At 65.4% G+C, this 42,309-nt stretch carries 55 protein-coding genes and 1 pseudogene; 37 read left to right on the top strand and 19 right to left on the bottom strand.

What is annotated here, in order from left to right; all coding sequences use genetic code 11:
• The 13 genes from tuf to HNE04_RS26980 form a co-directional block, all read left to right on the top strand.
• Positions 1-1,056: elongation factor Tu (tuf, locus tag HNE04_RS27040; RefSeq protein ID WP_172223156.1), on the top strand; the 1,056-nt coding region annotated here is incomplete at its 5' end.
• A 4-nt stretch (positions 1,057-1,060) separates the two neighbouring features.
• Positions 1,061-1,375 (top strand): 30S ribosomal protein S10, encoded by a 315-nt coding sequence (rpsJ, locus tag HNE04_RS27035; RefSeq protein WP_027102403.1) that lies wholly within the window; start codon positions 1,061-1,063, stop codon positions 1,373-1,375.
• Positions 1,376-1,547: 172 nt separating this feature from the next.
• Complete coding sequence (rplC, locus tag HNE04_RS27030; protein ID WP_172226761.1) at positions 1,548-2,240, top strand: 50S ribosomal protein L3; 693 nt, start codon at positions 1,548-1,550, stop codon at positions 2,238-2,240.
• On the top strand, positions 2,240-2,860 hold the full coding sequence (rplD, locus tag HNE04_RS27025) for a 50S ribosomal protein L4 (protein ID WP_172226759.1): 621 nt from the start codon (positions 2,240-2,242) through the stop codon (positions 2,858-2,860). The genes rplC and rplD overlap by 1 nt, the downstream gene beginning before the upstream one ends.
• Positions 2,857-3,195 carry a 50S ribosomal protein L23 gene (gene rplW, locus HNE04_RS27020; RefSeq protein ID WP_172226757.1) on the top strand — a complete coding sequence of 113 codons (339 nt, stop codon included), beginning with the start codon at positions 2,857-2,859 and terminating at the stop codon, positions 3,193-3,195. Before rplD ends, rplW begins: the two co-directional genes overlap by 4 nt.
• A gap of 3 nt (positions 3,196-3,198) precedes the next feature.
• Positions 3,199-4,023, top strand: coding sequence for a 50S ribosomal protein L2 (rplB, locus tag HNE04_RS27015; protein WP_172226755.1), 825 nt, complete (start codon positions 3,199-3,201; stop codon positions 4,021-4,023).
• A 12-nt stretch (positions 4,024-4,035) separates the two neighbouring features.
• Positions 4,036-4,314, top strand: a complete 279-nt coding sequence (gene rpsS / locus HNE04_RS27010; RefSeq protein ID WP_013899633.1) for a 30S ribosomal protein S19 — start codon at positions 4,036-4,038, stop codon at positions 4,312-4,314.
• Positions 4,315-4,323: 9 nt separating this feature from the next.
• Positions 4,324-4,653 carry a 50S ribosomal protein L22 gene (gene rplV, locus HNE04_RS27005; protein ID WP_172226753.1) on the top strand — a complete coding sequence of 110 codons (330 nt, stop codon included), beginning with the start codon at positions 4,324-4,326 and terminating at the stop codon, positions 4,651-4,653.
• Positions 4,654-4,669: 16 nt separating this feature from the next.
• Positions 4,670-5,575 carry a 30S ribosomal protein S3 gene (gene rpsC, locus HNE04_RS27000; protein ID WP_172226751.1) on the top strand — a complete coding sequence of 302 codons (906 nt, stop codon included), beginning with the start codon at positions 4,670-4,672 and terminating at the stop codon, positions 5,573-5,575.
• 2 nt (positions 5,576-5,577) lie between these two features.
• Positions 5,578-5,994, top strand: a complete 417-nt coding sequence (gene rplP / locus HNE04_RS26995; protein WP_172226749.1) for a 50S ribosomal protein L16 — start codon at positions 5,578-5,580, stop codon at positions 5,992-5,994.
• A gap of 17 nt (positions 5,995-6,011) precedes the next feature.
• Positions 6,012-6,230: a 50S ribosomal protein L29 gene (rpmC, locus tag HNE04_RS26990; protein WP_172226747.1), complete on the top strand. Its 219-nt coding sequence runs from the start codon at positions 6,012-6,014 to the stop codon at positions 6,228-6,230.
• 11 nt (positions 6,231-6,241) lie between these two features.
• The gene (gene rpsQ, locus HNE04_RS26985) at positions 6,242-6,511 is read left to right on the top strand and encodes a 30S ribosomal protein S17 (protein ID WP_172226745.1); all 270 of its coding nucleotides are present in this window, start codon (positions 6,242-6,244) and stop codon (positions 6,509-6,511) included.
• Positions 6,512-6,580: 69 nt separating this feature from the next.
• Positions 6,581-7,087, top strand: coding sequence for a peroxiredoxin (locus tag HNE04_RS26980; RefSeq protein ID WP_172226743.1), 507 nt, complete (start codon positions 6,581-6,583; stop codon positions 7,085-7,087).
• Positions 7,088-7,097: 10 nt separating this feature from the next.
• On the opposite strand, the gene HNE04_RS26975 is transcribed toward HNE04_RS26980, so the two are convergent.
• Positions 7,098-7,598, bottom strand: coding sequence for a GNAT family N-acetyltransferase (locus tag HNE04_RS26975; protein ID WP_328700423.1), 501 nt, complete (start codon positions 7,596-7,598; stop codon positions 7,098-7,100).
• A 233-nt stretch (positions 7,599-7,831) separates the two neighbouring features.
• Here HNE04_RS26975 and HNE04_RS26970 point away from each other — a divergent pair, with 233 nt between their 5' ends.
• Together HNE04_RS26970 and HNE04_RS26965 are read left to right on the top strand one after the other, a co-directional pair.
• The gene (locus tag HNE04_RS26970; RefSeq protein WP_172226740.1) at positions 7,832-8,653 is read left to right on the top strand and encodes a hypothetical protein; all 822 of its coding nucleotides are present in this window, start codon (positions 7,832-7,834) and stop codon (positions 8,651-8,653) included.
• Positions 8,654-8,687: 34 nt separating this feature from the next.
• Positions 8,688-9,275 (top strand): YceI family protein, encoded by a 588-nt coding sequence (locus HNE04_RS26965; RefSeq protein ID WP_172226737.1) that lies wholly within the window; start codon positions 8,688-8,690, stop codon positions 9,273-9,275.
• 7 nt (positions 9,276-9,282) lie between these two features.
• On the opposite strand, the gene HNE04_RS26960 is transcribed toward HNE04_RS26965, so the two are convergent.
• Entirely contained in the window at positions 9,283-9,780 is a 498-nt protein-coding gene (locus HNE04_RS26960) for a TlpA disulfide reductase family protein (protein ID WP_172226734.1), read from the bottom strand.
• 14 nt (positions 9,781-9,794) lie between these two features.
• Here HNE04_RS26960 and HNE04_RS26955 point away from each other — a divergent pair, with 14 nt between their 5' ends.
• Positions 9,795-10,499, top strand: coding sequence for a DUF4197 domain-containing protein (locus HNE04_RS26955; RefSeq protein WP_172226731.1), 705 nt, complete (start codon positions 9,795-9,797; stop codon positions 10,497-10,499).
• 13 nt (positions 10,500-10,512) lie between these two features.
• Here the strand turns inward: HNE04_RS26955 and HNE04_RS26950 are convergent, their stop codons facing one another.
• Complete coding sequence (locus HNE04_RS26950; protein WP_172226728.1) at positions 10,513-11,751, bottom strand: CaiB/BaiF CoA transferase family protein; 1,239 nt, start codon at positions 11,749-11,751, stop codon at positions 10,513-10,515.
• 66 nt (positions 11,752-11,817) lie between these two features.
• On the opposite strand from HNE04_RS26950, the gene HNE04_RS26945 reads away from it, so the two are divergent.
• The 5 genes from HNE04_RS26945 to ptsP are packed head-to-tail and all read left to right on the top strand — an operon-like array spanning position 11,818 to position 15,991.
• A complete protein-coding gene (locus HNE04_RS26945) occupies positions 11,818-12,327 on the top strand; it encodes a hypothetical protein (RefSeq protein ID WP_172226725.1) in 510 nt (169 codons plus the stop codon).
• Positions 12,324-13,538: an MFS transporter gene (locus HNE04_RS26940; protein ID WP_172226722.1), complete on the top strand. Its 1,215-nt coding sequence runs from the start codon at positions 12,324-12,326 to the stop codon at positions 13,536-13,538. Before HNE04_RS26945 ends, HNE04_RS26940 begins: the two co-directional genes overlap by 4 nt.
• Positions 13,535-13,990, top strand: a complete 456-nt coding sequence (locus HNE04_RS26935; RefSeq protein WP_172226719.1) for a PTS sugar transporter subunit IIA — start codon at positions 13,535-13,537, stop codon at positions 13,988-13,990. The genes HNE04_RS26940 and HNE04_RS26935 overlap by 4 nt, the downstream gene beginning before the upstream one ends.
• Positions 13,959-14,228: an HPr family phosphocarrier protein gene (locus HNE04_RS26930; protein ID WP_172226716.1), complete on the top strand. Its 270-nt coding sequence runs from the start codon at positions 13,959-13,961 to the stop codon at positions 14,226-14,228. Before HNE04_RS26935 ends, HNE04_RS26930 begins: the two co-directional genes overlap by 32 nt.
• The gene (gene ptsP, locus HNE04_RS26925) at positions 14,225-15,991 is read left to right on the top strand and encodes a phosphoenolpyruvate--protein phosphotransferase (RefSeq protein ID WP_172226713.1); all 1,767 of its coding nucleotides are present in this window, start codon (positions 14,225-14,227) and stop codon (positions 15,989-15,991) included. Before HNE04_RS26930 ends, ptsP begins: the two co-directional genes overlap by 4 nt.
• Here the strand turns inward: ptsP and HNE04_RS26920 are convergent, their stop codons facing one another.
• The 6 genes from HNE04_RS26920 to HNE04_RS26895 are packed head-to-tail and all read right to left on the bottom strand — an operon-like array spanning position 15,992 to position 20,156.
• A complete protein-coding gene (locus HNE04_RS26920; protein ID WP_172226710.1) occupies positions 15,992-16,813 on the bottom strand; it encodes a DMT family transporter in 822 nt (273 codons plus the stop codon).
• Positions 16,814-17,803 carry a lipoyl synthase gene (lipA, locus tag HNE04_RS26915; protein ID WP_172226707.1) on the bottom strand — a complete coding sequence of 330 codons (990 nt, stop codon included), beginning with the start codon at positions 17,801-17,803 and terminating at the stop codon, positions 16,814-16,816. It lies immediately after the preceding gene.
• 8 nt (positions 17,804-17,811) lie between these two features.
• Positions 17,812-18,495 carry a lipoyl(octanoyl) transferase LipB gene (lipB, locus tag HNE04_RS26910; protein ID WP_172226704.1) on the bottom strand — a complete coding sequence of 228 codons (684 nt, stop codon included), beginning with the start codon at positions 18,493-18,495 and terminating at the stop codon, positions 17,812-17,814.
• A 2-nt stretch (positions 18,496-18,497) separates the two neighbouring features.
• Positions 18,498-18,773, bottom strand: coding sequence for a YbeD family protein (locus tag HNE04_RS26905; RefSeq protein ID WP_172226701.1), 276 nt, complete (start codon positions 18,771-18,773; stop codon positions 18,498-18,500).
• Complete coding sequence (locus HNE04_RS26900) at positions 18,770-19,663, bottom strand: D-amino acid aminotransferase (RefSeq protein WP_235965467.1); 894 nt, start codon at positions 19,661-19,663, stop codon at positions 18,770-18,772. The genes HNE04_RS26905 and HNE04_RS26900 overlap by 4 nt, the downstream gene beginning before the upstream one ends.
• Positions 19,664-19,709: 46 nt before the next feature.
• On the bottom strand, positions 19,710-20,156 hold the full coding sequence (locus HNE04_RS26895; protein WP_172226698.1) for a CopD family protein: 447 nt from the start codon (positions 20,154-20,156) through the stop codon (positions 19,710-19,712).
• Between the two features lie 172 nt (positions 20,157-20,328).
• Here HNE04_RS26895 and HNE04_RS26890 point away from each other — a divergent pair, with 172 nt between their 5' ends.
• From HNE04_RS26890 to HNE04_RS26850, 9 genes are all read left to right on the top strand, one after another.
• Positions 20,329-20,820 carry an ATP synthase subunit I gene (locus tag HNE04_RS26890; RefSeq protein WP_172226695.1) on the top strand — a complete coding sequence of 164 codons (492 nt, stop codon included), beginning with the start codon at positions 20,329-20,331 and terminating at the stop codon, positions 20,818-20,820.
• Positions 20,821-20,826: 6 nt separating this feature from the next.
• On the top strand, positions 20,827-21,684 hold the full coding sequence (atpB, locus tag HNE04_RS26885; RefSeq protein WP_172226692.1) for a F0F1 ATP synthase subunit A: 858 nt from the start codon (positions 20,827-20,829) through the stop codon (positions 21,682-21,684).
• A gap of 58 nt (positions 21,685-21,742) precedes the next feature.
• A complete protein-coding gene (gene atpE, locus HNE04_RS26880) occupies positions 21,743-22,006 on the top strand; it encodes a F0F1 ATP synthase subunit C (RefSeq protein ID WP_047501588.1) in 264 nt (87 codons plus the stop codon).
• Between the two features lie 61 nt (positions 22,007-22,067).
• The gene (locus tag HNE04_RS26875; RefSeq protein WP_172226689.1) at positions 22,068-22,538 is read left to right on the top strand and encodes a F0F1 ATP synthase subunit B; all 471 of its coding nucleotides are present in this window, start codon (positions 22,068-22,070) and stop codon (positions 22,536-22,538) included.
• 12 nt (positions 22,539-22,550) lie between these two features.
• Entirely contained in the window at positions 22,551-23,081 is a 531-nt protein-coding gene (locus HNE04_RS26870) for a F0F1 ATP synthase subunit delta (RefSeq protein ID WP_172226686.1), read from the top strand.
• Positions 23,082-23,117: 36 nt separating this feature from the next.
• Positions 23,118-24,731: a F0F1 ATP synthase subunit alpha gene (gene atpA, locus HNE04_RS26865; RefSeq protein ID WP_172226683.1), complete on the top strand. Its 1,614-nt coding sequence runs from the start codon at positions 23,118-23,120 to the stop codon at positions 24,729-24,731.
• A gap of 24 nt (positions 24,732-24,755) precedes the next feature.
• Positions 24,756-25,622 carry a F0F1 ATP synthase subunit gamma gene (atpG, locus tag HNE04_RS26860; protein WP_172226680.1) on the top strand — a complete coding sequence of 289 codons (867 nt, stop codon included), beginning with the start codon at positions 24,756-24,758 and terminating at the stop codon, positions 25,620-25,622.
• Positions 25,623-25,647: 25 nt separating this feature from the next.
• Positions 25,648-27,075: a F0F1 ATP synthase subunit beta gene (atpD, locus tag HNE04_RS26855; RefSeq protein WP_172226677.1), complete on the top strand. Its 1,428-nt coding sequence runs from the start codon at positions 25,648-25,650 to the stop codon at positions 27,073-27,075.
• Positions 27,076-27,081: 6 nt separating this feature from the next.
• A complete protein-coding gene (locus HNE04_RS26850) occupies positions 27,082-27,498 on the top strand; it encodes a F0F1 ATP synthase subunit epsilon (protein WP_172226674.1) in 417 nt (138 codons plus the stop codon).
• Positions 27,499-27,600: 102 nt separating this feature from the next.
• Here HNE04_RS26850 and HNE04_RS26845 read toward each other — a convergent pair whose 3' ends face one another.
• From HNE04_RS26845 to HNE04_RS26835, 3 genes are read right to left on the bottom strand one after another with little or no spacing between them, the layout of a single operon-like run.
• On the bottom strand, positions 27,601-28,128 hold the full coding sequence (locus tag HNE04_RS26845; protein ID WP_172226671.1) for a TPM domain-containing protein: 528 nt from the start codon (positions 28,126-28,128) through the stop codon (positions 27,601-27,603).
• Positions 28,128-29,030, bottom strand: a complete 903-nt coding sequence (locus HNE04_RS26840) for a TPM domain-containing protein (protein ID WP_172226668.1) — start codon at positions 29,028-29,030, stop codon at positions 28,128-28,130. Before HNE04_RS26840 ends, HNE04_RS26845 begins: the two co-directional genes overlap by 1 nt.
• Positions 29,031-29,036: 6 nt before the next feature.
• Positions 29,037-29,627 carry a LemA family protein gene (locus tag HNE04_RS26835; RefSeq protein ID WP_172226665.1) on the bottom strand — a complete coding sequence of 197 codons (591 nt, stop codon included), beginning with the start codon at positions 29,625-29,627 and terminating at the stop codon, positions 29,037-29,039.
• Positions 29,628-29,672: 45 nt separating this feature from the next.
• Between HNE04_RS26835 and HNE04_RS26830 the strand changes: the two genes are divergently transcribed.
• From HNE04_RS26830 to HNE04_RS26820, 3 genes are read left to right on the top strand one after another with little or no spacing between them, the layout of a single operon-like run.
• Positions 29,673-30,416 carry a hypothetical protein gene (locus HNE04_RS26830; RefSeq protein WP_172226662.1) on the top strand — a complete coding sequence of 248 codons (744 nt, stop codon included), beginning with the start codon at positions 29,673-29,675 and terminating at the stop codon, positions 30,414-30,416.
• Between the two features lie 39 nt (positions 30,417-30,455).
• On the top strand, positions 30,456-30,908 hold the full coding sequence (locus tag HNE04_RS26825; RefSeq protein ID WP_172226660.1) for a YybH family protein: 453 nt from the start codon (positions 30,456-30,458) through the stop codon (positions 30,906-30,908).
• Complete coding sequence (locus HNE04_RS26820) at positions 30,905-31,906, top strand: YheT family hydrolase (protein WP_172226657.1); 1,002 nt, start codon at positions 30,905-30,907, stop codon at positions 31,904-31,906. Before HNE04_RS26825 ends, HNE04_RS26820 begins: the two co-directional genes overlap by 4 nt.
• On the opposite strand, the gene mrdA is transcribed toward HNE04_RS26820, so the two are convergent.
• Genes mrdA through HNE04_RS26800 form a run of 4 tightly spaced genes read right to left on the bottom strand, consistent with a single transcriptional unit; the run spans position 31,887 to position 36,427 of the window.
• The gene (mrdA, locus tag HNE04_RS26815; RefSeq protein WP_172226654.1) at positions 31,887-33,929 is read right to left on the bottom strand and encodes a penicillin-binding protein 2; all 2,043 of its coding nucleotides are present in this window, start codon (positions 33,927-33,929) and stop codon (positions 31,887-31,889) included. The genes HNE04_RS26820 and mrdA overlap by 20 nt on opposite strands.
• On the bottom strand, positions 33,926-34,444 hold the full coding sequence (gene mreD, locus HNE04_RS26810) for a rod shape-determining protein MreD (protein WP_172226651.1): 519 nt from the start codon (positions 34,442-34,444) through the stop codon (positions 33,926-33,928). The genes mrdA and mreD overlap by 4 nt, the downstream gene beginning before the upstream one ends.
• On the bottom strand, positions 34,441-35,361 hold the full coding sequence (gene mreC / locus HNE04_RS26805) for a rod shape-determining protein MreC (RefSeq protein ID WP_172226648.1): 921 nt from the start codon (positions 35,359-35,361) through the stop codon (positions 34,441-34,443). The genes mreD and mreC overlap by 4 nt, the downstream gene beginning before the upstream one ends.
• A 22-nt stretch (positions 35,362-35,383) precedes the next feature.
• Positions 35,384-36,427, bottom strand: coding sequence for a rod shape-determining protein (locus HNE04_RS26800; RefSeq protein WP_141508309.1), 1,044 nt, complete (start codon positions 36,425-36,427; stop codon positions 35,384-35,386).
• Between the two features lie 146 nt (positions 36,428-36,573).
• Between HNE04_RS26800 and gatC the strand changes: the two genes are divergently transcribed.
• From gatC to gatB, 3 genes are read left to right on the top strand one after another with little or no spacing between them, the layout of a single operon-like run.
• Positions 36,574-36,873, top strand: coding sequence for an Asp-tRNA(Asn)/Glu-tRNA(Gln) amidotransferase subunit GatC (gene gatC / locus HNE04_RS26795; protein ID WP_172226645.1), 300 nt, complete (start codon positions 36,574-36,576; stop codon positions 36,871-36,873).
• The gene (gene gatA, locus HNE04_RS26790; RefSeq protein WP_172226642.1) at positions 36,870-38,336 is read left to right on the top strand and encodes an Asp-tRNA(Asn)/Glu-tRNA(Gln) amidotransferase subunit GatA; all 1,467 of its coding nucleotides are present in this window, start codon (positions 36,870-36,872) and stop codon (positions 38,334-38,336) included. Before gatC ends, gatA begins: the two co-directional genes overlap by 4 nt.
• A 1-nt stretch (position 38,337) precedes the next feature.
• A complete protein-coding gene (gene gatB / locus HNE04_RS26785; protein WP_172226639.1) occupies positions 38,338-39,786 on the top strand; it encodes an Asp-tRNA(Asn)/Glu-tRNA(Gln) amidotransferase subunit GatB in 1,449 nt (482 codons plus the stop codon).
• Between the two features lie 3 nt (positions 39,787-39,789).
• Here the strand turns inward: gatB and HNE04_RS26780 are convergent, their stop codons facing one another.
• Together HNE04_RS26780 and pyrE are read right to left on the bottom strand one after the other, a co-directional pair.
• Positions 39,790-40,455: a DUF4124 domain-containing protein gene (locus HNE04_RS26780; protein ID WP_328700422.1), complete on the bottom strand. Its 666-nt coding sequence runs from the start codon at positions 40,453-40,455 to the stop codon at positions 39,790-39,792.
• Between the two features lie 9 nt (positions 40,456-40,464).
• Entirely contained in the window at positions 40,465-41,145 is a 681-nt protein-coding gene (pyrE, locus tag HNE04_RS26775) for an orotate phosphoribosyltransferase (RefSeq protein ID WP_172226636.1), read from the bottom strand.
• Positions 41,146-41,155: 10 nt separating this feature from the next.
• On the opposite strand from pyrE, the gene HNE04_RS26770 reads away from it, so the two are divergent.
• Positions 41,156-41,947 (top strand): exodeoxyribonuclease III, encoded by a 792-nt coding sequence (locus HNE04_RS26770; protein ID WP_172226633.1) that lies wholly within the window; start codon positions 41,156-41,158, stop codon positions 41,945-41,947.
• A gap of 76 nt (positions 41,948-42,023) precedes the next feature.
• Here HNE04_RS26770 and HNE04_RS26765 read toward each other — a convergent pair.
• Positions 42,024-42,309 (bottom strand): annotated as a pseudogene (locus tag HNE04_RS26765) (IS4 family transposase); the annotation flags it as partial.

Genomic DNA, 42,309 nt, shown 5'->3' with positions numbered 1-42,309 from the left:
GCGTATGACCAGATCGACGCGGCTCCGGAAGAAAAAGCGCGCGGCATCACCATCAACACCGCGCACGTCGAGTACGAGACCAAGAACCGCCACTACGCGCACGTGGACTGCCCCGGCCACGCCGACTACGTCAAGAACATGATCACCGGCGCCGCCCAGATGGACGGCGCCATCCTGGTGTGCTCGGCCGCTGACGGCCCGATGCCCCAGACCCGCGAGCACATCCTGTTGGCCCGCCAGGTGGGCGTGCCCTACATCCTGGTGTTCCTGAACAAGTGCGACATGGTCGACGACGCCGAACTGCTCGAGCTGGTCGAGATGGAGCTGCGCGAGCTGCTGGACAAGTACGAATTCCCCGGCGACACCACCCCCATCATCCACGGCTCGGCCAAGCTGGCCCTGGAAGGCGACAAGGGCGAGCTGGGCGAGCAGGCCATCATGAAGCTGGCCGAAGCCATGGACAGCTACATCCCCACGCCCGAGCGCGCGGTGGACGGTGCCTTCCTGATGCCCGTCGAAGACGTGTTCTCCATCTCCGGTCGCGGCACGGTCGTGACCGGCCGTATCGAGCGCGGTGTGGTGAAGGTCGGCGAGGAAATCGAGATCGTGGGCATCAAGCCCACCATCAAGACCACCTGCACCGGCGTGGAAATGTTCCGCAAGCTCCTGGACCAGGGCCAGGCCGGCGACAACGTCGGGGTGCTGCTGCGCGGCACCAAGCGCGAAGAAGTCGAGCGCGGCCAGGTGCTGTGCAAGCCCGGCTCGATCAAGCCGCACACCCACTTCACCGCTGAGGTGTATGTGCTGAGCAAGGACGAGGGCGGCCGTCACACCCCGTTCTTCAACAACTACCGTCCCCAGTTCTACTTCCGCACCACGGACGTGACGGGCGCCATCGAGCTGCCCAAGGACAAGGAAATGGTCATGCCCGGCGACAACGTGTCCATCACGGTGAAGCTGATCAACCCCATCGCCATGCAAGAAGGCCTGCGCTTTGCCATCCGCGAAGGCGGCAAGACCGTGGGCTCGGGCGTCGTCGCAAAGATCCTGGAGTAATCGAATGGCCACCCAACAGAAAATCCGCATCCGCCTCAAGGCATTCGATTACAAGCTGATCGACCAGTCCGCCGCCGAGATCGTTGACACCGCCAAGCGCACCGGCGCCATCGTCAAGGGCCCCGTGCCCCTGCCGACGCGCATGAAGCGCTTCGACATCCTGCGCTCGCCGCACGTCAACAAGTCCAGCCGCGACCAGTTCGAAATCCGGACGCACCAGCGCCTGATGGACATCGTCGACCCGACCGACAAGACCGTGGACGCGCTGATGAAGCTCGACCTGCCGGCTGGCGTGGACGTCGAAATCAAGCTGCAGTAAACGCTACAGCAGCCGCTTTAATACGCGCTCTTGCGGGAAACTGCAAGAGCGCGTTATAATTTACGGCTTCGCCCGAATTGCGGGTGAGGATTAGTTTTTTATCAACCTTCTTTCGCAAACCAAACGGGGCAGCCAATTGCAGCGGCCCCGGCGGAAGTAACGGAGCAAAAATATGAGTCTGAGCAACTCCCTAGGGTTGCTGGGCCGCAAGGTGGGCATGATGCGCCTGTTCACCGATGATGGGGACGCAGTTCCTGTCACGGTGGTGGATGTGTCTAACAACCGTGTGACCCAGGTCAAAACCCAAGAGAACGACGGCTACGTGTCCCTGCAGGTCACGTTCGGTTCGCGCAAAGCTTCGCGCGTGACCAAGCCGCAAGCCGGCCACCTTGCCAAGGCAGGTGTGGAAGCCGGTGAAATCATCCAGGAATTCCGCGTCACCGCCGACACCGCAGCCAAGTACGCTGCCGGTGCCACGGTGCCCGCCACCGACGTGTTTGCCGTGGGCCAGAAGGTCGACGTGCAGGGCACCACCATCGGTAAGGGCTACGCCGGCACGATCAAGCGCCACCACATGAGCTCGCAGCGCGCGTCGCACGGTAACAGCCGTTCGCACAACGTTCCCGGCTCCATCGGTATGGCCCAGGATCCCGGCCGCGTGTTCCCCGGCAAGCGCATGACGGGCCATCTCGGCGATGACACCGTCACCACCCAGAATCTCGACGTGTACCGCATCGACGAAGCACGCCAGCTGCTCCTGATCAAGGGCGCCGTGCCCGGCTCCAAGGGCGGTTTCGTGACCGTGCGCCCGGCCGTCAAGGCCAAGGCCGCCGGTGCAGCAGCAACACCGAAGGGAGCGAAGTAATGCAACTCGAACTCCTGAACGAACAAGGCCAGGCGGCGTCCAAGTACGACGCGCCAGAGACCGTGTTCGGCCGTGAATACAACGAAGACCTGGTGCACCAGATCGTCGTCGCCTTCCAGGCCAATGCCCGCCAGGGCACGCGCGCCCAGAAGGACCGCGAGCAGGTCAAGCACTCGACCAAGAAGCCGTTCAAGCAAAAGGGTACGGGCCGCGCCCGTGCCGGTATGACTTCCTCGCCGCTGTGGCGCGGGGGCGGCCGGATTTTCCCGAACAGCCCGGACGAGAACTTCACCCAGAAGATCAACAAGAAGATGTACCGCGCCGGCATGGCGTCCATCTTCTCCCAGCTGGCCCGCGAAGGCCGCCTGGCCGTGGTCGACTCCATGAAGGTGGATTCGCCCAAGACCAAGCAGCTGGCTGCCCGGTTCAAGGCCATGAACCTGGAATCGGTTCTCGTGATCGCTGAAGAAGTGGACGAGAACCTGTACCTCGCCTCGCGCAACCTGGTGAACGTGCTCGTCGTCGAGCCGCGTTACGCCGACCCGCTGTCGCTGGTGCACTATAAGAAGGTGCTGGTCACCAAGGGCGCCATGGACAAGCTCAAGGAGATGTTCGCATGAGCCGCGTCAATCCCACACCCGCATCGCGCAGCAAGTTCGACGAAGGTCGGCTGATGCAGGTCCTGGTCGCCCCCATCGTCTCCGAAAAGGCGACGCACGTGGCCGACAAGACCAATGCCGTCACCTTCAAGGTGCTGCAAGACGCCACCAAGCCCGAAATCAAGGCCGCGGTTGAACTGATGTTCAAGGTCGAGGTCAAGGGCGTCTCGGTGGTCAACACCAAAGGCAAGACCAAGCGCTTCGGCCGCTCGGTGGGCCGCCGCGACAACATTCGCAAGGCCTACGTGACGCTCAAGCCCGGTCAAGAGCTGAACCTCGCAGGGGAGGCCGCGTAAATCATGGCAGTCATCAAGATGAAACCGACTTCACCAGGCCATCGCGGCATGGTGAAGATCTCGCGTGACCACCTGCACAAGGGTGAGGGTTACGCCCCGCTGCTGGAACCCCAGTTCCAGAAGTCGGGCCGCAACAACAACGGTCACATCACCACCCGCCACAAGGGCGGTGGCCACAAGCACCACTACCGCGTTGTCGACTTCGTTCGCAACAAGGACGGCATCCCGGCCAAGGTGGAGCGCATCGAGTACGACCCGAACCGCACGGCTCACATCGCACTGGTGTGCTATGCCGACGGCGAGCGCCGCTACATCATCGCTCCGCGCGGCCTGGAAGTCGGCGCATCGCTGCTGTCCGGCTCCGAGGCCCCGATCCGTGCCGGCAACACCCTGCCGGTGCGCAACATCCCGGTCGGCTCGACGATCCATTGCATCGAACTGAAGCCGGGCAAGGGCGCGCAGATCGCCCGTTCGGCCGGTACCTCCGCGACGCTGCTGGCGCGCGAAGGCACCTACGCCCAGGTCCGCATGCGCTCCGGTGAGGTTCGCAAGATCCACATCGAGTGCCGCGCCACCATCGGCGAAGTCGCCAACGAAGAGCACAGCCTGCGCCAGTTGGGCAAGGCCGGCGTGAAGCGCCACATGGGTATTCGCCCGACCGTTCGCGGTGTGGTGATGAACCCGGTCGACCACCCGCACGGCGGTGGCGAGGGCAAGACCGGCGAAGGCCGTCACCCCGTCGATCCGTGGGGCAACCTGACCAAGGGTTACCGTACCCGCAACAACAAGCGCACCCAGGTCATGGTCGTGTCGCGTCGCAAGAAGTAAGGGGTTGACGATATGACTCGCTCACTCAAAAAAGGTCCTTTCGTTGACCACCACCTGGTGGCCAAGGCCGATAAGGCCGTGACGACCAAGGACAAAAAACCGATCAAGACCTGGTCGCGCCGCTCCATGATCCTGCCCGAGTTCATCGGGCTGACGATCGCCGTTCACAACGGCAAGCAGCACGTGCCGGTCTACATCACCGACCAGATGGTGGGCCACAAGCTGGGCGAATTCGCCCTGACGCGCACCTTCAAGGGTCACCCGGCGGACAAAAAAGTCCAGAAGAAGTAAGGAAAGACCATGGAAACACGTGCAGTCCTCAGGGGCGTCCGTCTGTCGGTCGACAAAGGCCGCCTGGTCGCCGATCTGATTCGCGGCAAGAAGGTGGATCAGGCGCTCAACGTTCTGGAGTTCACCCAGAAGAAGGCCGCCGGAATCATCAAGAAGGTGCTGGAGTCCGCCATCGCGAACGCCGAGCACAACGATGGCGCCGATATCGACGAGCTGAAGGTCAAGACCATCTACGTCGAGCAGGGCGCTTCGCTCAAGCGTTTCACCGCGCGCGCCAAAGGCCGCGGCAATCGCATCGTCAAGCCCACGTGCCACGTGTACTTGACCGTCGGCAACTAACAGGCTCAGGACCACTATGGGACAAAAAATCCATCCTACCGGCTTCCGCCTGTCGGTCAGCCGCAACTGGGCCAGCCGCTGGTACGCGAGCAACCGTGACTTCGCCGGCATGCTGGGCGAAGACATCAAGGTGCGCGAGTACCTCAAGGCCAAGCTCAAGAACGCCGCGGTTTCCCGCGTGCTGATCGAGCGTCCCGCCAAGAGCGCCCGCATCACCATCTTCTCGGCTCGTCCGGGCGTGGTGATCGGCAAGAAGGGCGAAGACATCGAAGCGCTCAAGAAAGAGCTCGGCAAGCGCCTGGGCGTGCCGGTGGCAGTGAACATCGAAGAAGTGCGCAAGCCCGAAATCGATGCCCAGCTGATCGCCGACTCGATCACCCAGCAGCTGGAAAAGCGCATCATGTTCCGCCGCGCGATGAAGCGCGCCATGCAGAACGCGATGCGCCTGGGCGCCCAGGGCATCAAGATCATGTCCGCCGGCCGCCTGAACGGCATCGAAATCGCGCGTACCGAGTGGTACCGCGAAGGCCGCGTGCCGCTCCATACGCTGCGCGCCGATATCGACTACGGTTTCTCCGAAGCCAAGACCACCTACGGCGTCATCGGCGTCAAGGTCTGGGTCTACAAGGGCGACACGCTCGGCCGCAATGATTTGCCGGCCGTCGTCGAGCCCCGCGCCGAGGAAGAACGCCGCCCGCGTGGCCCCCGCCGCGACGCACGCCCGGGTGATCGCCCGGCCGGCGACCGCCGTGGTCCCGCCACCCGCCGCCCCGCAGCTGGCGCGGGCAATGTCGCACCGGCTGACGGCAGCGACAAGCCCGCAGAAGCAACGACAGGTGCCGATGCACCGAAAGCTACCGTTAAGCGCGTCCGCAAGGCAGCGCCGGCAGGCACCCCGCCCGCTGACGGTAAAGGAGAGTAAACATGCTGCAACCCGCTCGTCGCAAATACCGCAAAGAGCAGAAGGGCCGTAACACCGGCATCGCTACCCGGGGCAACTCGGTGGCGTTTGGTGACTTCGGCCTGAAGTGCACGGACCGCGGCCGCCTGACGGCCCGCCAGATCGAAGCCGCGCGCCGCGCGATTTCCCGCCACGTGAAGCGCGGCGGCCGCATCTGGATCCGTGTGTTCCCCGACAAGCCGATCTCCCACAAGCCCGCTGAAGTGCGGATGGGTAACGGCAAGGGCAACCCCGAGTACTACGTGGCCGAAATCCAGCCGGGCAAGGTCGTGTTCGAGATCGTCGGCGTGACCGAAGAGCTCGCTCGCGAAGCGTTCCGCCTGGCAGCCGCCAAGCTGCCGCTGCGCACCACGTTCGTCAGCCGCATGATCGGCGCGTAATTCAGGAGTGATGAAATATGAAAACTACTGATCTGCGCCAAAAAGACGTTGCCGGCCTCAAAACCGAAGTCAAAGAGCTGCAAAAGGCCCACTTCGGCCTGCGCATGCAGAAGGCCACGCAACAGCTCACCAACACCGGCACGCTGCGCGTCACGCGCCGCGATATTGCTCGGGCCAAGACCATCCTGGCCCAGAAGCAAGCCGAAGAGCGGGCCAAGACGCCCGCCGCCAAGTAAGGAAAGCGACCATGACGGAAGCCAAAACATCCCTCAAGCGCACCTTGGTTGGCAAGGTTGTCAGCGACAAGCGCGCCAAGACCGTGACGGTCCTGGTCGAGCGCCGTGTGAAGCACGAGCTCTATGGCAAGATCGTTGCCAAATCGAGCAAGTACCACGCCCATGACGAAAAGGGCGAGTTCCACACCGGCGACGTGATCGAGATCACCGAGAGCCGCCCCATCTCCAAGACCAAGAACTGGGTTGCCACCCGCCTGGTCGAGAAGGCCGCCGAAGTCTGATCCAGACCGCCCTGCAGGTGTAATCAAAACGGCCCACAATGTGGGTCGTTTTTGTTTTTGGAGACCCATATGATCAAAGTCGGCGACTCGCTTCCCAACGCCACCCTGCAGGAATTTTCCGAAGTCGAGGGCAACGGCTGCAGCATCGGCCCGAACCCGGTCAAGGTGGCCGAGGCCGTTGCGGGCAAGACCATTGCGCTGTTCGCCCTGCCGGGCGCGTTCACGCCGACCTGCTCGGCCAAGCATGTGCCCGGCTTCGTTGAAAAGGCCGATGAATTCAAGAAGGCCGGCGTGGACGAGATCTGGTGCGTGAGCGTGAACGACGCGTTCGTGATGGGGGCCTGGGCGCGCGACCAGAAGACCGGCGACAAGATCCGCATGCTGGGCGACGGCAGCGCCGAGTTCACCAAGGCGGTTGGCCTCACCCTGGACCGCACGGCCGCGGGCATGGGCATCCGCAGCACCCGCTATTCCATGCTGGTCAAGGACGGCAAGGTGGCGGCACTGAACGTCGAGGCGCCCGGCAAGTTCGAGGTCAGCGACGCAGCGACCCTGCTCGCCCAGGCCAAAGGGTAAAAACCCAAGGTCACTTCAGCGCAGCTTTGAGGTAGTGCGCGCCCGGGATCGGGTTGTGATAGTAGGGCGGTATCTCGTGGAAGCCCAGGTCCTGGTACAGGGCGCGGGCGGCTTCCATGTCGTCCAGCGTGTCCAGCAGCACGCAGGAATAGCCCCCTTGCCGCGCCGCGTCGAGCGCGGCTTCCGCCAGCTGCCGGCCCAGGCCCATCGTGCGAAATCCGTTTCGCACATAGAGGCGCTTCATTTCGCAGGCGTTGGGGTAATCGGCCGCTTCCAATGGACGGATGGCGCAGCACCCTGCCAATTCGTCGTTCACCTTGGCTGCCAGCAGGGCGCCATGGGGCGGGGCGTATTCGCCCGGCAACTCCGCCAGTTCCTGGTCGAACTGCTGGAAACACAGGTCTACGCCCAGGGCCTGCGCGTACTCGCGAAACAGGCCGCGCACGGCATCGATCTCTTCAGGGGTGGCGGGCGATATCAGCCCGACCGACGGTATCTGTTGCGTTTCCACGCGTGGTGTGGCGAATGACGGCCTTGCAGTTTAGCGTCTTGCCGCTGTAACTGCTCGCGACCAAGGTCAGCCGCCCAGGCTTACCAGCCAGGCAACTGCTGCCGAGCACAAGCCCAGCGAGGACGCCTGCCACGATAGTTTTACCAGCCAGTAACCGGGAACTTTTCACGGTTGAGCTGTTCTGACCGGCCAGCTTCCCGCGGGGAAGCGGAACAAAAAGAAGAGTCAGGTCAATGGAAGAACTGCTTGCCAATCCCGCCGTGCAGGCCGGGGTGGCGCCTTTCCTGTCGGCGCTCGCCGCCGCGGCAGTACTGCGGCGCACCCGCCTGCTGGGCATCGCCGTCGCGCTCGCCTTTGCACTGGTCATCGCCCTCACGGTGGGCTTCGCGTTCGATCCGCTCACCGCCGCGCGCAAACTGGTGCTGATCGGCCTGGGCACCGCGATCCTGGTGCTGGCGCTCGAAATGCCAGGCACGAGTCCCAAGCCGGCTCTCCGGGCGGCCCTTTGTGCCGCCGCTGCGTCCGCCGCCGTATGGATGGTATGGCGGGTGCTGCTGCAGCAAGAGCCGGCCCAGGCAACGCTCTATGGCCTGGCCGCCGGCGCCTACATCGCGGCGCTGCTCGAATCCTGCCTGCGCGCCACCGACGACGGCATGCGGACCTCCGGGATCTCCTTGATGCTCGGGCTGGCCGCGGGGGCGCTGGCGCTGCTTGGCGCATCCGCATTGCTGGCGCAAATCGGCATTGCGGTCGCGGCGGGCGCGGGCGCCGTGGTCCTGGTCCAGGTCATCGGCGGCCAGCGCGGACCGGCGGGATGGACGCTGGTGCTGCCCGCCGCCGTGATCAGCGGGCTGGCCGGCCTGTTGGCGGTCTTCACCGGCTCGCTGCCCTGGTACTGCCTCTTGCCGACGCTGGGCATTCCCTGGGCAGCCAGGCTGGTGCGCCAGGAGCGCCATCCGCCGTGGCTGGCCGCATTGCTCACGGCGCTGGCCGGCCTCGTCCCCATGTCGGTCGCGGTGGGCCTCGCCTGGTCCGCCGCGCGAATGTCCACATGAGTGGCACCTCTTTCTTCAACCAACCGGAGTAACCATGTCTCGCCTTTTGTCAGTCCTGCTGGTCGCCAGCTTCCCCCTCGCGGCGCTGGCTGCACCCCAGACCTATGCCATCGATTCGCTGCACTCGTTCCCGAATTTCTCGATCAACCATCTGGGGATGACGACGATCCATGGCCGGTTCGACAAGATGACCGGCAAGGTCACGCTGGATCCGGCTGCCAAGGCCGGCAGCCTGGAAGCCAGGATCGCCACCGCCACGATCTCCACCGGCGACGGCAAGCGCGCAGACGGCACGCGGTCGCGCGACGATCACCTGCGGGCGGCCGACTTCTTCAATAGCGCCGAGTTTCCCGACATGGTCTACAAGTCGACGCGCTTCAACTTCAATGGCGACAACCTCGAGAGCATCGACGGAACACTGACGCTGCTGGGCGTCACCAAGCCGGTCAAGCTCAATGTCACCTCGTTCAAGTGCGGCCCGCACCCGTTCAACAAGAAGGCCATGTGCGGAGCCTACGTCGAAGGTTCGATCAAGCGATCCGATTTCGGCATGAAGTTCGGCTTGCCGGCCATCGCCGACGAGGTCAAGCTGGCCATCGGCGTCGAGGCCTATCCGGAATAAGCCGGCCTCAGGTTTCGGCGAGCAGCTTCTCGATCAGCTGGTGCAGCTGGCCGAAATCCGGCTCGCCGACGTAGCGCTTGACGATCTCGCCGCGCTTGTTCACCACGAAAGTGGTGGGGGTGAGCTGCACGTCACCCCAGGCTTTGGCCACCGCGCCGGTGTTGTCGATCGCCACCTTGAACGGCAGCTTGCGCGTCTGCGCGTAGTTCACCACGTAGCTGGGCGGGTCGTAGCTCATGGCGACGGCCAGCGTGTCGTAGCCCTTGGACTGGTACTTGTCGTAGGTGGCGATGATCTTGGGCATTTCGGCCACGCAGGTGGTGCAGCTGGTCGCCCAGAAATTCACCAGCGTCACGCGGCCTTTGAGGTCCGCCGTGGTCTTGCTCGAGCCGTCCAGGAGCACGAAAGTCGATGGCGGGGCGGCGTCACCGCCCGTACCCAGGTACAGGGCGGCACCGATTGCCAGCACAGCCGCTGCTGCGGCACCATAGAGCACTTTTTTCATCTCAGGACATTTCCATGAATCGCCGCCAGTTTAGTTCCGCCGCGACTTCCGCGCTGGGCCTCGCCACAATGGCCGCATGGCGCCAAGCCAATGCGCTGAGCCTGGGTGACCTGACCAACACGGAGGCCTCGCAAGGGCTGAAAGCTGCGCTCGAGCGGGGCGCGCTGGCGGCCGTTGGCCTGCTCGGCAAACCTGGTGGATTCCTGGACAACCCGAAAGTTCGAATTCCCTTGCCGGGTTTTTTGGCGGATGCGAGCAAGTTCCTGCGCGCCATGGGCCGCGGCCAGCAAGTGGACGAGCTGGAGGTGGCGATGAACCGCGCTGCGGAGGCGGCCGTTCCGCTGGCCCGCGACCTGCTGGTCAACGCCGTGAAGTCCATGAGCGTGAGCGACGCCAAGCAGATCCTGACGGGCGGCGAGACCTCGGTCACCGACTTCTTTGCCGAAAAAACCCGCACGCCGCTCTCGGCACGATTCCTGCCGGTGGTGACCCGCGCGACGGAAAAGGTCGGGCTGGCGGAAAAGTACAACCGCCTGGCCGGCAAGGCGGCCGGCATGGGCCTGGTCAAGAAAGACGACGCGGCTGTCGAGCCCTACGTCACGCGCAAGTCACTGGATGGCCTTTACGCCATGATCGGCGAAGAGGAAAAGAAGATCCGGCAAGACCCGGCAGGCAGCGGCAGTGCGATCGTGCGCAAGGTATTCGGCTCCCTGAAATAACCGCCGGGTTACTTCAGATCACCTTGCTGCTTCGCAGATCGAAGAGCATCTCGTCGGAGCAGTCCAGCAGCTCGCGCAGCACCTCCTCCGTGTGCTGTCCCAGCAACGGCGGCGGCAAATCGGTTCGAACCGGCGTCGCGCTCAGCTTCATCGGGCTGGACACCAGGTGCAGATCCGGCTGCAGTGGGTGCTGCCACGTGGTGACCATGCCGCGCTGTTTCACCTGGGGGTCGTCGAACACCTCCGCCAGGTTGTTGATCGCGCCGCAGGGGACCTTGGCGGCCTCCAGCGCGGCCAGCCAGTCGGCCTTGCTGCGGCCCTTCATGATCTGCTCCAGCACCGGAACGAGCTGCGCGCGATTGCGCACGCGGTCCTGGTTCTTGGCGAAGCGCGGATCGGCTGCCAGGTCGGGGCGGCCCGCCACCTCGCAGAACTTGGCGTACTGGCCGTCGTTGCCCACGGCCAGGATCAGGTAATCCTTCGCTCCATCGGGGGAGGCAGCGACCTCGAACACCTGGTAGGGCACGATGTTCTGGTGGGCGTTGCCGGCGCGGCCCGGCACCTTGCCGCTGACGAGGTAGTTGGCGCCAAGGTTCGCCAGCATCGCCACCTGCGTATCGAGCAAGGCCATGTCGACTTGCTGGCCCTCTCCGGTCCGCTCGGCATGGCGCAGCGCCGCGACAATCGCGACGGCGGAGTACATGCCGGTGAACAGATCCGCCACCGCAACGCCGACCTTTTGCGGCCCGCCGCCCAAGTCGTCGCGCTCGCCGGTCACGCTCATCAGCCCGCCCATGCCCTGTATCGCGTAGTCGTAGCCGGCCCGCTCGCGGTAGGGGCCGGTCTGGCCGAAGCCGGTCACGCTGCAATAGACCAGCCGAGGGTTCAGCGATTTCAGCGACGGGTAGTCCAGCCCGTAGCGCGCCATGTCGCCGACCTTGAAGTTCTCGACGAAGACGTCGCAGCGCTTCACCAGTTCGCGGATCAGCGCCTGGCCCGCCGGCTTGGAAATATCGCAGGTCACCGATCGCTTGTTGCGGTTGGTGCCCAGGTAGTAGGCGGCTTCCGCGGTGTCTTGCCCGGCGTCGTCCTGAAGGAAGGGCGGGCCCCAGCCGCGCGTGTCGTCGCCGCTGCCCGGACGCTCGATCTTGATCACGTCGGCGCCCAGGTCGGCCAGGGTTTGGGTGCACCAGGGCCCGGCCAGCACCCGGGAGAGATCGAGAACGCGTATGCCAGCGAGTGAAGTCGTCATGGAACCGGATTGTCGGCTCAATCGGCCAACCCAGCCGCAAACTCCATAATCCGGGAGATGCTTCGAATGTTTGCCGCAGTCCTCATCACGGGATGGACGCTCGCCGCCTGCAGCCCGACTTTCAATTGGCGCGAGGTGCGGGCGGAACCCACGGCCCTCAAAGCCATGCTGCCCTGCAAGCCCGACAAGGGCGCTCGCAGCGTTCCCATGGCCGGCCGCGAGGTGAGCCTGCAGGTGATCGGCTGCGACACCGGCGGCGCAACTTTTGCCGTGATGTTTGCCGACCTCGGCGATGCCAGCCGCTTGGGCGAGGTGCTGGCCCAATGGAAAGCCGCCAGCTTGTCGAACATGCGCGGCACCAGCGCGCTGGAGACTCCGTTCCGGCCGCCCGGCGCGCTGGCACTGCCGCAGTCGCTCCAGGTCGTGGCCAGCGGCCAGCGCCCGGATGGCACCCAGGTGCAGAGCCAGGCCGCGTACTTCGCCCAAGGCAGCCATGTGTTCCAGGCTGTCATCTACACCGGCCAGCTCAAGCCCGAGGTGGCCGAGCCGTTCTTCTCCGGGCTGAAGTTCCAATGAGCTTGCTTTCCCGCCGCACTGCCGTTGCGGTGTTCCTGGCATTTGCATTCGCCTACTTCTTCTCGGCGCTGGTGCGCGCGATCACGGCCACGCTCTCTCCCACCCTGACCCGCGAATTCGCGCTCAACGCGCAGGAACTGGGCTTGCTCGCGGGCGGCTATTTTCTCGGCTTCGCGGCGACCCAGCTTCCGCTGGGGACCTGGCTGGACCGCTACGGACCCAAGAAGGTGATCCTCGGGTTCTTGGGCGTCGCCGTAGCCGGCTGCGTGGCGTTCTCGCTGGCCACCAGTTTCTCCGCCCTGCTGGCGGCCCGCGTGCTCTGCGGTGTGGGAGTCAGCGCCTGCCTGATGGCCCCGCTCACCGGGTTCCGGCGTTGGCTAGATCCAACGGCCCAGTTGCGGGCCAACTCCTGGATGCTGATGACCGGGTCGTTTGGCATGGTCGCCTCCACCTTGCCCGTGCAATTGCTGATGCCGGTGGTGGGGTGGCGGCCGCTGTTCTGGGCCCTGGCGGTCTGCATCGGCGTGGCCATGGCCGTCATCGCCTGGAAGGTGCCGCCCTGGACCACCGCCTCGGCCGAGCCGGGCAGGCGGCCGGGCAGCTATCGCGAGGTCTGGACCCATCCGTATTTCCGCCGGCTGACGCCCATCGGGTTTTTCAGCTACGGCGGCATGGTTGCCATCCAGACCCTGTGGGCGGGGCCGTGGATGGTCCGCGTGGCCGGCTACGAGCCGCTGCAGGCCGCCACGGGGCTGTTCGTCATCAATGTATCCATGCTCTGCACCTTCTGGAGCTGGGGCATGCTCAACCCCTGGCTGGCCCGCAAGGGCATCACCACGGATCGGCTGATCGCCCGCGGCCTGCCCCTGAGCCTGATCGTGCTTGCTACAATTATCATAGCGGGTCCGGCTGCTGGGGCGGGTGCCTGGGCGCTTTTCTGCATCACGTCCACGTTCGTCTCGCTGGCCCAGCCGGCGGTGGGCATGGCGTTTCCGCCGGCCCTCGCGGGCCGAGCCCTGTCGGCCTATAACCTGGTGATATTCGGCGGGGTGTTCGTGTTGCAGTGGGGCATCGGCCTGCTCATCGACGGGTTTCAGGCTGCAGGGCTGGGCGAAGTGGCATCTTTTCGGGCGGCGATGAGCGTGTTCCTGGCTTGCAGCGTTATTTCGTACGGCTACTTCCTGCTGGCAAAGGATAATTCTCGTCAATGAACGCGATCCTCATCATTGCCCATGCTCCGCTCGCGCACGCGCTGCGGCAATGCGCGCTGCACGTCTTCCCCGACTGCGGCGCCCATGTGGCGGCGATCGACGTCCAGCCCAACATGCCGCCCGAAGAAACGCTGGCCACGGCGCGGATCGCCATCGACCAGCTCACGCGCTCCGGCCCCGTCAAGGGCGTCTTGGTGCTAACCGACATCTTCGGCGCTACGCCGAGCAACGTCGCACAGAAGCTGGTGGACGGCGAGAAGTCGCGCCTGATCACCGGCGTGAACCTGCCCATGCTGCTGCGCAGCGTGAGCTATCGCAACGAACCGCTGGAGGCCCTGGTGTCGCGGGCCGTCATCGGTGGTACCCAGGGCGTGATGCAGGTGGCAGTCACGGCACCGCAGAACCAGCCCCGAAGAAAACATGACCAGGACAACTACGACGATCAACAATAAGCTGGGGCTGCACGCCCGGGCATCGGCCAAGCTGACCAAGCTGGCCGGCAGTTACCCCTGCGATGTGTGGATGAGCCGGGGAGACCGGCGCGTCAACGCCAAGAGCATCATGGGCGTGATGATGCTGGCGGCGGGCATCGGCAGCGAAGTCGTCATAGAAACCGTGGGCGATCGCGAGCAGGAAGCCATGGACGCCTTGCTGGCGTTGATCGCCGACAAGTTCGGAGAGGGCGAATGACCTTTTCGGTCCACGGCCTGGCTGTCGCCCGCGGCATCGCCATCGGGCGCGCCGTGTTGATGGCGTCCAGCCGTGTGGACGTGGCGCACTATTTCATCGAACCGGAGCGGATCGAGGCCGAGATCGAGCGCGTGCGCCTGGGCCGCAATGCGGTGGTCGACGAGCTGCACCGCCTGCAGACCACCATTTCACTGATGGGCCCCAAGGAAGCGCCGCACGAGCTGAGCGCGCTGCTGGATGTCCACCTGATGCTGTTGCAGGACGAGGAGCTGATCACCGGCGTGAAGCACTGGATCACCGATCGGCTCTACAACGCCGAGTGGGCGCTGACGACCCAGCTGGAAGTGTTGTCGCGCCAGTTCGACGACATGGAAGACGATTACCTGCGCGGGCGCAAGGCCGACCTGGAGCAGGTGGCCGAGCGCATCCTGCGCTATATGAAGGGCGTGGGGTCGCCCACCGCGCCGCCGACCAGCGGCAAGCGCAAGACCCAGCAGGACCTGCTGCTCGACGACAGCATGGATGTGCCGCTGGTGATGATCGCCCACGACCTGTCCCCGGCCGACATGCTGCAGTTCAAGCAGAGCGTGTTCGCCGGCTTCGTCACCGACGTGGGCGGCCGCAACTCGCACACCGCGATCGTCGCGCGCAGCATGGACATCCCGGCCGTGGTGGGCGCGCGTAGCGCCAGCCACCTGGTGCGCCAGGATGACTGGATCGTCATCGACGGCGATGCCGGCGTGATGATCGTCGATCCTTCTCCCATCATCCTGGCCGAATACGGTTTCAAGCAGCGCCAGGGCGAGCTGGAACGCGGCCGGCTTTCGCGCCTGCGCCACACGCCCGCCGTGACGATGGACGGCCAGAAGGTGGAACTGCTGGCCAACATCGAGCTGCCCGAGGACGCGCCCGCCGCGGTGAAGGCGGGCGCCGTGGGCGTGGGCCTTTTCCGCAGCGAGTTCCTGTTCATGGGCCGGCGCGGCCACCTGCCCGACGAGGAAGAGCAGTACCACGCCTACCGCCGCGCGGTGGAGGGCATGGAAGGCCTGCCGGTCACGATCCGCACCATCGACGTCGGCGCCGACAAACCGCTGGATGACTCGGTGCGCGACGAAGCCCACCTCAATCCCGCCCTGGGCCTGCGCGCCATCCGCTGGAGCCTGGCCGACCCCGCCATGTTCCTTACGCAGCTGCGCGCCATCCTGCGCGCGGCCGCGCACGGCCAGGTCAACATGCTGATCCCGATGCTGGCGCATGCGAGCGAGATACGCCAGACGTTGTCGCTGGTCGATTTCGCCCGCGCCGAGCTGGACAACCGCGGCGTCGCCTACGGGCCGATCAAGCTCGGTGCCATGATCGAGATCCCGGCGGCGGCGCTCACCTTGAAGATCTTCCTCAAGTACTTCGACTTCCTGTCGATCGGCACCAACGACCTGATCCAGTACACCCTGGCGATCGATCGCGCGGACGAGTCGGTGGCACATCTCTACGATCCGCTGCACCCCGCCGTGCTGCGCCTCGTGGCGGAAACGATCGCCGAATGCAACGCGCAGGGCAAAGGCGTCAGCGTCTGCGGCGAGATGGCCGGCGACACCAGCTTGACCCGTCTGCTGCTGGGCCTGGGCCTGCGAAGTTTCTCCATGCACCCGGCGCAGATCCTCGCGGTGAAGCAGGAGGTGTTGCGCGCCGACACGGCCCGCCTGGTCCCCTGGGCAAAACAGGTCCTGGACGCCGAAGATCCGGCGACCGTGCTGGCCGGCTAGTTAGGCGCGTGTCCCCACGACAGCCGCGCCGATGATCAGCGCCGCCGCCGCCGCGATGCTCCAGGTGAGCGGCCGGCCGCTCACCAGCATGAGGAGCAGCGTCGAGGCCAGCGGAGTGATGTAGCTCAGGATGCCGATGTGGCGCGGGTCGCCCAGCTTGACGGCCTTGTCCCACAGGAAGAAGGCCGCGCCCAGAGGGCCCAGGCCCATGATGGCGACCAGAACCCAGTCTCGCGTGTGCAGGGTCACCGAAGGCTCGAGCGCCCAGTGGCATAGCAGTGACAACAGGCCGGAGACGAGACCGAACAAGCCGATGGCGGCCGTGGGAAAGCTGGTCACTCGCCGGGTCAGCAGCGAGTAGCTGGCCCAGATAAAGGCCGAACCCAGCGCGGGCAGGTAGCCCCACGACCAGCTGCCGCCTGCGCTCCCGCCCGAGCCCAGGATGGCGATGGCTGCGCCCGCGAAGCCGGCGACAGCCGCCACCGTATGGACTGGCCGCAGCCGTATGCCGGGCAAAAGCAGCGGCGCCAGAACCACGATCAGCAGCGGCCACAGGTAGTTGACCAGGTTGGCCTCCACGGGCGGCGCGTGGCGCAGCGCGATGAACAGCAGGAAATGGAAGCCGAACAGGCCGTAGATGCCCAGCGCCAGGGTCGAGCCCGGCACCTTCCATTGGCGAATCAGCGGCCAGGCAGGCACGCTGCCGATTACGAGTGCCAGGCCGGTGAGGAGGAAGGGCGGCAGGTGCACCAGCGAGACGCCGAGCGAAGCCAGCGTAGCCCACAGGCCGATCGCGCCGAGGGCGTAGAGATTCGCGTGCACTCAGGTGTTGGCAACACCGGCGGCGTGCGCCTGTTCGTCGGCGTGGTAGCTGGAGCGGACCATCGCGCCCACGGCGGCGTGAGAGAAACCCATCTCCTTGGCCTTGGCCTCGAACATCTTGAAGGTGTCGGGGTGCACATAGCGCCGCACCGGCAGATGCGACATCGACGGTGCCAGGTATTGGCCAATGGTCAGCATGTCGATGTCGTGCTCGCGCATGTCGCGCATCACCTGCAGGATTTCCTCGTCGGTCTCGCCCAGGCCGACCATGATCCCGCTCTTGGTCGGAACGTCGGGATGCAGCGCCTTGAACTTCTTCAGCAGGTTCAGGCTGAAGGCGTAGTCGGAACCCGGGCGCGCTTCCTTGTACAGGCGCGGGATGGTTTCCAGGTTGTGGTTCATTACGTCGGGCGGCGCGGCCTTCAGGATTTCCAGTGCGCGGTCGTCGCGGCCGCGGAAGTCGGGCACCAGCACTTCGATGGTCGTGCCGGGCGATAGCTCGCGGGTCTTGCGGATGCATTCGACGAAGTGGCCGGCGCCGCCGTCGCGCAGGTCGTCGCGGTCCACCGAGGTGATGACCACGTATTTGAGCTTGAGCCGGGCGATGGTCTTGGCCAGGTTCTCCGGCTCGTTCACGTCCAGCGGGTCGGGCCGGCCATGGCCGACATCGCAGAAGGGGCAGCGGCGCGTGCACTTGTCGCCCATGATCATGAAGGTGGCCGTGCCCTTGCCGAAGCATTCGCCGATGTTGGGGCAGGAGGCCTCTTCGCAGACCGTGTGCAAGTTGCTCTCGCGCAGGATCTGCTTGATCTCGTAGAAGCGCGTGGTGGGCGAGCCGGCTCGGACGCGGATCCAGTCGGGCTTCTTCAGCACCTCGGCCTGCTCGACCTTGACGGGAATGCGCGACAGCTTGGCCGCCGCCTTCTGCTTGGCGCCGGCCTGGTAGTTTTCGACGGACTGCGCCTCGCGCACGACTTCATTGGAGCTCATGGGATCCTTCAGGGCGAGAGGTGGGCACTGAGCTTCTGGCCCAGCACCTCGGCCGCCTCGTTCCAGGTGACTGATACCCCGATTGTAGAAAGGTCCACGGTTTTCAGCCCGGCGTAGCCGCAAGGATTAATACGTAGAAAGGGCTCTAAATCCATGTCCACGTTCAGCGCCACGCCGTGGTAAGTGCAGTGGCGGCTCACTTTGATGCCGAGGGCGGCGATCTTGCCCAGGCCGGTAAAAGCTTCGCTCCCTTCCCCTTCGGGGGAGTGCGGGGGTGGGGGCAGGCGGTCATGCGAGAAGGGGTCGTCCAGCCGCACGTAGATCCCCGGCGCGCCGGCCACGCGATGCCCGGTCACCCCGAAATGCGCGAGCGTGCGGATCACCGCCTCCTCGATGCGGTAGACGTATTCCTTGATGAAGTAGCCTGCGCGCCGCAGGTCCACCAGCGGGTAGGCCACCACCTGGCCGGGGCCGTGGTAGGTGACCTGGCCGCCGCGATTCGTGGCAATCACCGGGATGTCACCGGGCTCGAGCACGTGATCGGGCCGGCCCGCAAGGCCCTGCGTGAAAACCGGAGGGTGCTCGCACAGCCAGATTTCGTCCGGCGTCGTCGCGTCACGTGCCGCAGTGAACGCCTGCATGGCCTCGTACGTGGGCAGGTAGGCCACCCGTCCGCGGACCGCGGCGTGCATCGCTACAGGACCACCTTCACCATGGGGTGGGTGGACAGCGTGCGGTACAGCTCGTCGAGGTGTTCGCGGCTGACCACGGTGACGGTGATCGTGATGCCAAGGTAGTTGCCCGCCTTGCTGTCGCGCAGCTCGATGCTGGCGGCATCGAAGGCCGGGTCGAACTGGCGGGCAATCTGGGTCACGGCATGCACGAAGCCGTCCACGTTGGCCCCCATCACCTTGATGGGAAAGAGCGACGGGTATTCGATGAGTGAGTCTTTGGAGCTGGGAATGGTCATGGCGAAGGGGCGTTCTTGGCGCGCTGATAGCCGGCGTACAGCTTCTCGTAGATGGGGCCGGGTTTGCCGCTTCCAATAGGCCGCTCGTCCAGGCGGGTGACCGGCAGCACCTCCTTGGTGGCGTTGGAAAGCAGCAGTTCGTCGGCTGAAAAAACCTCTTCCTGCGCGACCCGGCGCAGCTCGAAGGGGATGCCCGCCTCCGTGCACAACTCCTCGAGCAGGCCATAGCGGATGCCTTCCAGCACCAGGTTGTCCTTGGGCGCGCCGATCACGCGGCCGCCCTTGACGACCCACACGTTGGCCGCCGCGCCTTCGCTCAGGAAGCCGTCGCGGAACATCACCGTTTCGGCCGCGCCCACATCCGCGCTCATCTGCCGCGCCAGCACCGAGCCGGCCAGGCTCACGCTCTTGATGTGCGCCTTTTTCCAACGGAAATCCTCTGCGCTCACGCACTTCACGCCGCCCGCCCGATCGGCCGGCGAGGGCGGGCTGATACGGTTGCTGGTCACAAACACAGTGGGCGTGATGCCCGGCGGCATGATGTGGTCGCGCATCGCCACGCCGCGGGTGACCTGGATGTACACCAGCTGGTCGGTCTGGCCGGCGCTCTGGCCCAGCGACTCGGCATAGGCGGCGATCAGCTGGTCCGCCAGCGCGCGCCACTCGCCATGGCTCATCGGGTTGGCGATGCGCAGTTCGGCCAGGCTGCGGTCCAGGCGAGCCATATGCTGGGCAAAGCGGAAGGGCCGCCCGGCGTACACGGGCACCACCTCATAGACGCCGTCGCCGAAGATGAAGCCGCGATCCATCACGCTCACCTTGGCATCGCGCAGGGTACTGAATTCGCCGTTGAGATAGCAGGGAAGCTCGGGAAGCAAGTCGAAAGTCATGGGGCCAATTGTGCTTTCTTGCGCGCAGTCCGTCTTGCCTCGGGCTTCAACGCCAGAGCATCACGGCAGCGATGGCCAGCCAGCCCAGTCCCAGGTTGACCTTGGCCAGCAGCGTGACCTGGCCCGCGCATTTGCCGCCCGCGGGCCAATCGCCAGCCGCTACGGCTCGCTTGAGCCGGCGGTAGGGCGAAAAAAAGATGTGCCCGAAGACCAGCATCATCACCACGCCGAGCGCCGCCATCACGTGCCACCCGGGCGGCGTCGTCCCGGCCGGCACGCCCAGCAGCATCACCACGCCGGTAGAGAGCAGTACTGCGATGCTGATGCCCACCACCACGAAGAAGCGCGAAAGCACCGCCGCGATGAGTTGCAAGCGCGCCGGCGGCTGCAATTGATCGGCCAGCGGTTGGCGCAAGGCCAGCACCATGAAGGCCATGCCGCCCATCCAGAAGATGGCGGCGGCCACGTGGAAAAACAGGATGAGGTTGTGCATGAGTAGTGCTTGCGCCTGAGTTGGGTTGCGCATTGTGCTGCCCGGCGCAAAACACCTTGAATGTTGCATCAAAGCCCATCGTCACGGTCGGGTACGCGGAACCGCACGGGTTTCTACTTATAATCAGTGGCTTTGTGAAAATTACCGGCACTTGAACGGGGCTGATTCAAAAATGAAAAGAGTTGCCCCCTTGCCTGAGACGACTGAGGACGAGCCTCCATTCACGCCGCTGACCGCCGAAGAGGCGCGCCGGCTGCGCGAGAAGCATCCCCTGGTTTCCCCCTGGTGGGTGGTGGCGGGGCAGGCTGTGATGGGGCTCGTGGTGGCATTGGCCGCATGGGGCCTCACCGGGAAGCAGAACGTTGGGTGGTCCGCCGGATATGGCGCGCTGGCCGTGGTGATCCCCGCGGCCATTTTTGCGCGAGGACTCACCGGGCGCTTTGCCTCCTTGAACGCCGGCACCGCGGCGGTTGGGTTCATGTTGTGGGAAATGGTCAAGATCGCTTCGTCGATCGCCCTCATCGGGGCGGCGCCGAAGCTGGTGGCAGACCTGAGCTGGCCGGCATTGCTGGTGGGCCTGGTGCTGACGATGAAGGTGTACTGGCTGGCGTTGGCGTATTCCCCTTCGGATACGGCGCCTCGCAAACGAAAAACTTTGAGCTGAAGAAACATGGCTGCTGAACACGGACCCACCGCTGGTGAATACATCATTCACCACCTGACGCACTTGCAGAACCAAAAGGCCAAGAACGTCGTCGATTTCTCCGTCTTCAATTTCGATTCGCTGTTCTGGGCCATCGGCATGGGTGTCGTGGGCTGCTGGCTGCTGTGGCTGGCGGCGCGCAAGGCTACCTGGGGTGTGCCGGGCCGCTTCCAGGCCGCGGTGGAAATCCTGGTCGAGATGGTGGACTCGCAGGCCAAGGGCATCGTGCACAACGCCCAGAGCCGCAAGTTCATCGCGCCGCTGGCGCTCACGGTATTCGTCTGGATCTTCCTGATGAATGCCATGGACTTGTTCCCGGTGGACCTGTTCCCGTTCCTCTGGGAGAAGATCTATGGGGCCGCCGGCCATGATCCGCACCACGCCTACATGCGCGTCGTGCCGACCGCCGATCTTTCCATGACCATGGGCCTGTCGCTGTCGGTGCTGCTGATCTGCCTGTTCTACAACATCAAGATCAAGGGCCTGGGCGGCTGGGTCCACGAGCTGTTCACCGCCCCCTTCGGCGCCCACCCGCTGCTGTGGCCGTTCAACTTCGGCATGCAGATCATCGAATTCGTGGCCAAGACCGTTTCGCACGGCATGCGACTGTTCGGCAACATGTACGCCGGCGAACTGATCTTCTTGCTGATCGCCCTGTTGGGCGGCGCCTGGACGCTGTCGCTCGGCGGCGTCGGCCTGGCCGCCCTGCACATCGTTGCCGGTACCTTCTGGGCCATCTTCCACATCCTGATCATCACGCTGCAAGCCTTCGTGTTCATGATGCTGGCGCTGGTGTACCTGGGCCAGGCCCACGACGCCCACTAAAACGGCAGTTTCTCTTTCCCTTTTCTTTTCACGTCAACCAAGTCCTCTAGGAGCAATCATGGAAGTTATCAGCTTTGTCGCACTGGCCGCCGGCCTCATCATCGGCCTCGGCGCTATCGGTGCCTGCATCGGTATCGGCATCATGGGCAGCAAGTACCTCGAGTCCGCCGCCCGCCAGCCCGAGCTGATGAACGAGCTGCAAACCAAGATGTTCCTGCTGGCCGGCCTGATCGACGCCGCCTTCATTATCGGCACCGGTATTGCGCTGTGGTTCGCCACCGCCAACCCGTTCCTGGCCCAGATCGCCAACCTGCCGAAGTAATCGATCGTCCGAAATACGTCATGCCCCGCAGCGCTTTGCGCCTGGGGCGAAGGATGAAAAAGTGAGCATCACCGGTACCCTGATCATTCAGATGATCGTGTTCCTGATCCTGGTCGGGTTCACGATGAAGTTCGTGTGGCCGCCGATCGCCACGGCTCTGGACGAGCGCGCCAAGAAGATCGCCGAAGGTCTGGCGGCAGCCGACAAGGCCAAGGCCGACCTCGCCGCCGCCGACCGTCGCGTGGAGCAAGAGCTGGCCAAGACGCGCAACGAAACGGCTGGCTTGCTGGCCGACGCCGAGCGCCGCGCCCAGGCCATCGTCGAAGAAGCCAAGACGCGTGCGACCGAAGAAGGCAGCAAGATCATTGCAGCCGCCCGCGCCGAAGCCGAGCAGCAGACCGTCAAGGCCCGCGAAGCCCTGCGCGAGCAGGTCGCCGCGCTGGCAGTGAAGGGCGCCGAGCAGATCCTGCGCAAGGAAGTCAATGCCGGCGTTCACGCCGAGCTGCTCAACCGCCTGAAGACCGAGCTGTAAAAAAGGTAAGCCATGGCCGAACTCGCCACCATCGCCCGTCCCTACGCCGAAGCCCTGTTCAAGTCCGCCAAGAGCGACCTGAACGGCACGGCCCAGTGGCTCGAAGCCCTGGCCGCGGTCGCCGGCAATTCGCAGCTGCTGCAATTCGCCGACAACCCCAAGGTCACGCACCAGCAGGTGTTCGACGTGGTGTCGGACGTTGCCAAGGTGCAGCTGCCGCCCGCCGCGACCAACTTCCTGCGTGCGGTGATCGAGAACGGCCGCCTGCCGGCGCTGCCTGAGATTGCCGCCCAGTTCCGCGCGCTCAAGAACGCGCAGAGCGGCTCTTCGGACGCAGTGGTGTACAGCGCCTTCCCGATCGCCGCGTCCTCGCTGGGCGACGTGGCAGGTGTGCTGGAAAAGCGGTTCGGGCGCAAGCTCAACCTCACGGTGCAGGAAGACCCCTCCCTCATCGGCGGTATTCGCGTGGTGGTCGGCGACGAGGTGCTCGACACTTCGGTGAAGGCCCGCCTGGAACAAATGAAAGTCGCGCTGACGGCCTAAACGCCGTCGGACTAACCCCCTAGAAAGGAAAGAGTCATGCAACTCAATCCCGCAGAGATTTCTGAACTGATCAAGAGCCGCATTGAAGGGCTGTCCGCCAGCGCCGACATTCGCAACCAGGGCACCGTGGTGTCCGTGGCCGACGGCATCTGCCGCATCCACGGCCTGTCCGACGTGATGGCCGGCGAAATGCTGGAATTCCCGCCCACCGCCGACGGCACCCCCACCTTCGGCCTGGCCCTGAACCTCGAGCGCGACTCCGTCGGCTCCGTGATTCTGGGCGAGTACGAGCACATCTCCGAAGGCGACACCGTCAAGTGCACGGGCCGCATTCTGGAAGTGCCGGTCGGCCCCGAGCTGATCGGCCGCGTCGTCAACGCCCTGGGCCAGCCGATCGACGGCAAGGGCCCGGTCAACGCCAAGATGACCGACGTGATCGAGAAGGTCGCCCCGGGCGTGATCGCCCGCCAGTCGGTGAGCCAGCCGATGGCCACCGGCCTGAAGTCGATCGACTCCATGGTGCCGATCGGCCGCGGCCAGCGCGAGCTGATCATCGGCGACCGCCAGACCGGCAAGTCCGCCGTGGCCGTCGACGCGATCATCAACCAGAAGGGTCAGGACATGACCTGCGTGTACGTCGCCATCGGGCAGAAGGCGTCCACGATCAAGAACATCGTCCGCTCGCTGGAGCAGGCCGGCGCGATGGAATACACCATCGTGGTCGCCGCTTCGGCTTCCGAGTCGGCCGCCATGCAGTACGTTTCGGCGTACTCCGGCTGCACGATGGGCGAGTACTTCCGCGACCGCGGCCAAGACGCCCTGATCGTCTATGACGACCTGTCCAAGCAGGCCGTGGCCTACCGCCAGGTTTCGCTGCTGCTGCGCCGCCCGCCGGGCCGCGAAGCCTACCCCGGCGACGTGTTCTATCTCCACAGCCGCCTGCTCGAGCGCGCCGCCCGCGTGAACGCCGACTACGTCGAAGCCTTCACCAAGGGTGAAGTCAAGGGCAAGACCGGCTCGCTCACCGCGCTGCCGATCATCGAAACCCAGGCCGGCGACGTGTCCGCCTTCGTTCCGACCAACGTGATCTCGATCACCGACGGCCAGATCTTCCTGGAAACCAGCCTGTTCAACGCCGGTATCCGCCCCGCCATCAACGCCGGTATCTCGGTGTCGCGCGTCGGCGGCGCCGCCCAGACCAACTGGATCAAGGGCCTGTCCGGCGGTATCCGTACCGACCTCGCGCAGTACCGTGAACTGGCCGCGTTCGCGCAGTTCGCCTCGGACCTGGACGAAGCCACCCGCAAGCAGCTGGACCGCGGTGCCCGCGTGACCGAACTGCTCAAGCAGGCCCAGTACAGCCCGCTGCCGATCTCGTTGATGGGCGCCACGCTGTTCGCGGTGAACAAGGGCTACCTGGACGACATCGAAGTCAAGAAGGTCCTGGCCTTCGAGCACGGCCTGCATGCCTACCTGAAGGACAAGCACGCCGCCCTGCTCGCCACCATCGAGAAGAACGGCGCGAAGTGGGATGCCAAGCCCGCCAAGGATTCGGACAGCGACGAGAAGAAGGCCTTCAAGAAGGTCTGCATCGACGCCGAAGCCGAACTGACGGCCGCCATCGCCGCGTTCAAGAAGTCGTTCGCTTAAGTCTCTGAATTAACAGGAGCCAACGTGGCTGCAGGTAAAGAGATTCGGGGCAAGATCAAATCGGTGGAGAACACCAAGAAGATCACCAAGGCCATGGAAATGGTGGCCGCCTCCAAGATGCGCAAGGCGCAGGAGCGGATGCGCCATGCCCGGCCCTACAGCGACAAGGTGCGCAACATCGCCGCCAACCTCGGCAAGGCCAACCCGGAGTACACGCACCCGTTCATGAAACTGAACGACGCGAAGACGGCGGGCTTCATCGTGGTCACGACCGACAAGGGCCTGTGCGGCGGCATGAACACCAACGTGCTGCGCATGGTCACGACCAAGCTGCGCGAGCTGCAGGGCGCGGGCCTGGATTCGCACGCCGTGGCGATCGGCAACAAGGGCCTGGGGTTCCTGAACCGCATCGGCGCCAAGGTGGTTTCGCATGTCACCCAGCTGGGCGACACGCCGCACCTGGACAAGCTGATCGGCCCGGTGAAGGTGCTTCTGGACGCGTATGCCGAAGGCAAGGTGAGCGCGGTGTACCTGTCGTACACCAAGTTCATCAACACGATGCGCCAGGAGCCGGTGGTCGAGCAATTGCTGCCGCTCACGGCCGAGTCGTTCAAGGCGGACGAGGGCGAGCCCGGCTGGGACTACATCTACGAGCCGGATGCGCAGAGCGTCATCGACGAACTGCTGCTGCGCTACGTGGAAGCACTGGTCTACCAGGCCGTTGCCGAGAACATGGCGTCCGAGCAATCGGCGCGCATGGTGGCCATGAAGGCCGCGACCGACAACGCCGGCAATGTGATTGCCGAACTCAAGCTGGTCTACAACAAGACGCGCCAGGCGGCGATCACGAAAGAGCTTTCGGAGATCGTGGCTGGGGCCGCGGCGGTCTGATTTAGAGATTAATTTGGAGAGCAACATGGCTCAAGCAAGCACACAAGAGAACGCACGCGTTCAGGGCAAGATCGTTCAATGTATCGGCGCTGTGGTCGACGTTGAGTTTCCGCGCGACAAGATGCCCAAGGTCTATGACGCACTGAAGATGGAGGGCACGGCCCTCACGCTGGAAGTGCAGCAGCAGCTGGGCGACGGCATCGTGCGCACCATCGCGCTGGGCTCGTCCGACGGCCTGCGCCGCGGCAACATGGTCTACAACACCAACGCCTCCATCATGGTTCCCGTGGGCAAGGCTACGCTGGGCCGCATCATGGACGTGCTGGGCAACCCCATCGACGAACGCGGCCCGGTCGACGCCACCCTCACCGCTTCCATCCACCGCAAGGCCCCGGCTTATGACGAGCTGTCGCCTTCGCAGGAGCTGCTGGAAACCGGCATCAAGGTGATCGACCTGGTGTGCCCGTTCGCCAAGGGCGGCAAGGTGGGCCTGTTCGGCGGCGCCGGCGTCGGCAAGACCGTGAACATGATGGAACTGATCAACAACATCGCCAAGGCCCACTCCGGCCTGTCGGTGTTCGCCGGCGTGGGTGAGCGCACCCGCGAAGGCAACGACTTCTATCACGAGATGGCCGACTCCAAGGTCGTGGACCTGGAGAACCTGCCCAACTCGAAGGTGTCGATGGTGTACGGCCAGATGAACGAGCCGCCGGGCAACCGCCTGCGCGTGGCCCTGACCGGCCTGACCATCGCCGAATCGTTCCGTGACGAAGGCCGTGACGTGCTGTTCTTCGTGGACAACATCTACCGCTACACCCTGGCCGGCACCGAAGTGTCCGCTCTGCTGGGCCGTATGCCTTCCGCCGTGGGCTACCAGCCGACGCTGGCTGAGGAAATGGGCCGCCTGCAAGAGCGCATCACCTCCACCAAGGTCGGCTCGATCACCTCGATCCAGGCCGTTTACGTGCCCGCCGACGACTTGACCGACCCGTCGCCCGCCACCACCTTCGCCCACCTGGACTCCACCGTGGTGCTGTCGCGCGACATCGCCGCACTGGGCATCTACCCCGCCGTGGACCCGCTGGACTCCACCAGCCGCCAGCTCGACCCGCTGGTCGTCGGCGAAGACCACTACAACACCGCCCGCGCCGTGCAGAACACGCTGCAGCGCTACAAGGAACTGCGCGACATCATCGCGATTCTGGGCATGGACGAACTGGCACCGGAGGACAAGCTGGCCGTGGCCCGTGCCCGCAAGATCCAGCGTTTCCTGTCGCAGCCGTTCCACGTGGCTGAAGTGTTCACGGGCTCGCCCGGCAAGTACGTGCCGCTGTCCGAAACCATCCGCGGCTTCAAGATGATCACCGCCGGCGAATGCGATCACCTGCCCGAGCAGGCGTTCTACATGGTCGGCACGATCGACGAAGCGTTCGAAAAAGCCAAGAAGGTCTAATTCGCCATGAATACCATTCATGTCGATGTCGTGAGTGCCGAGGAGTCGATCTTCTCGGGCGAGGCACGCTTCGTTGCCCTGCCCGGCGAGGCCGGCGAACTGGGCATCTACCCGCGCCACACGCCGCTGATCACGCGCATCAAGCCCGGCTCGGTGCGCATCGAGAAGGCCGACGGCTCCGAGGAATTCGTCTTCGTGGCCGGCGGCGTGCTCGAAGTGCAGCCCAACTGCGTCACCGTTCTGTCCGACACCGCCATCCGCGGCAAGGACCTCGATGAAGAGAAGGCCAACACCGCCAAGGCTGCTGCAGAAGAAGCCCTGCGCAACGCCAAGGGCGAACTCGACATTGCTAAGGCACAATCGGAGCTGGCCGTCATGGCCGCCCAGATCGCGGCACTGCGCAAATACAGGCAAAAGAAGTAATTTGATCGGTTAAGAAGACGAAGCAAGCGGCCCTCGCCGCGCCTGCGGGCAACCGCACCTCAAAACCCCCACGTGCAAGCGCGGGGGTTTTATTTTTTGCGGCTAGCCCATCACCGGCTGGTCCGGCAATTCGTTGGGATTGGTCTCGTCCTGCGCCAGCGGGAAATGGGCGACGAGCAGTGCCGAGACTTCCGCGAGTGCCTGGGTCAACCCGTCCTCGAACCGGCCTTCGTGGAAGGCCGAGCCCATGCGCTGGACGATGCGCTGCCACTCGCCCGGATCGACCCGGCTGCTCAAGCCGCGGTCGGCAACGATCTCGATCGCGTGCTCGGCCAGCAAGAGGTAGATGAGGACGCCATTGTTGTGCTCGGTGTCCCAGACCCGGAGCTTGCCGAAAATCGCCAGCGCCCGTTCACGCGGCGTCGCATCGCGCAGCAGGTAGCTCATGGGCAGGCCGGCTTCGACGTAGATGCGGATCTCGCCACTGTGGCGCTTTTCGCTGGCGGCGACGCGGCGCGCCAGCCGCTCCAGCAGATCGGGCGGGATCGCCTTGGCGGCGTCGGATTCGTCCAGCCAGCGGTGCCGCAGTATCCGGCCGAGCGTGCGTCGCCAGTTCCTTGCTTGCGCCATTACCAGTCCCCCGAGGCGCCACCGCCCCCAAAATCGCCGCCACCGCCGGAGCCGCTCCAGCCACCGCCTCCGCCACCACCGCCCCAACTGCCGCCGCCACTGCCACCGCCCCAGCCCCCGATGAAGGGCCCGCCGCCCAGGCCGCCGCGGCGCGAGCCGAATCCGCCGCCCGACAGCATCGAGAACAGCAGCGCCACGAAGGCGGCGATGGCGGCCACGACCAGGCTGGAGGTGATGAAGAGGGCCACGGCGCCGACGCCGCCACCGGTGACCAAGGCGCCGAGCTTGCGCCCGAAGATGCCGCGCAGCATCCCGCCGACCACGGGCACGGCGATGAACAGCAGGATGCCCAGGTCCATCCAGTCGAAGCCCTGGGGGTTGCGTTGCGCGGGAGCCTTGGGCGCGGGCAACGCCTCGCCCGTGATGCGGGCGCTCAGCTGGTCAACGGCTGCGTGCAGGCCCGCTGCAAAGTCCTGCTTGCGAAAGTTGGGTGTGATGGCTTCGTCGATGATCTGCTTGGCCGCCAGGTCGGGGATCGCGCCTTCCAGCGTCTTGGCGACCTCGATGCGAACCTTGCGGTCGTCCTTGGCCACCACCACCAGGACACCGTCGCCCACGTCCTTGCGCCCGATCTTCCAGGCATTGCCCACGCGGTTGGCGTAGCTGGCGATGTCCTCGGGCTGTGTGGTGGGCACCATCAGAACCGCGATCTGCGTGCCCTTCTTCTGCTCGAAGGCCGTCAGCTTGTCCTGCAGGCCCTTGAGCTGGATGGCATCGAGCGTGCCAGTCTGGTCGATCACCAGGGCCGACAGCGGGGGAACGGGCAGCACGCCCTGGGCCCCGGCCCAGCCGAACCAGAAGAGGGCCCACAGCGTGATGATGGCGCGTGACAAGACGGCCATCGGCGCTTATTTCTTGGTGCCGAAGTCCACCTGCGGCGGCGTCGAGATCTGGGTTTCGTTCTGCACCGTGAAGTTGGCCTTGGGCTTGTAGCCGAACACCATGCCCGTCAGGTTGGTGGGGAAGCTGCGCGCCAGCACGTTGTACTCCTGCACCGTCTGGATGTAGCGGTTGCGCGCAACCGTGATGCGGTTCTCCGTTCCTTCCAACTGCACCCGCAGGTCGCGGAAGCCCTGGTTGGCTTTCAGGTCGGGGTAGCGTTCGACGGTCACCATCAGGCGGCTCAACGCGCCCGAGAGTTCGCCCTGCGCCTGCTGGAACTTGGCGAAGGCCTCGGGGTTGTTCAGCGTCTCGGGCGTCACCTGCATCGACGTCGCCTTGGCCCGCGCTTCCACGACTTTGGTGAGCGTTTCCTGCTCGAAGTTGGCCTCGCCCTTGACCGTGGCCACGATGTTGGGGACCAGGTCGGCGCGGCGCTGGTACTGATTGAGCACTTCGCTCCAGGCCGATTTGCTTTGCTCGTCCAGCCGCTGGAAATCGTTGTAGCCGCAACCGGTGAGCGACAGCGCCACCACGAGCATGAGAAACCAACGCTTCATGTGTTTGTTCCTTCGAGGAAGAAAAGCAACGGTAGCATATATAGGATGCACGCAGAGCCGTTTCAAGTGTTGCGCGGCGCCCAGGCGTCCAGCCCGCCCAGGCGCAAGCCGCGGCTGGTGATCGCCGGCGCCACCGGCGTGCTGGGCAATGAAGTGCTGCGCCGCCTGGTGGGCCTGCACCAGTTCGAATGCGCGCAGGTCCTGGCGCGCGAGCCCATCAAGGCCGGGTTGCGCGGCGTCACGGCCACCGTGGTGGCCGAGGGCTCGCCGGCGCAATGGCCGGCCGCGGCGGCCGATCTGGGCATCATCCTGTTCGATCCGCCGCGCCTGTTCTACGACCGCGAGCGGGCGCTGTGGACGCCCCAGCCCGAGCAACTGCTCGAAGTGGCGCAGTGGATGCGGCGCAGCGGGGCCAGCACGCTGGCCGTGGTGCTGCCGCATGTCCAGGGCAGGCTGCCCGAGGCCTTGAAGCGCGGCCTTGCCGGCCTGGATGAGCAGGCCGTGGCGGCGCTGGGCTTCGATCGGCTGCTGATCGTGCGCTCGGCCCAGAAGCCAGCACCCGCGCCCGCCGCGGGACTGCTGGCGGGATTGGCACACTGGATGCTGTCCATCTTCAAGTACATGGTGCCCAGCAGCGAACAGCCGGTGCGGGCCGCCAAAGTGGCGCAGTTCGTGGCCGTGGCTTTGCAGCTGGCGCCACCCGGCATCCATATCGCGGCGCCCGAGACTGTCTGGCACGCGGCCCAGGGCGATCTGCATGCCGCGGTGCGGCAGTGGCTCCATCGCTGAATCCACGGCAGAATCGGCCCCAGGAACCGCCCCAGCTTCATGCGCAAGAAAACCAAACTCCAGGCCGCCAACCTCGAAGGCAACGCAGACGACATCGAGGCTGCGTTCTATCAAGCGCTGCAGAACGGCGACATCGACAAGCTCATGGCCTGCTGGGCGGACGAGGACGACATCGTCTGCATCCACCCCGGCGGGCCTCGTGTGATCGGCGCCATGGCCATCCGTGCCACCTTCGAAGCGATGTTCAGCAATGGCAGCATCCGCGCCTGGCCGGAGCGCGCCCGCAAGACCCAGGCGGTGGGCAGCGCCGTGCACAACGTGCTGGAGAAAGTGGAAGTGCTCGGCCCGGACGGCCCCGCCCAAGCCTGGGTCATCGCCACCAACGTCTATCACCGCACGGCGCAGGGCTGGCGCATGGTCGCGCACCATGCGAGCCCGGGAACCAACAGCGAAATCCAGGAAGTCTCGGGCAACCCGCAGGTCCTGCATTGAACTATCGCGCGCCCTGGTGGTTGCCCGGCGGCAACCTGCAGACCATCTGGCCGGCACTCTACGCGCGCCGGGTGTTCGGTGAGCATCCGCAATTCCGGCGCGAACGCTGGGCCACGCCCGACGGCGACTTCGTCGATCTGGATTGGCTGGAGCGCAAGGCACCTCCGCAAGCGCCGCTGCTGGTCCTGTTCCACGGCCTGGAGGGTTCGTCGCGCAGCCACTACGCCGAGGCCTTTGCCGACTTCGCCGCTGAACGCGGGCTGGCCTATGTGGTGCCGCACTTCCGCGGCTGCAGCGGAGAGTTGAACCAGGGGCCTCGGGCCTACCACTCCGGCGACTACGAAGAGATCGGCTGGATCCTGGCCCGCCTGCGCGAGCAGCACGGCGGCCCGCTGATCGCCGTCGGCGTGTCACTGGGCGGCAATGCGCTGATGCGCTGGGCCGGCGAGGCAGGCGCGCAAGCGGCCAGGTACGCCAACGCGGTGGCTTCGATCTGCTCTCCGCTGGATTTGGCAGCCGGCTCGGTCGCCATCGGGCGCGGCTTCAACCGGCTGGTCTACACCACCATGTTCCTGCGCAGCATGAAGCCCAAGGCCTTGGCGAAACTGAAGCAGCACCCGGGCCTGTTCGACGCGGCCAAGCTGATGGCGGCACGCGATCTCTACCAGTTCGACGACATCTTCACCGCGCCGGTGCATGGCTTTACCAGCGCCGATGACTACTACGCGCGCGCATCGGCCAAAGCCCACCTGCACCGCATCCGCATACCGGCGTTGGCACTCAACGCGCTGAACGACCCGTTCGTGCCGGCGGCGAGCCTGCCTTTGCAACAGGAGGTCGGGCCGAACGTGACGCTGTGGCAGCCGGCCGGCGGCGGCCACGTGGGATTTCCGGACGGGCGCCTGCCGGGGCACGTCAGAACAATGCCCGAGGAAGTCGGCAGCTGGTTGCTCGAAGCCGCCGGCTTGCAGGAGGGGCTTAAGGCGAAGCCGTCTTGACGGTGGCGGCCGCGGGCACGACCGCTTGCGGGGCCGACGCGGAGGACGCGGGCGCGGCGCCCGCAGCCGCGCCACCCGGCGGCCAGGCCACTTCCGCGGCATTGCGCGGCTTGCCGATGGGCGGGCCGGCCTGGCCCTTCTTCACCGCCGCCAGGTCTTCCTCGGTGGGGTACAGGCCCATCAGCCAGTAGTCGAAGATCCGCCGCGTGATCGGCGCGGCCGAGGCTGCGCCGAACCCGGCGTTCTCGACGACGGCGGCAATGGCGATCTTCGGGTCGTCGGCCGGCGCGAAGGCGATGTACAGGGCGTGGTCGCGCTGGTGTTCTTCCAGCTTGCCGGCGTTGTACTTTTCCTTCTGCCCGATGGTCACCGCCTGGGCCGTGCCGGTCTTGCCGCCGGACAGGTAGCCGGCGCCCGCGAACACGCGCGCCGAGGTTCCTTCCTGCGTCACGGCGACCATGGCCTTGCGCACGATCGCCACATGTTCGGGCTTGAAGCCCAGATTCTCCGGCGGTTGCGCCGGCATCGGCACCTTGGCCCGGGTGATCGCATCCTGGGTGGCGACGACGATGCGCGGCTTGTGCTTGACGCCGTTGTTGACCAGGGTGGCCGTGGCCTGCGCCAGCTGCAGCATGGTGAAGCTGTTGTAGCCCTGGCCGATGCCCAGCGAAATGGTCTCGCCGCCAAACCATTTTTTCTGCTCGGGGCGCTTGTAGTAATTGCGCTTCCACTCCTGGCTGGGCAGGATACCGCGCAGTTCGCCCTGCAGGTCGATGCCGGTGTACTGGCCGAAGCCCAGCGGCTTCATGAAGTCGTGGATGGCGTCCACGCCCATCTCGTTGGCCAGCGAGTAGTAGTACACGTTGCTGGATTTCACGATGCTGACGTGCATGTCCACCGCGCCCAGGCCGTGGTCGCCGTGGCTGCGGAACACGTGGCCGCCGAAGCTCCAGGAGCCGCCGTCGTGGATCACCTGCGACGCCGCGCGCTTGCCGGTCTGCAGCGCCGCCATCGCCATGAAAGGCTTGTAGGTGGAGCCCGGCGGGTAGGTGCCGCGCATGGCCCGGTTGAGCAGGGGCTTCTCGATGGATTCGTTGAGCAGCTGCCAGCTCTCGCTGTCGATGCCGTCGACGAACAGGTTGGGATCGAAGGTGGGCTTGCTCACGAACGCCAGCACCTCGCCCGTCTTGGGGTCCAGCGCCACCAGGGCGCCGCGCCGGTCGCCGTACATGTCCTCGATCAGCTTCTGCAGCTTGATGTCCAGCGCCAGCATCACGGTGTTGCCGGGAGTGGCGGGGCTGGTGTCGAGTTTTCGCACGGCGCGGCCACCGGCCGAGGTTTCCACCTGCTCCACGCCGGTGATGCCGTGCAGCTCCTTTTCGTAGCTCTGCTCCACGCCCAGCTTGCCGATGTATTCGGTGCCGCGGTAGTTGCCCTGCTCCTGCTCGGGCCAATCCTCGATCACCTTCTTTTCGGCCTGGTTGATCCGGCCGATGTAGCCGATCACGTGGCTGGCGAGTTCACCCCAGGGATAGCTGCGGAACAGCCGCGCCTTGATGTCCACGCCGGGAAAGCGGAAGCGCTGCGCAGTGAAGCGGGCGACTTCCTCGTCGGTCAGCTTGGTGCGGATCGGCAGCGATTCGAAATTCTTCGACTCTTCGAGCAGCTTGCGAAAGCGGCGCTTGTCGCGCGGCTGGATCTCGATCACGCGGGCCAGCTCGTCGATGGTCTTGTCCAGGCTGCCGGTCAGCCGGGCCGGCGTGATCTCCAGCGTGTAAGCCGAGAAGTTGGTGGCCAGCACGATGCCGTTGCGATCGAGAATCAGGCCGCGGTTGGGCACCATCGGCACGATGGCGGTGCGGTTGCTTTCGGCCTGCTCCAGCAGGTCGCTGTGCCGCACCACCTGCAGGTAGAACAGCCGGCTGGCCAGCAACACGAAGGCCACCACCACCACGATGCTGGCGACCAGTATCCGCACTCGAAACATCGAGAGGTCGGCTTCGACGTTGCGCAGTTCGGTCATAGCGGACGATTTTCGTCCGGATCGGGGGCTCTTCGCTGGGGCGCCAGCAGGATCACGCTCACAACCGGCCAAAGCAGGCATTCGATCACGGGGGCCAGCAGCACGCTGATCCCGGGGAAGATACCGCCCGCCAGCATCCGGATCGCCAGCTCGATCGCGTGGGCTGCCACGAACAGGGGCAGCACTTGCACGGCCTGGGACGGCACGCTGAACCACAGCAGACGGCGGTGGATGGTGATCGCGAAGAAGCTCAGGGCCGAATAAGCCAGGGCGTGCTGGCCCAGCAGCGCCGCCTGGTGAACGTCCATGGCGATGCCGAAGAAGAAAGCCGAGCCAATGCCCACGCGCAGCGGCTGGTGCACGCTCCAGAACACCAGCACCAGCGCCAGCAGGTCGGGCATCCACGATACGCGGCCCAGCGGCAGCATGTTGACCAGCAGCGCGAGCAGCAGGCTGCCCCAGATGAAGAGCGGATTGGCCGGCAGCAAAAGCTGCTGCCCAGGGCGCATGATCACTTGCGGCCTCCCTTCTTCGCCGGCGCGGCCGGATCTTCGGCAGCGGGGCGCGGCGGCACCTGGGCCGAGATCGGCGACAGCACCATCACGTGGCGGGCGCCGTCCACCAGGGCCTGGGGCGAACAGGTGATACGGGCGAAGGCGGTATCGGCCCGGCGCTCGATCTTCTGGACCTTGGCGACCGGCAGGCCCGGGGGATAGACGCCGTCCACGCCGCTGGTGGTGAGCAGGTCGCCTTCGTGGACATCCGCATTGGAAGCCATGAAGCGCAGTTCGAGCGAGCCGCTGTGCAGGGTGGGGTCGCCGTAGGCGACGCTGCGCGCGCCGGTTCGCGCGTTCAGCACGGGAATGGCCTGGTCGCGGTCCGTCACCAGGGTCACTTCGCTCATGAGCGGGTAGACCCGGGTGACCTGGCCCAGCACGCCCGATTCGTCGATGACCGGGGAGCCGGCCTCGATGCCCTGGGCCACGCCCTTGTCGATGATGACCTTGCGGGAGTAGGGATCGGCCGCGTCATACAGCACTTCGGCGGCCTGGGCGGGGGTGGAAATGCGGCCGCGCAGTTCGAGCAGCTTGCGCAGGCGCTCGTTCTCCTGGGCCAGTTGCTCGACCTGGTTGGCGCGCTGCGACTGCAGTGCCAGCTTGACGCGCGCCCCGGCCTCGGCCGTCTGGGCGCTCCGGAGGGACTCGAAATACTCCGCGCCGTAACGGGCGACCTGCACCGGCCGCATGGCCACCCACTGGATCGGGTAGAGCACCGTGGCCACCACGGCGCGCAAGGGCTTGGCGATCTGGAAGCGCGTGTCGGCCACCATGAGGAACAGCGCCAGCGCGCTGAACACCATGAGTTTCGACAGGGCCGAGGGGCCCTGCTTGAAGAACGGCGGAGGGGTTCTGTCCAGCGTACCGAGCGGCATCGCTGTCTTTCAGGGAGAGGAGTTATTCGCTCGTGAAGATCGAGCCGAGGCGCTCCATGCGCTCCAGTGCGATACCGCAGCCGCGCACCACGCAGGTCAAGGGGTCCTCGGCCACCAGCACCGGCAGGCCGGTTTCCTCGGCCAGCAGGCGGTCCAGGTCGCGCAGCAGGGCGCCGCCGCCGGTGAGCATCATGCCGCGCTCGGCGATGTCGGCGCCCAGTTCGGGCGGCGTCTGCTCCAGCGCGTTCTTCACCGCCGAGACGATGTTGTTCAGCGGGTCGGTCAGCGCTTCCAGGATTTCGTTGGAGGAGATGGTGAAAGAGCGCGGCACGCCTTCGGAGAGGTTGCGGCCCTTGACTTCCATTTCCTTGACTTCGCTGCCGGGGAAGGCCGAGCCGATATTCTTCTTGATGGCTTCCGCGGTGGGCTCGCCGATCAGCATGCCGTAGTTGCGGCGGATGTAGCTGATGATGGCCTCGTCGAACTTGTCGCCGCCGACCCGCACGCTGCCCTTGTAGACCATGCCGCCCAGCGAGATCACGCCGACTTCGGTGGTGCCGCCGCCGATGTCAACGACCATCGAGCCGGAGGCTTCCGACACCGGCAGGCCGGCGCCGATGGCCGCGGCCATGGGTTCCTCGATCAGGTACACCTCGGACGCGCCGGCGCCGAGCGCCGATTCGCGGATGGCGCGGCGTTCCACCTGGGTGGAGCCGCAGGGAACGCAGATGATGATGCGGGGCGAGGGCTTCAGGACGGACCGGGGATGGACCATCTTGATGAACTGCTTGAGCATCTGCTCGGTGACGGTGAAGTCGGCGATCACGCCGTCCTTCATGGGGCGGATGGCTTCGATGTTGCCCGGCACCTTGCCCAGCATCGCCTTGGCTTCGTGGCCCACGGCCTGGATCGTCTTCTTGCCTTGGGGGCCGCCTTCGTGGCGGATCGCGACCACGGACGGTTCGTCCAGCACGATGCCCTTGTCGCGTACGAAGATCAGGGTGTTGGCGGTGCCCAGGTCAATCGCCAGGTCGGTCGAAAAATACCGACGGAAAGCTCCGAACATCAGGAAGTCCTCGTTTCTTCTGTGAAAAAGGCCGCTTCTGCGGCCGTTGCACCAAAGGCGGGATAATACCCGATCCCCTGTGAATAGCTGGTCCGTAGCGGGCCAAAATTTCGCGTTTACATCTGTATCGCAGCGCTTTTTCGCCCATGGCCCTCACTTCCCAAGACATAGACCGCATCGCCAACCTCGCCCGCCTGGAACTAAGCGCGGCCGAGAGCGAGCGCATGCTGACCCAGATCAACGGCTTCTTCGACATCGTGGAGAAGATGCGCGCGGTGGACACCGCGGGGGTGGAGCCCCTTTCGCATCCGGTGGCTGCCGTGCAGGACGTGGCCCTGCGGCTGCGCGATGACGTGGCGAGCGAGCCGAACCAGCGCGAAGCCAACCAGCGCAGCGCGCCGGCGGTAGAACGCGGCCTGTTCCTCGTGCCCAAGGTGATCGAATGAGCGGCCAACTGCACGATCTGACGGTGGCGCAGCTGGCCCAGGCACTGCGCTCCAAGGAGGCTTCGGCCGTCGAAGTGGCGCGCCATTTCCTGGAGCGTGGCGCGCGGCACGAGGCCCTGGGCGCCTACCTGGCGGTGGACCACGACGTGACACTGGCCCAGGCCCGCCAGGCCGACGAGCGCATCGCCGCCGGCGAGGCGGCGCCGCTGCTGGGCGTGCCGATCGCCCACAAGGACATTTTCGTGACCAAGGAGTTCGCGACCACCGCCGGCTCGAAGATGTTGGACAACTACCGTTCGCCCTTCGACGCCACGGCCGTGGCCAATCTGGCCCGGGCCGGCGCCGTGACACTGGGCAAGCTGAACTGCGACGAATTCGCGATGGGCTCGTCCAACGAGAACTCGGCGTTCAAGCCGGTGCTCAATCCCTGGGACCGCTCCCGCATTCCGGGGGGCTCTTCGGGCGGCAGCGCCGTGGCCGTGGCGGCGCGGCTGGCGCCGGCCGCAACCGGCACCGACACCGGCGGCTCGATCCGCCAGCCCGCCTCCTTCTGCGGCATCACCGGCATCAAGCCGACCTACGGCCGGGCCTCGCGCTACGGCATGGTCGCCTTCGCTTCCAGCCTGGACCAGGCTGGGCCGATGGCGCGAAGCGCCGAAGACTGCGCGCTGCTGCTGTCGGCGATCTGCGGGCCCGACCCGGACCGCGATTCCACGTCGCTGGATGTGCCGGCCGAGGACTTCAGCCGCTCGCTGGGCGGCTCGATCGAGGGCCTGCGCATCGGCGTGCCCAAGGAGTTCTTCGGCGAGGGGCTGGCCGCCGACGTGCGTGCCGCCATCGACGGCGCGCTCAAGGAATACCAGAAGCTGGGCGCCAAACTGGTGAAAATCTCGCTGCCGCGCACCGAGCTGTCGATCCCTGTGTACTACATCATCGCGCCCGCCGAGGCCTCGTCCAACCTATCGCGCTTCGACGGCGTCAAGTTCGGCCACCGGGCCAAGCAGCATGGCGACCTGCTCGACATGTACAAGAAGACCCGGGCCGAAGGCTTCGGCGACGAGGTCAAGCGCCGCATCATGATCGGCACCTATGTGCTCTCGCACGGCTACTACGACGCCTATTACCTGCAGGCCCAGAAGATCCGCCGCATGATCGCCGACGATTTCCAGCAGGCCTTCCAGCAATGCGATGTGATCGCCGGCCCGGTGGCGCCCACGGTGGCGTGGAAGCTCGGCGAGCATGGCAACGATCCGCTGGCCGACTACCTGGCCGACATCTTCACCTTGCCCGGCTCGCTGGCCGGGCTGCCTGGCATGAGCGTGCCCTGCGGTTTCGGCGCGGCCGGCATGCCGGTCGGCATCCAGTTGATCGGCAACTACAACAAGGAAGCCCAGCTGCTCAACGCGGCCCACCGCTTCCAGCAGGCCACCGATTTCCACCTTCGCAAGCCGGAGGGGTTCTGACATGAGTGCCAAACTGATCCAGGGCTACGAGGTCGTGATCGGCTTCGAGACGCACGCCCAGCTCTCCACCCAATCGAAGATCTTCAGCCGCGCCCCCACGGCCTTCGGCGCCGAACCCAACACCCAGGCCAGCCCTGTGGACCTGGCGCTGCCCGGCACGCTGCCGGTGATGAACAAGGGCGCCGTGGAGCGGGCCATCGAGTTCGGCCTGGCCGTCAACGCCCACATCGCCCCGCGCAGCATCTTCGCGCGCAAGAACTATTTCTATCCGGACCTGCCCAAGGGCTACCAGATCAGCCAGTACGAAATCCCGGTGGTGCAGGGCGGTGTCGTCGAGTTCTACCTGGGCGACGAGAAGAGGTCGGTGCGGCTGGTGCGCGCCCACCTCGAAGAAGACGCCGGCAAGTCGCTGCACGAGGACTTCATCGGCCAGTCCGGCATCGACCTGAACCGGGCCGGCACGCCGCTGCTGGAGATCGTCACCGAGCCCGACATGCGCTCGTCGGACGAGGCGGTGGCCTATGCCAAGGAACTGCACAAGATCGTCACCTGGATCGGTATCTGCGACGGCAACATGCAGGAAGGCAGCTTTCGCTGCGACGCCAACGTTTCGGTGCGCAAGCCCGGCGCGCCGCTGGGCACCCGCCGCGAGATCAAGAACCTGAACAGCTTCAAGTTCATGCAGCAGGCGATCGACTACGAGATCCGCTGGCAGATCGAGGAGATCGAGGACGGCCGCGCCATCCAGCAGGCCACCGTGCTGTTCGACCCCGACACCGGCGAGACCCGCGCCATGCGCACCAAGGAAGATGCCGCGGATTACCGTTACTTCCCCGACCCGGACCTGCCGCCGCTGGTGGTCGCGCCCGAATGGGTGGAGCGCGTGCGCTCGGAAATGGCGGAATTGCCGCGCGTGATGGCGGCGCGTTTCGTGAAGGACTACGGCCTGCCGGAGTACGACGCGACCACGCTGACGCAGAGCAAGGCGATGGCCGCGTACTTCGAGACGGCGGCCAAGGCGTCGGGCCAGGCCAAGCTGGCCAGCAACTGGATCATGGGCGAGCTGTCGCGGCGGATCAACGTGGGCGAAGTCTCGATCGACGAGGCGCCGGTCGGTCCCGCCAAGCTGGCCGCGCTGATCAAGCGCATTGCGGACGGCACGATTTCCAACAACGCGGCCAAACAGGTGTTCGACGCCTTGTGGGGCGGCGAGGGCACGGAAGTGGATGCGATCATCGAAGCCCAGGGCCTCAAGCAGATGAACGACGCGGGCGCCCTGGAAAAGATCATCGACGAGGTGATCGCCGCCAACCCCGACAACGTGGCCCAGTTCAAGGCCGGCAAGGACAAGGCCTTCAACGCGCTGGTGGGGCAGGCCATGAAGGCCAGCAAGGGCAAGGCCAATCCGGCCCAGGTCAACGAGATGCTGCGCAAGAAGCTGGGTGCTTGAGCGCTAGCGCTTGTTGACGGTCGGCACCACGCCGGTGACGGGTGCGTCCCGGTGAGCCCATAGCTGCTTGAGCTTGGCCAGTTCCTCGTCGTAGCGGGCGCTGACGCGCCGCTTTTCCTCTTCGTGGCCTTGGATGAAGCGCTTCTGCGCTTCCATGCTGTTGGTGTTCTCTTCGATCTGGCGCTTCAGCTTGGGCGGCACCTTGGAGGGGTCGTTCTCGAAGAACTCCAGCTCGGCGTCCAGGCGGCTGCGCTCGGTCGCCAGTTCGGTAATGCGCCTTTTGGCCGTGGCGATGACCTCTTCGGCCAACGCCATCGAGGCGGCGCGTTCCTTGTCGTGGGTGGCCCGGTCGGGGTAGCGGGTCAGCAGCGCTCGCTCGCGCTTTTTCTCATCGGCGAGCCGATTGCGCTCTTCCAGGGCCTTGCGCGCCTTTTCCTCCGCAGCCGCCCGTTCGACGGCCGTGAGCTGCGGCGCTATCTTGCGCCTGACGAGGCCGCTGGGGCCTAGCTCGGTCTGCTCGCGGTCGTTGCATTCAGCGATGGGGCGGTCGGCCGTCAGGCGCCGGCCCTTGGCGTCCACACACGTGTAGATGCCTTGCCCCCAGGCTTGCGTGAGCAAACCCGCGGCCAGCACACCCCCACCAATGGCACGCCCCATCAAGCCCGGCACGATTCATCCTTATTCCACGCCGTAGCGATCCCGGTAAGCGAGTACCTGCTCATGGTATTCGGCCAGCCCTGCGCCACTATGCTTCTCCAAATACTGAAGCAAATCCGCCAGCCGCGCAATCGCGCAAACCTGCAAGCCCAGGCTGTCGCGGACATATTGCACGGCGCTGTGCTTTACGTCCACGCCGTTTTCGGTCGCCATCTCCTGCCGGTCCAGGGCAATCGCCACCGCATGGGGCGTCGCGCCGGCCGCCTGGATGATGGCGATCGACTCGCGCGCCGCCGTGCCGGCCGACATCACGTCGTCCACGATCAGCACCTTTCCCTGAACCGGAGCGCCCACCAGGGTTCCGCCCTCGCCATGGTCCTTGGCTTCCTTGCGGTTGTAGGCGTAGGGCACGTTGCGGCCCAGGCGCGCCAACTCGATCGCCACCGCCGCGGCCAGGGGGATGCCCTTGTAGGCCGGGCCGAAGATCATGTCGAACGTGATGCCGGAAGCCAGGATGCGCTGTGCATAGAATTGCGCCAGCCGGCCGAGCTTGGCGCCATCGTCGAACAGGCCCGCGTTGAAGAAATAGGGGGAGAGGCGTCCGGCCTTGGTCTTGAACTGGCCAAAGCGCAGCACGCCGGAATCCACCGAAAATTGCACGAAATCCAGCGCCAGCTGATCGTGCCCGTTACCTGTCACCATGGGGAATTCCTTGTTCAAACTGACCAGCCTCAACCTGAACGGCATCCGCTCGGCCGCCAGCAAAGGCGTAGAAGCCTGGGTCGCCAAGACCAGCCCTGATTGTATTTGCCTGCAGGAGGTCAAGGCCCAGGCCGCCGACGTGCAAGGCCGATTCGAGGAAATGGCCGGCCTCAAGGGCTATTTTCATTTCGCCGAGAAGAAGGGCTATTCGGGGGTGGCCGTGTACACGCGGCACGCGCCCAGCGACGTCATCGTGGGCTACGGCTCGCCCGAGTTCGACGCCGAAGGCCGCTATGTGGAACTGCGCTTCGACACGCCCGCGCGCAAGCTGTCCATCATCAGCTGCTACTTTCCCAGCGGCTCCTCGGGGGAGGAGCGCCAGCTGGCCAAGTTCCGGTTCCTCGACGGATTCGATCCGTACCTGGCGCGCCTGAAGACCGAGCGCGAGTTCATCCTCTGCGGCGACGTCAACATCGCCCACAAGGAGCAGGACCTGAAGAACTGGCGCAGCAACCGCAAGAACAGCGGCTTCCTGCCCGAGGAGCGGGCCTGGATGACCAAGCTGCTGGACGAGACCGGGTTGGTCGACGTCTACCGCGTGCTGCAGCCCGACGCGACCGAAACCGCCTACACCTGGTGGAGCAACCGCGGCCAGGCCTACTTGAACAACGTGGGTTGGCGCCTGGACTACCACCTGGCGACGCCGGCGCTGGCGAAGCTGGCGCGCAACGAGTCGATCTATAAAACCGAGAAGTTCTCGGACCACGCACCGATCACGGTGGAATACGAGATGACGCTCTAGCCGTCATCCCGGGCTCGACCCGGGATCCATGCCTCGAACGCGATAGCGAGCCGTCGTGGATTGCGGGTCAGGCCCACTACTGTCCGGAGATATTTTCAAATAGTGAAAACTGCTGAGAAGCCTCGATTTCGTCGTCGAGATCGACGGCTTTGAGCAGGAGCACATCGATCGGTACCCGATCAAAAAGTGACAGGCTCAGTACCTGCAGGATGGTGTGTAGCGTGGCGGTGAGTTGGAGCCGCTTCTTCACGATCGCCACCAGCACATAGGTAGCGATTGCGATCCAGATTTGCGTCTTCACGGCGTTGGCGCTGTTGCCCACAAATGCCTTGATGCGCAGGTTCTGTTTGATCCACTTGAAG

Origin of the sequence: Caenimonas soli (genome assembly GCF_013155545.1) — a bacterium.
GTDB classification, from domain to species: Bacteria; Pseudomonadota; Gammaproteobacteria; order Burkholderiales; family Burkholderiaceae_C; genus Ramlibacter; species Ramlibacter soli.
This window is presented reverse-complemented; position numbering and strand designations above follow the sequence as displayed.

Bases quoted from the DNA above. Each gene is read 5' to 3' on its own strand.
- HNE04_RS26940 (WP_172226722.1), top strand. From the start codon at position 12,324: ATGAGCTTGCTTTCCCGCCGCACTGCCGTTGCGGTGTTCCTGGCATTT.
- HNE04_RS26900 (WP_235965467.1), bottom strand. From the start codon at position 19,663: ATGACTTTCGACTTGCTTCCCGAGCTTCCCTGCTATCTCAACGGCGAA.
- HNE04_RS26950 (WP_172226728.1), bottom strand. From the start codon at position 11,751: ATGACGACTTCACTCGCTGGCATACGCGTTCTCGATCTCTCCCGGGTG.
- pyrE (WP_172226636.1), bottom strand. From the start codon at position 41,145: ATGGTGACAGGTAACGGGCACGATCAGCTGGCGCTGGATTTCGTGCAA.
- rpsC (WP_172226751.1), top strand. From the start codon at position 4,670: ATGGGACAAAAAATCCATCCTACCGGCTTCCGCCTGTCGGTCAGCCGC.
- HNE04_RS26840 (WP_172226668.1), bottom strand. From the start codon at position 29,030: ATGGCCGTCTTGTCACGCGCCATCATCACGCTGTGGGCCCTCTTCTGG.
- HNE04_RS26955 (WP_172226731.1), top strand. From the start codon at position 9,795: ATGAATCGCCGCCAGTTTAGTTCCGCCGCGACTTCCGCGCTGGGCCTC.
- rpsS (WP_013899633.1), top strand. From the start codon at position 4,036: ATGACTCGCTCACTCAAAAAAGGTCCTTTCGTTGACCACCACCTGGTG.
- HNE04_RS26870 (WP_172226686.1), top strand. From the start codon at position 22,551: ATGGCCGAACTCGCCACCATCGCCCGTCCCTACGCCGAAGCCCTGTTC.
- HNE04_RS26890 (WP_172226695.1), top strand. From the start codon at position 20,329: ATGAAAAGAGTTGCCCCCTTGCCTGAGACGACTGAGGACGAGCCTCCA.
- atpD (WP_172226677.1), top strand. From the start codon at position 25,648: ATGGCTCAAGCAAGCACACAAGAGAACGCACGCGTTCAGGGCAAGATC.
- rplP (WP_172226749.1), top strand. From the start codon at position 5,578: ATGCTGCAACCCGCTCGTCGCAAATACCGCAAAGAGCAGAAGGGCCGT.
- rplC (WP_172226761.1), top strand. From the start codon at position 1,548: ATGAGTCTGAGCAACTCCCTAGGGTTGCTGGGCCGCAAGGTGGGCATG.
- lipA (WP_172226707.1), bottom strand. From the start codon at position 17,803: ATGAGCTCCAATGAAGTCGTGCGCGAGGCGCAGTCCGTCGAAAACTAC.
- gatB (WP_172226639.1), top strand. From the start codon at position 38,338: ATGAGTGCCAAACTGATCCAGGGCTACGAGGTCGTGATCGGCTTCGAG.
- HNE04_RS26835 (WP_172226665.1), bottom strand. From the start codon at position 29,627: ATGAAGCGTTGGTTTCTCATGCTCGTGGTGGCGCTGTCGCTCACCGGT.
- atpE (WP_047501588.1), top strand. From the start codon at position 21,743: ATGGAAGTTATCAGCTTTGTCGCACTGGCCGCCGGCCTCATCATCGGC.
- HNE04_RS26895 (WP_172226698.1), bottom strand. From the start codon at position 20,156: ATGCACAACCTCATCCTGTTTTTCCACGTGGCCGCCGCCATCTTCTGG.
- rpmC (WP_172226747.1), top strand. From the start codon at position 6,012: ATGAAAACTACTGATCTGCGCCAAAAAGACGTTGCCGGCCTCAAAACC.
- HNE04_RS26800 (WP_141508309.1), bottom strand. From the start codon at position 36,427: ATGTTCGGAGCTTTCCGTCGGTATTTTTCGACCGACCTGGCGATTGAC.
- atpA (WP_172226683.1), top strand. From the start codon at position 23,118: ATGCAACTCAATCCCGCAGAGATTTCTGAACTGATCAAGAGCCGCATT.
- HNE04_RS26965 (WP_172226737.1), top strand. From the start codon at position 8,688: ATGTCTCGCCTTTTGTCAGTCCTGCTGGTCGCCAGCTTCCCCCTCGCG.
- HNE04_RS26945 (WP_172226725.1), top strand. From the start codon at position 11,818: ATGTTTGCCGCAGTCCTCATCACGGGATGGACGCTCGCCGCCTGCAGC.
- HNE04_RS26845 (WP_172226671.1), bottom strand. From the start codon at position 28,128: ATGGCGCAAGCAAGGAACTGGCGACGCACGCTCGGCCGGATACTGCGG.
- rpsJ (WP_027102403.1), top strand. From the start codon at position 1,061: ATGGCCACCCAACAGAAAATCCGCATCCGCCTCAAGGCATTCGATTAC.
- lipB (WP_172226704.1), bottom strand. From the start codon at position 18,495: ATGCACGCCGCGGTCCGCGGACGGGTGGCCTACCTGCCCACGTACGAG.
- mrdA (WP_172226654.1), bottom strand. From the start codon at position 33,929: ATGACCGAACTGCGCAACGTCGAAGCCGACCTCTCGATGTTTCGAGTG.
- HNE04_RS26830 (WP_172226662.1), top strand. From the start codon at position 29,673: ATGCACGCAGAGCCGTTTCAAGTGTTGCGCGGCGCCCAGGCGTCCAGC.
- rplD (WP_172226759.1), top strand. From the start codon at position 2,240: ATGCAACTCGAACTCCTGAACGAACAAGGCCAGGCGGCGTCCAAGTAC.
- HNE04_RS26960 (WP_172226734.1), bottom strand. From the start codon at position 9,780: ATGAAAAAAGTGCTCTATGGTGCCGCAGCAGCGGCTGTGCTGGCAATC.
- rplW (WP_172226757.1), top strand. From the start codon at position 2,857: ATGAGCCGCGTCAATCCCACACCCGCATCGCGCAGCAAGTTCGACGAA.
- gatC (WP_172226645.1), top strand. From the start codon at position 36,574: ATGGCCCTCACTTCCCAAGACATAGACCGCATCGCCAACCTCGCCCGC.
- HNE04_RS26825 (WP_172226660.1), top strand. From the start codon at position 30,456: ATGCGCAAGAAAACCAAACTCCAGGCCGCCAACCTCGAAGGCAACGCA.
- HNE04_RS26935 (WP_172226719.1), top strand. From the start codon at position 13,535: ATGAACGCGATCCTCATCATTGCCCATGCTCCGCTCGCGCACGCGCTG.
- HNE04_RS26930 (WP_172226716.1), top strand. From the start codon at position 13,959: ATGACCAGGACAACTACGACGATCAACAATAAGCTGGGGCTGCACGCC.
- gatA (WP_172226642.1), top strand. From the start codon at position 36,870: ATGAGCGGCCAACTGCACGATCTGACGGTGGCGCAGCTGGCCCAGGCA.
- rpsQ (WP_172226745.1), top strand. From the start codon at position 6,242: ATGACGGAAGCCAAAACATCCCTCAAGCGCACCTTGGTTGGCAAGGTT.
- HNE04_RS26850 (WP_172226674.1), top strand. From the start codon at position 27,082: ATGAATACCATTCATGTCGATGTCGTGAGTGCCGAGGAGTCGATCTTC.
- rplV (WP_172226753.1), top strand. From the start codon at position 4,324: ATGGAAACACGTGCAGTCCTCAGGGGCGTCCGTCTGTCGGTCGACAAA.
- mreC (WP_172226648.1), bottom strand. From the start codon at position 35,361: ATGCCGCTCGGTACGCTGGACAGAACCCCTCCGCCGTTCTTCAAGCAG.
- ptsP (WP_172226713.1), top strand. From the start codon at position 14,225: ATGACCTTTTCGGTCCACGGCCTGGCTGTCGCCCGCGGCATCGCCATC.
- HNE04_RS26970 (WP_172226740.1), top strand. From the start codon at position 7,832: ATGGAAGAACTGCTTGCCAATCCCGCCGTGCAGGCCGGGGTGGCGCCT.
- HNE04_RS26980 (WP_172226743.1), top strand. From the start codon at position 6,581: ATGATCAAAGTCGGCGACTCGCTTCCCAACGCCACCCTGCAGGAATTT.
- HNE04_RS26905 (WP_172226701.1), bottom strand. From the start codon at position 18,773: ATGACCATTCCCAGCTCCAAAGACTCACTCATCGAATACCCGTCGCTC.
- rplB (WP_172226755.1), top strand. From the start codon at position 3,199: ATGGCAGTCATCAAGATGAAACCGACTTCACCAGGCCATCGCGGCATG.
- atpB (WP_172226692.1), top strand. From the start codon at position 20,827: ATGGCTGCTGAACACGGACCCACCGCTGGTGAATACATCATTCACCAC.